Source organism: Xanthomonas vesicatoria ATCC 35937 (genome assembly GCF_001908725.1).
Lineage (GTDB): Bacteria > Pseudomonadota > Gammaproteobacteria > Xanthomonadales > Xanthomonadaceae > Xanthomonas > Xanthomonas vesicatoria.
This window is the reverse complement of record NZ_CP018725.1, coordinates 573,116-630,391: the sequence shown is the minus strand read 5'-3', so window position 1 is coordinate 630,391 and position 57,276 is coordinate 573,116. Positions and strand designations below refer to the sequence as shown.

The 57,276-nt window shown below is 64.4% G+C and carries 51 protein-coding genes and 1 tRNA gene (2 of these 52 only partly in view); 26 read left to right on the top strand and 26 right to left on the bottom strand.

What is annotated here, in order from left to right; all coding sequences use genetic code 11:
• Positions 1 to 1,734 carry the 3' portion of a CocE/NonD family hydrolase gene (locus BJD12_RS02760; RefSeq protein ID WP_005996847.1) on the top strand. It extends 180 nt beyond the left edge of the window, so the window shows 1,734 of its 1,914 coding nt (coding positions 181-1,914); the start codon falls outside the window, past its left edge; it ends in the stop codon at positions 1,732 to 1,734.
• On the opposite strand, the gene BJD12_RS02755 is transcribed toward BJD12_RS02760, so the two are convergent.
• The 5 genes from BJD12_RS02755 to BJD12_RS02735 form a co-directional block, all read right to left on the bottom strand.
• Positions 1,715 to 2,941, bottom strand: coding sequence for a CynX/NimT family MFS transporter (locus BJD12_RS02755; RefSeq protein WP_039420306.1), 1,227 nt, complete (start codon positions 2,939 to 2,941; stop codon positions 1,715 to 1,717). The genes BJD12_RS02760 and BJD12_RS02755 overlap by 20 nt on opposite strands.
• Positions 2,942 to 3,064: 123 nt before the next feature.
• Positions 3,065 to 3,141, bottom strand: a tRNA-Pro gene (locus tag BJD12_RS02750).
• A 54-nt stretch (positions 3,142 to 3,195) separates the two neighbouring features.
• Entirely contained in the window at positions 3,196 to 3,312 is a 117-nt protein-coding gene (gene cydX, locus BJD12_RS02745) for a cytochrome bd-I oxidase subunit CydX (protein WP_005996851.1), read from the bottom strand.
• Between the two features lie 82 nt (positions 3,313 to 3,394).
• Entirely contained in the window at positions 3,395 to 4,546 is a 1,152-nt protein-coding gene (gene cydB / locus BJD12_RS02740; RefSeq protein ID WP_005996853.1) for a cytochrome d ubiquinol oxidase subunit II, read from the bottom strand.
• Positions 4,547 to 4,562: 16 nt separating this feature from the next.
• The gene (locus tag BJD12_RS02735; protein WP_005996854.1) at positions 4,563 to 6,170 is read right to left on the bottom strand and encodes a cytochrome ubiquinol oxidase subunit I; all 1,608 of its coding nucleotides are present in this window, start codon (positions 6,168 to 6,170) and stop codon (positions 4,563 to 4,565) included.
• Positions 6,171 to 6,344: 174 nt separating this feature from the next.
• On the opposite strand from BJD12_RS02735, the gene cydD reads away from it, so the two are divergent.
• Positions 6,345 to 8,060, top strand: coding sequence for a thiol reductant ABC exporter subunit CydD (cydD, locus tag BJD12_RS02730; RefSeq protein ID WP_228862249.1), 1,716 nt, complete (start codon positions 6,345 to 6,347; stop codon positions 8,058 to 8,060).
• Positions 8,057 to 9,733 (top strand): thiol reductant ABC exporter subunit CydC, encoded by a 1,677-nt coding sequence (gene cydC / locus BJD12_RS02725; protein ID WP_005996856.1) that lies wholly within the window; start codon positions 8,057 to 8,059, stop codon positions 9,731 to 9,733. The genes cydD and cydC overlap by 4 nt, the downstream gene beginning before the upstream one ends.
• Before the next feature lie 64 nt (positions 9,734 to 9,797).
• Here the strand turns inward: cydC and BJD12_RS02720 are convergent, their stop codons facing one another.
• The 11 genes from BJD12_RS02720 to ccmA form a co-directional block, all read right to left on the bottom strand.
• Complete coding sequence (locus tag BJD12_RS02720; protein ID WP_229003519.1) at positions 9,798 to 10,136, bottom strand: DUF1294 domain-containing protein; 339 nt, start codon at positions 10,134 to 10,136, stop codon at positions 9,798 to 9,800.
• A gap of 32 nt (positions 10,137 to 10,168) precedes the next feature.
• Complete coding sequence (gene metX / locus BJD12_RS02715; RefSeq protein ID WP_042828596.1) at positions 10,169 to 11,356, bottom strand: homoserine O-acetyltransferase MetX; 1,188 nt, start codon at positions 11,354 to 11,356, stop codon at positions 10,169 to 10,171.
• Positions 11,357 to 12,392: 1,036 nt separating this feature from the next.
• Positions 12,393 to 13,406 (bottom strand): tetratricopeptide repeat protein, encoded by a 1,014-nt coding sequence (locus BJD12_RS02690; protein ID WP_005992238.1) that lies wholly within the window; start codon positions 13,404 to 13,406, stop codon positions 12,393 to 12,395.
• Positions 13,406 to 13,840, bottom strand: a complete 435-nt coding sequence (locus BJD12_RS02685; protein ID WP_005992240.1) for a cytochrome c-type biogenesis protein — start codon at positions 13,838 to 13,840, stop codon at positions 13,406 to 13,408. Before BJD12_RS02685 ends, BJD12_RS02690 begins: the two co-directional genes overlap by 1 nt.
• The gene (locus tag BJD12_RS02680) at positions 13,837 to 14,439 is read right to left on the bottom strand and encodes a DsbE family thiol:disulfide interchange protein (protein ID WP_042827978.1); all 603 of its coding nucleotides are present in this window, start codon (positions 14,437 to 14,439) and stop codon (positions 13,837 to 13,839) included. Before BJD12_RS02680 ends, BJD12_RS02685 begins: the two co-directional genes overlap by 4 nt.
• Complete coding sequence (locus BJD12_RS02675; protein ID WP_005992243.1) at positions 14,432 to 16,369, bottom strand: heme lyase CcmF/NrfE family subunit; 1,938 nt, start codon at positions 16,367 to 16,369, stop codon at positions 14,432 to 14,434. The genes BJD12_RS02680 and BJD12_RS02675 overlap by 8 nt, the downstream gene beginning before the upstream one ends.
• Positions 16,370 to 16,687: 318 nt before the next feature.
• Entirely contained in the window at positions 16,688 to 17,146 is a 459-nt protein-coding gene (gene ccmE, locus BJD12_RS02670; RefSeq protein ID WP_005992245.1) for a cytochrome c maturation protein CcmE, read from the bottom strand.
• Positions 17,143 to 17,313: a heme exporter protein CcmD gene (locus tag BJD12_RS02665; RefSeq protein ID WP_005992247.1), complete on the bottom strand. Its 171-nt coding sequence runs from the start codon at positions 17,311 to 17,313 to the stop codon at positions 17,143 to 17,145. The genes ccmE and BJD12_RS02665 overlap by 4 nt, the downstream gene beginning before the upstream one ends.
• Positions 17,310 to 18,059 carry a heme ABC transporter permease CcmC gene (gene ccmC / locus BJD12_RS02660; RefSeq protein ID WP_005992250.1) on the bottom strand — a complete coding sequence of 250 codons (750 nt, stop codon included), beginning with the start codon at positions 18,057 to 18,059 and terminating at the stop codon, positions 17,310 to 17,312. The genes BJD12_RS02665 and ccmC overlap by 4 nt, the downstream gene beginning before the upstream one ends.
• Before the next feature lie 112 nt (positions 18,060 to 18,171).
• Positions 18,172 to 18,867: a heme exporter protein CcmB gene (ccmB, locus tag BJD12_RS02655; protein ID WP_005992252.1), complete on the bottom strand. Its 696-nt coding sequence runs from the start codon at positions 18,865 to 18,867 to the stop codon at positions 18,172 to 18,174.
• The gene (gene ccmA, locus BJD12_RS02650) at positions 18,864 to 19,508 is read right to left on the bottom strand and encodes a heme ABC exporter ATP-binding protein CcmA (RefSeq protein ID WP_005992254.1); all 645 of its coding nucleotides are present in this window, start codon (positions 19,506 to 19,508) and stop codon (positions 18,864 to 18,866) included. Before ccmA ends, ccmB begins: the two co-directional genes overlap by 4 nt.
• 245 nt (positions 19,509 to 19,753) lie before the next feature.
• Here ccmA and BJD12_RS02645 point away from each other — a divergent pair, with 245 nt between their 5' ends.
• From BJD12_RS02645 to BJD12_RS02635, 3 genes are all read left to right on the top strand, one after another.
• The gene (locus BJD12_RS02645) at positions 19,754 to 20,902 is read left to right on the top strand and encodes a pyridoxal phosphate-dependent aminotransferase (RefSeq protein ID WP_005992256.1); all 1,149 of its coding nucleotides are present in this window, start codon (positions 19,754 to 19,756) and stop codon (positions 20,900 to 20,902) included.
• Positions 20,903 to 20,964: 62 nt separating this feature from the next.
• Complete coding sequence (locus tag BJD12_RS02640) at positions 20,965 to 21,273, top strand: hypothetical protein (protein WP_005992257.1); 309 nt, start codon at positions 20,965 to 20,967, stop codon at positions 21,271 to 21,273.
• Complete coding sequence (locus BJD12_RS02635) at positions 21,270 to 22,085, top strand: amidohydrolase (protein WP_042827979.1); 816 nt, start codon at positions 21,270 to 21,272, stop codon at positions 22,083 to 22,085. The genes BJD12_RS02640 and BJD12_RS02635 overlap by 4 nt, the downstream gene beginning before the upstream one ends.
• Before the next feature lie 96 nt (positions 22,086 to 22,181).
• On the opposite strand, the gene BJD12_RS02630 is transcribed toward BJD12_RS02635, so the two are convergent.
• Positions 22,182 to 22,952, bottom strand: a complete 771-nt coding sequence (locus BJD12_RS02630; RefSeq protein WP_005992259.1) for a glutaminyl-peptide cyclotransferase — start codon at positions 22,950 to 22,952, stop codon at positions 22,182 to 22,184.
• Positions 22,953 to 23,114: 162 nt separating this feature from the next.
• Between BJD12_RS02630 and BJD12_RS02625 the strand changes: the two genes are divergently transcribed.
• Positions 23,115 to 23,552, top strand: coding sequence for a hypothetical protein (locus BJD12_RS02625; protein WP_005992260.1), 438 nt, complete (start codon positions 23,115 to 23,117; stop codon positions 23,550 to 23,552).
• Between the two features lie 331 nt (positions 23,553 to 23,883).
• Here the strand turns inward: BJD12_RS02625 and BJD12_RS02620 are convergent, their stop codons facing one another.
• From BJD12_RS02620 to BJD12_RS02610, 3 genes are read right to left on the bottom strand one after another with little or no spacing between them, the layout of a single operon-like run.
• Positions 23,884 to 25,521, bottom strand: coding sequence for a pseudouridine synthase (locus BJD12_RS02620; protein ID WP_005992261.1), 1,638 nt, complete (start codon positions 25,519 to 25,521; stop codon positions 23,884 to 23,886).
• Entirely contained in the window at positions 25,514 to 26,719 is a 1,206-nt protein-coding gene (gene scpB, locus BJD12_RS02615) for an SMC-Scp complex subunit ScpB (protein ID WP_005992262.1), read from the bottom strand. Before scpB ends, BJD12_RS02620 begins: the two co-directional genes overlap by 8 nt.
• A gap of 13 nt (positions 26,720 to 26,732) precedes the next feature.
• Entirely contained in the window at positions 26,733 to 27,638 is a 906-nt protein-coding gene (locus tag BJD12_RS02610; RefSeq protein ID WP_039420277.1) for a segregation and condensation protein A, read from the bottom strand.
• Between the two features lie 366 nt (positions 27,639 to 28,004).
• Here BJD12_RS02610 and BJD12_RS02605 point away from each other — a divergent pair, with 366 nt between their 5' ends.
• The 10 genes from BJD12_RS02605 (at position 28,005) to BJD12_RS02560 (ending at position 42,069) form a co-directional block, all read left to right on the top strand.
• Positions 28,005 to 28,304 carry a YciI family protein gene (locus BJD12_RS02605; RefSeq protein WP_005992264.1) on the top strand — a complete coding sequence of 100 codons (300 nt, stop codon included), beginning with the start codon at positions 28,005 to 28,007 and terminating at the stop codon, positions 28,302 to 28,304.
• The gene (locus tag BJD12_RS02600) at positions 28,301 to 28,570 is read left to right on the top strand and encodes a BolA family protein (protein ID WP_005992265.1); all 270 of its coding nucleotides are present in this window, start codon (positions 28,301 to 28,303) and stop codon (positions 28,568 to 28,570) included. Before BJD12_RS02605 ends, BJD12_RS02600 begins: the two co-directional genes overlap by 4 nt.
• Positions 28,571 to 29,016: 446 nt before the next feature.
• The gene (locus BJD12_RS02595) at positions 29,017 to 30,039 is read left to right on the top strand and encodes a LacI family DNA-binding transcriptional regulator (protein WP_005992266.1); all 1,023 of its coding nucleotides are present in this window, start codon (positions 29,017 to 29,019) and stop codon (positions 30,037 to 30,039) included.
• A 103-nt stretch (positions 30,040 to 30,142) separates the two neighbouring features.
• Positions 30,143 to 33,121, top strand: a complete 2,979-nt coding sequence (locus BJD12_RS02590; protein ID WP_005992267.1) for a TonB-dependent receptor — start codon at positions 30,143 to 30,145, stop codon at positions 33,119 to 33,121.
• A 102-nt stretch (positions 33,122 to 33,223) separates the two neighbouring features.
• Positions 33,224 to 34,861: a glucoamylase family protein gene (locus tag BJD12_RS02585; protein WP_039420272.1), complete on the top strand. Its 1,638-nt coding sequence runs from the start codon at positions 33,224 to 33,226 to the stop codon at positions 34,859 to 34,861.
• Between the two features lie 3 nt (positions 34,862 to 34,864).
• The gene (locus BJD12_RS02580; RefSeq protein WP_039420270.1) at positions 34,865 to 36,217 is read left to right on the top strand and encodes a sugar ABC transporter substrate-binding protein; all 1,353 of its coding nucleotides are present in this window, start codon (positions 34,865 to 34,867) and stop codon (positions 36,215 to 36,217) included.
• Positions 36,214 to 37,098 carry a carbohydrate ABC transporter permease gene (locus BJD12_RS02575; RefSeq protein ID WP_074052444.1) on the top strand — a complete coding sequence of 295 codons (885 nt, stop codon included), beginning with the start codon at positions 36,214 to 36,216 and terminating at the stop codon, positions 37,096 to 37,098. Before BJD12_RS02580 ends, BJD12_RS02575 begins: the two co-directional genes overlap by 4 nt.
• Positions 37,095 to 37,931, top strand: a complete 837-nt coding sequence (locus BJD12_RS02570) for a carbohydrate ABC transporter permease (RefSeq protein ID WP_005992271.1) — start codon at positions 37,095 to 37,097, stop codon at positions 37,929 to 37,931. The genes BJD12_RS02575 and BJD12_RS02570 overlap by 4 nt, the downstream gene beginning before the upstream one ends.
• Positions 37,932 to 37,957: 26 nt before the next feature.
• Complete coding sequence (locus BJD12_RS02565) at positions 37,958 to 41,095, top strand: discoidin domain-containing protein (protein ID WP_005992272.1); 3,138 nt, start codon at positions 37,958 to 37,960, stop codon at positions 41,093 to 41,095.
• Between the two features lie 5 nt (positions 41,096 to 41,100).
• Positions 41,101 to 42,069: an endonuclease/exonuclease/phosphatase family protein gene (locus tag BJD12_RS02560; protein ID WP_058563980.1), complete on the top strand. Its 969-nt coding sequence runs from the start codon at positions 41,101 to 41,103 to the stop codon at positions 42,067 to 42,069.
• A gap of 112 nt (positions 42,070 to 42,181) precedes the next feature.
• On the opposite strand, the gene BJD12_RS02555 is transcribed toward BJD12_RS02560, so the two are convergent.
• From BJD12_RS02555 to ykgO, 6 genes are all read right to left on the bottom strand, one after another.
• A complete protein-coding gene (locus BJD12_RS02555) occupies positions 42,182 to 43,402 on the bottom strand; it encodes a TraB/GumN family protein (RefSeq protein ID WP_172797185.1) in 1,221 nt (406 codons plus the stop codon).
• A gap of 4 nt (positions 43,403 to 43,406) precedes the next feature.
• On the bottom strand, positions 43,407 to 43,934 hold the full coding sequence (locus tag BJD12_RS02550; protein ID WP_005992277.1) for a GNAT family N-acetyltransferase: 528 nt from the start codon (positions 43,932 to 43,934) through the stop codon (positions 43,407 to 43,409).
• Between the two features lie 3 nt (positions 43,935 to 43,937).
• Positions 43,938 to 44,822 (bottom strand): carbon-nitrogen hydrolase, encoded by an 885-nt coding sequence (locus tag BJD12_RS02545; RefSeq protein ID WP_005992279.1) that lies wholly within the window; start codon positions 44,820 to 44,822, stop codon positions 43,938 to 43,940.
• A gap of 114 nt (positions 44,823 to 44,936) precedes the next feature.
• Complete coding sequence (locus BJD12_RS02540; RefSeq protein WP_005992281.1) at positions 44,937 to 45,974, bottom strand: agmatine deiminase family protein; 1,038 nt, start codon at positions 45,972 to 45,974, stop codon at positions 44,937 to 44,939.
• A gap of 226 nt (positions 45,975 to 46,200) precedes the next feature.
• Positions 46,201 to 46,542, bottom strand: coding sequence for a hypothetical protein (locus BJD12_RS02535; protein WP_005992283.1), 342 nt, complete (start codon positions 46,540 to 46,542; stop codon positions 46,201 to 46,203).
• Positions 46,543 to 46,753: 211 nt separating this feature from the next.
• Positions 46,754 to 46,879, bottom strand: a complete 126-nt coding sequence (gene ykgO, locus BJD12_RS02530; RefSeq protein WP_005913193.1) for a type B 50S ribosomal protein L36 — start codon at positions 46,877 to 46,879, stop codon at positions 46,754 to 46,756.
• 172 nt (positions 46,880 to 47,051) lie between these two features.
• On the opposite strand from ykgO, the gene cmk reads away from it, so the two are divergent.
• The 9 genes from cmk to BJD12_RS02485 all read left to right on the top strand — a co-directional run.
• Positions 47,052 to 47,735, top strand: coding sequence for a (d)CMP kinase (gene cmk / locus BJD12_RS02525; RefSeq protein WP_005992285.1), 684 nt, complete (start codon positions 47,052 to 47,054; stop codon positions 47,733 to 47,735).
• Between the two features lie 182 nt (positions 47,736 to 47,917).
• Positions 47,918 to 49,606, top strand: coding sequence for a 30S ribosomal protein S1 (gene rpsA, locus BJD12_RS02520; RefSeq protein ID WP_005992287.1), 1,689 nt, complete (start codon positions 47,918 to 47,920; stop codon positions 49,604 to 49,606).
• A gap of 88 nt (positions 49,607 to 49,694) precedes the next feature.
• Positions 49,695 to 50,006, top strand: coding sequence for an integration host factor subunit beta (locus BJD12_RS02515; protein ID WP_005992288.1), 312 nt, complete (start codon positions 49,695 to 49,697; stop codon positions 50,004 to 50,006).
• A gap of 67 nt (positions 50,007 to 50,073) precedes the next feature.
• Positions 50,074 to 50,379: a lipopolysaccharide assembly protein LapA domain-containing protein gene (locus tag BJD12_RS02510; protein ID WP_005992290.1), complete on the top strand. Its 306-nt coding sequence runs from the start codon at positions 50,074 to 50,076 to the stop codon at positions 50,377 to 50,379.
• 6 nt (positions 50,380 to 50,385) lie between these two features.
• On the top strand, positions 50,386 to 51,564 hold the full coding sequence (gene lapB / locus BJD12_RS02505; RefSeq protein WP_005992293.1) for a lipopolysaccharide assembly protein LapB: 1,179 nt from the start codon (positions 50,386 to 50,388) through the stop codon (positions 51,562 to 51,564).
• A 266-nt stretch (positions 51,565 to 51,830) separates the two neighbouring features.
• The gene (locus tag BJD12_RS02500; RefSeq protein WP_005992294.1) at positions 51,831 to 52,805 is read left to right on the top strand and encodes an MraY family glycosyltransferase; all 975 of its coding nucleotides are present in this window, start codon (positions 51,831 to 51,833) and stop codon (positions 52,803 to 52,805) included.
• A gap of 13 nt (positions 52,806 to 52,818) precedes the next feature.
• Positions 52,819 to 54,726: a polysaccharide biosynthesis protein gene (locus BJD12_RS02495; RefSeq protein ID WP_005992296.1), complete on the top strand. Its 1,908-nt coding sequence runs from the start codon at positions 52,819 to 52,821 to the stop codon at positions 54,724 to 54,726.
• A complete protein-coding gene (gene galU / locus BJD12_RS02490; RefSeq protein ID WP_005992297.1) occupies positions 54,726 to 55,619 on the top strand; it encodes a UTP--glucose-1-phosphate uridylyltransferase GalU in 894 nt (297 codons plus the stop codon). The genes BJD12_RS02495 and galU overlap by 1 nt, the downstream gene beginning before the upstream one ends.
• Before the next feature lie 163 nt (positions 55,620 to 55,782).
• Positions 55,783 to 57,276: the 5' portion of a monovalent cation:proton antiporter-2 (CPA2) family protein gene (locus tag BJD12_RS02485; RefSeq protein WP_005992299.1), read on the top strand. The gene runs 363 nt beyond the window's last position; 1,494 of the gene's 1,857 nt are visible here — the first part of the coding sequence; its start codon is at positions 55,783 to 55,785; its stop codon lies off the right edge, out of view.

The window sequence follows — 57,276 nt, the reverse complement described above, 5'->3', positions numbered from 1 at the left end:
CATACCGTGATCGTGCTGCCCAAGGGCGCACGCCATGCACCGATGGTGCTGACGCGCACGCCCTACGACGCCAGTGGCCGTAGCGAGCGCCTGGCCTCGCCGCATATGAAGGATCTGCTGCCGCCCGGCGACGACGTCTTCGTCGAAGGCGGCTACATCCGCGTGTTCCAGGACGTGCGCGGCAAGTATGGCTCCGAGGGCGACTACGTGATGACCCGCCCGCTGCGTGGCGCGCTCAATCCCAGCGAGGTGGACCACGCCACCGATGCGTGGGACACCATCGACTGGCTGGTCAAGAACGTTGCCGAATCCAACGGCAAGGTCGGCATGATCGGCTCGTCCTACGAAGGGTTTACCGTGGTCATGGCGCTGACCAACCCGCATCCGGCGTTGAAGGTGGCTGCGCCGGAAAGCCCGATGATCGATGGCTGGATGGGCGACGACTGGTTCAATCACGGCGCCTTCCGCCAGGTCAACTTCGACTACTTCACCGGCCAGCTCAGCAAGCGCGGCAAGGGGGCCGGCATTCCGCGCCAGGGGCAGGACGACTACAGCAATTTCCTGCAGGCCGGGTCGGCCGGGGATTTCGCCAAGGCCGCCGGGGTGGAGCAACTCCCGTGGTGGCACAAGCTCACCGAACACGCGGCATACGATACGTTCTGGCAGGAGCAGGCGCTGGACAAGGTGATGGCGCGCACGCCGCTCAAGGTGCCCACGATGTGGCTGCAGGGCCTGTGGGACCAGGAAGACATGTGGGGCGCGATCCACAGCTACACGGCGATGGAGCCGCGCGACACGCGCAATACGCTCAACTATCTGGTGATGGGGCCGTGGCGGCACAGCCAGGTGAACTACGACGGCAGCTCATTGGGCGCATTGAATTTCGATGGCGACACCGCGCGTCAGTTTCGCCGTGATGTCTTGCGCCCGTTCTTCGACCAATACCTGGTCGATGGCGCGCCAAAGGCGAGCACGCCGCCGGTCTTCATCTATGACACCGGCGAGAACCGCTGGGATCGCCTGCAGTCCTGGCCGCGCAGTTGCGACAAGGGCTGTGCGTCGGCGAGCAAACCGCTGTATCTGCAGGCCGGCGGCAAGCTGTCCTTCGACAAGCCCGCTGCCGGGCAGGGCGCGTTTGAAGAATACGTGTCCGATCCCGCCAAGCCGGTGCCGTTCGCGCCGCGCCCGGTGGATTTTGGCGACCGCAGCATGTGGACCACCTGGCTGGTGCACGATCAGCGCTTTGTGGACGGCCGCCCGGATGTGCTGACCTTCGTCACCGAGCCGCTGACCGAGCCGTTGCAGATCGCCGGTGCGCCCGATGTGCATCTGCAGGCCTCGACCAGCGGCAGCGACAGCGACTGGGTAGTCAAGCTGATCGATGTGTACCCGGATGAGATGGCGTCCAGCCCCAAGATGGGCGGCTATGAACTGCCGGTGTCGCTGGCGATCTTCCGCGGGCGGTATCGCGAGAGTTTCAGCGCGCCCAAGCCGCTGGCGGCCAATCAACCGCTGGCGTTCGAGTTCGGCCTGCCCACCGCCAATCACACCTTCCAGAAAGGGCACCGGGTGATGGTGCAGGTGCAATCCAGCCTGTTCCCGCTGTACGACCGCAACCCGCAGACCTACGTGCCGAATATCTTTTTCGCCAAGCCGGGCGATTATCAAAAAGCTACCCAGCGGGTATACGTGACCCCGGAGCAGCCCAGCTACATCAGTCTGCCGGTGCGTTGACCGCCCGGGCGCCGCGTGTCGGCGGCGCCCACAGGTCTTCCAGCAGCTGCGGGCGGCAGACCACCCAAGCGGCGGCCAGCTGCACCACGATGCAGATCACCAGAAACACGAACGGCGAGGTCCAGCCGCCGCTGTGTGCATGCAGCCAGCCGAACAGGAACGGCCCCAGGCAGCTCACCGCATAGCCCACGCCTTGCGAGAAACCGGAGAGCGCAGCGGAGCCTGCGGCGGTGCGGCTGCGTTGGTTGACCAGCACCAGCGCCAGCGGGAAGGTGCTGGGGCCCAGGCCGAGCAAGGTCACCCACAGGATCGGCGCCGCCAGCGGTGCCCACCAGAGCCCGGCGAATGCGATCAGATGGCAGGCCGCGCACAGCAGCACGATCGGGTACGGGTTGCGCATGCGCACTGCCAAGGCCGGCATGGTCAACGCGCCGACCATGCCCAGCGCGGCGAACAACGCGACCATGGTGCCGCCGAACGCCGGCGAGGCACCGGCCTCGCGCAGCAGCGTGGGCAGCCAGGTGAACATCGAATAGGTGATCAGCGAGGTCATGCCGAAGGTCACCGCCATGCTCCAGCCAAGCGCAGTGCGCGCGACCCGTCCTTCGGCTTCGGAGGTTGGCGTGACCGGCGCCGGGCCGGTTGCGCGCAGACGGCCCTGGCTGCTCTGCACCAGCGCCCAAGCCACCAGGGCCAACAGCGCCGGCAGCACCCACACCACCATCGAGCTGCGCCAACCCAGCGCATCGGCTACCGGCACCGCCATCAATGCCGGCAGAAGGGTTCCGACCTGCAGCACGGTGATGTACAGGGTGCTGACGCGGCCCACGCAGTCGCCGAAATAGCGTTTCACCAACGGCGGCAACACCACATTGCCCATGCCCATGCCGGCCAATGCCACCAGTGAGCCGGCCAGCAGCCCGCCAGTGCCTGGCAGCAGCGGGCGCAACACCAGCCCGAGCGTGGCCAGCGCCATCGACACCAGTGCGGTACGCAGTAGGCCAAAGCGACGCAACACCGCGGGCGTTGCAACCCCGGTCAACGCAAATGCGGCGGTGGGCAACATGCCGAGCGCACCCATGGTGGGCGCGCCGAAGCCGTACTCGTGGGCGATGCGTTCCAGCAGCGGGGTCAGCGAGGTCACCGCGGTGCGCAGGTTGAACGCGGACAACAAAATGGCGGCCAGCACCAAGCCACGCCCACGCAATTGGGCGGACGAGGACGAGGCGACAGTGACAACAGACATGACAGACCATCCGCACCGTGCACATCCGTGCGACGGCGCCTGAAAACACAAAACCGGCACGAGGCCGGTTTTGTGTTTTGAAACTGGTCGGGGAGACAGGATTCGAACCTGCGACCTCTACGTCCCGAACGTAGCGCTCTACCAGACTGAGCTACACCCCGAAGGAGCCGCGTATGTTACATAGGGAATGAGGAATCGGCAAGCATCTACCGCAATTATTTTTCCTGCGGCTGATGCGCGCGCTCGGGCTCGCGCGCTTCGAACCACATGCCGTTGAGCACCGCGGCCAATGCCGCCAGACCGGTGCCGAGAATCCAGGCGAAGTACCACATCGTTGTGCTCCTGAAAAACGTTGATAGAGGCGGGGCCGAGCGCCGCTGCGACGCCGTGCTGGCGTCGCAGTAACCGCGTCAGCTAGTACGCATTGGGGTTGGACGACAGTTCGCCGGCAGTGACTTTGCCCTTGAGCACGCGGTACACCCACGCCGTGTAGGCCAGGATGATTGGCATGAACACGGTGGTGGCCAGCAGCATGATCCACAGCGTCAGGCGGCTGCTCGAGGCATCCCATAGCGTCAGACTGGCGCTTGGTGCGGTGGAAGACGGCAGCAGGAATGGGAACAATGCAAACCCAACTGTAAAAATGATGCCGATGATGGCGCTGCCCGAAGCGATGAACGCCAGGCCGCCGCGTCGCGTACGCAACAGCACTGCGCTCATCGCAAGCCCGAGCAGGCCTACCAAAGGCGCCATCAAGGTGGCCGGCATGCTGCTGTAATTGTGCAGCCAGCCACCGGCCGCCGTCAGTGCAGCGGTCTTGGCCAAGGGATTGGTCTGCGCATCGGTCGCCAGCACCGATGTCACCGCATAGCCGGGCAGGCCAAGTGCGACCCAGGCACCGGCCGCGGCAAACAACGCCACCGCGCCCATCGCGGCGATGCTACCGACACGCGCAGCGCGCTCGGCCACCGGGCCATCGGTCTTGAGTACCAGCATTGCCGCACCGTGGGCGAGCAGCATCGCCACGCTGAGCAGACCGGCGAGTAAAGCGAACGGCGTCAGCAGCCCGAATAGATTGCCGGCGTAGAACGTGCGCATGCTGTCGTCGAAATGGAACGGCACACCCAGCAAGACGTTGCCAACCGCCACGCCCATGATCAAGGCCGGAATGAAACCGCCGACAAACAATGCCCAGTCCCAGCTGTTGCGCCAGCGTTGGCCCACCAGTTTGCCGCGGAACTTGAAGCCGACCGGCCGCAGGATCAGTGCAAACAGGATCACGAACATCGCCAGATAGAATCCGGAAAAACTCACCGCATACAGCGGCGGGAACGCGGCGAAGATCGCGCCGCCGCCCAGGATCAGCCACACCTGGTTGCCTTCCCAGACCGGGCCGACGGTGTTGATCACCAGGCGGCGTTCGGCATCGTTTTTGGCAACGAAGGGCAGCAGCGCACCCACACCCAGATCGAAGCCACCCATCACTGCGTAGCCGGACAGCAGCACGCCGAGCAGCAGCCACCAGATCACGCGCAAGGTTGTGTAATCGAGCAGTATGAAATCCATGACGGTCTCTCCAGGGTTAGGGTGCGCTGCCGGCCACGGCGCCCGAGCTCAAAGGTGCACGAGCTTGCGGCACTGAGGGCGAGGCGCTGGGGTGGGTTGGCGGGAACAGCACGTCCGGGCCCTTGCGGATGGTCTTGAGCGACAACTTGATCGCAATCACCAGCAGCGTGGTGTACAGCGCGGTAAAGCCCACCAGCGTCATCACGATCTCGTACAGATCCAGGCCCGATGCGGCATAGAACGTTGGCAGCACGCCTTCCACCGCCCATGGCTGGCGACCGTATTCGGCCACGAACCAACCGCATTCGATCGCGATCCATGGCAGCGGCAGCGTCCACAACGCCAGGGTCAGGAACCAGCGTTTTTCCTGGAAGTTGTGCTTGCAGGCAAACCAGAACGCGATGGCGAAGAAGGCGATGAGATACACACCGATCGCCGCCATGATGCGGAAGGTCCAGAACAGCGGGAGCACGCGTGGCACGGTGTCCATCGCCGCCTGTGCGATCTGCTCGGGGGTGGCGTTGCCGATATCGTCGCGATAACGCTTGAGCAGCAGACCGTGGCCAAGGTCCTGCCAATGCGCATCGAAGACCTTGCGCGCTTCGGCATCGTTTTTGTTGGCGCGGATACGTTGCAGCGCGCCGTAGGCGATCTGCCCGCCGCGGATGCGATGCTCGGCGCGGCCCACCAATTCCAGAATGCCGGGAATCGGCTCATCCAATGAGCGGGTGGCAATCAGGCCCATCAGATACGGGATATTGATGGCATAGTCGTTGCGATGGGTTTGCTGATTGGGAATGCCGAAGGCGGTGAAATCGGCCGGTGCGGCTTCGGTCTCCCACATCGCTTCGATCGCGGCCAGCTTCATTTTCTGGTGCTCACTGGCGGCGTAACCGCTCTCGTCGCCGAGTACTACCACCGACAGCGACGACAGCAGGCCGAAAGCCGCAGCGACCGCAAACGAGCGGCGTGCCATCTCCAGGTGCTTGCCGCGCAGTAGGTAAAACGCGCTGATCGACATCACGAACACCGCGCCGAGCACGTAGCCGGCACTGACGGTGTGCACGAACTTGGCCTGCGCCACCGGGTTGAACAGCACCGCCATGAAATCCACCACTTCCATACGCATGGTGTCCGGGTTGAACACTGCGCCGGTGGGGTTCTGCATCCAGCCGTTGGCGATCAGGATCCACAACGCGGAGAAGTTGCTGCCCAATGCCACCAGCCAGGTGGTGATCAGGTGCTGCACCTTGCTCAGGCGATTCCAGCCCAGGAAAAACAGGCCCAGGAAGGTGGCTTCGAGAAAGAACGCCATCAGCCCTTCGATCGCCAGCGGCGCGCCGAAGATGTCGCCCACGTAATGGCTGTAGTACGACCAGTTCATGCCGAACTCGAACTCCATCACGATGCCGGTGCCGACACCCATGGCGAAGTTGATGCCGAACAACACGCCCCAGAACATGGTCATGCGCCGCCAGATCGGCTTGCCGGTCATGACGTAGACGCTTTCCATGATGCCGAGCAGGAACGACAGGCCCATGGTGAGCGGCGGGAAGATGAAGTGGTACATCGCGGTGACTGCAAACTGCAGCCGCGACAGTTCGACAACTGTCGAGTCGATCATGGCGGGATGGCCTGGTTGAGTATCGGTGAGGAACGTGGCGGATCATCTGCCGCTGCCGCGCCGCGCGCGTTGATCCAAATCAATGCGGCCCCGGTCGGGTGCGGCACACTGTCCATCCCGCAGCGGACAGTGGCGCCTTACAATCTCCCCGATGCACCGCCTGAAGAGAGCCATGTGAGCCAGCCCAGCGTGCAAGCCAGCGAAACGCCTGCCCAACGTCGTCAACGCGGCCAGTGGCTGGATGCGCTTGCCGCACCCGCTGCACGGGCCCGGCGGCTGTCCGGTGTGGCGATGGCGTTGTCTGGCGCGATGTTGCTCGTGCAATCGGCCGCCATTGCCTGGCTGGTGCAGGCGGTGCTGGTGCAGCACATGGCGCTGGCGCAGCTGCGCGATGTGGGGGTTGGACTGCTGCTCGCATTACTGGGGCGCGCCGTGCTCACCGCATGGGCGCAAGCGTTGACGGGCGAGGTGGCCGATGTGGCCAAGCGTGAACTGCGCGCACGTATCGCACACCGGCTTGTGCAGCATGGGCCGCTGTGGTTGCGCCGGCAACGCAGCGGCGAACTGGGCGAGTTGAGCCTGGCGCATACCGATGCGCTGGAAGGCTACTTCGTCGGCTATCAGCTGGCACGCACCGAGCTGATGCTGGTGCCGCCGGCGATCCTGATCGCGGTGTTTTCGGTCGATTGGGTAGTGGGCCTGGTGCTGTTGCTGACCGCACCGCTGATTCCGTTCTTCATGATGCTGGTGGGGTGGGGCGCAGAAGCTGCAGGGCGCGAGCAACTCGGCGAGCTGGCGCGGATGGGCGGGCACTTCGCCGATCGTCTGAAGGGGCTGGGCTTGCTGCGCGTGTATGGCCGCGGCCAGGCCGAATTAAGCGGCATTGCCGCAGCGGCCGAGGGCGTGCGCGAGCGCTCGCTAAAAGTTCTGCGCATCGCGTTCCTGTCTTCCACGGTGCTGGAATTCTTCGCCTCGGTGAGCGTGGCGATCGTGGCCCTGTACTTCGGCCTGAGCTATCTGGGCATGCTCAACCTGCACGGGCTGCCGTCGCTGGGCGCGGGCATGTTCTGCCTGCTGTTGGCGCCGGAATTCTTTGCGCCGTTGCGGCGCCTTGCAACGCACTACCACGACCGTGCCAATGCGCTGGCAGCCGTGAGCGAAGCCGAGCGGTTGCTGGAGGGTTTTGCCAACGAAGCCGATGCCAGTACCCCGGTTGCAGCGCCTGCACGCGCCTTGGAACCTGCACAGGCGCACGCGCCATTGCTGCAGGCGCGCGGCCTGGGGCTGCGTCCAGTTGGCGCGCCGCATACGGTGATCACGCAGTTTTCGTTGGATTTGCAGCCCGGGCAGCGCGTTGCGGTGATCGGTGCCAGCGGGAGCGGCAAGAGCACCTTGCTGGAAGGGCTGGCTGGCTGGCTGCCACCGGAAGCGGGCAGTGTAGCGCTGCGCCCGGGGACGCGTGTGGGCTATGCCACGCAGCGGCCCTACCTGTTTCACGGAAGCATTGCCGACAATCTGCGGGTGGCCGATCCGCAGGCCAGCAGCGCACGCCTCCACGCAGTGGCCGACGCCGCGCAGGTGCTGCGCTTTGCCGCGCAGTTGCCGGCCGGCCTGGACACGCGGATCGGCGAGCGCGGCTTTGGCCTGTCCGGTGGCGAAGCGCGGCGTGTGGCATTGGCGCGGCTGCTGCTGCGCGAGCCGGATCTGCTGCTGCTGGACGAACCCACCGCGTTTCTCGACCCGGACACCGAAGCCGAACTGCTGCGAACGCTGGGGATCTTCGCACGCGGTCGTGCGGTGGTACTGGCGACCCACAGCCCCGCAGTGATGCGCTGGGCCGATACGGTCATCGATCTGCATGGCGCCACCGTGATGGCGGGCGCGCCATGAGCGAGACTCGTCAAGATCGTCTGAGCGAGGTGTTTCGCCGGCATGCCTGGCGCCTGTTGCTGTCTGCGCTGTTGGTGCTGGTCACCATGCTGGCCGGGGTCGGCCTGTTGAGCCTGTCCGGCAGTTTTCTTACGGCGGCGGCATTGGCTGGCGTTGCCGGCATGGGCGCCGGCTTCAATTTCTTCTCGCCTTCGGCCGGCATCCGCGCATTGACCTTTGCGCGGATCGTGTCGCGCTATGGCGAAAAATTGATCGGCCACGATGCCACCTTGCGCATCGCCCGCGATTTGCGGGTGTGGTTCTTCCGGCGTGCGCTACCGCTTGCGCCGGGCCGGTTGTCGGCAACACGCACCGGCGATCTGCTGGCGCGCCTGATGTCCGACATCGGCGAAGTCGATGGCCTGAGCGTGCGCGCGCTTGCGCCGCTGACCGCGCTGCTCGGCATCTGGTTGGCCGGCGCGATTGCCGCTGCAGCGATCTATCCGCCTGCGGCCCTGTTGTTGCTGGTGCTGGGCGTGTTGATTGGCGGACTGGTGCCCTGGCAGGTCGCACGTGGTGGCGCGCAGCGCGAGCAGCTGCGTGCGCAGCAACGCACGGCGTTGCGCACGCAGGCGTTCGAAGGTCTGGAAGGTGCGGCCGACCTGGCTGCGGTCGATGCGCAAGGCACCTGGCTGCACCGGCTCGATGCCGCTGCGACGGACGTGGTGCACGGGGATCGCCTGCAGCGTCGTCGACTGATCGCCGGCAACCTGGTGCACGCGGTGTGCGGTGCCTTCGGTCTGGCCGGCATGCTGTGGCTCGCACTGCGCGCCGCCGAGCGTGCGCTGATTTCAGCGGAGATGGCTGCAGGCTTGGTGTTTCTGACCATGGCGCTGCTGGAGGTGTGGGCCGGTGCCGGACTGGCGTTGCAGGCGTTGCAGAGCGCGCGCGTCGCGGCCCGGCGCTTGCAGGCTATCGTCGATCAAGCCCCGTCGGCCAGCGACCCAGTGCGTGCGATCGACCTGCCACACATGGGCACACTGCACCTGCAGCAGGTGTCGTTTACGTGGCCCGGTGGGGTGCGGCCGGTGCTGCACGCGCTCGATCTTACGCTAGCGCCTGGCGAACGCATCGCCATCAGCGGCGATAGCGGCAGCGGCAAGAGCACGTTGTCGGCCTTGCTGCTGCGGCTCTGGGATCCGCAGGCCGGGCAGGTGAGTTACGCCGGCATCGATCTGCGTCACTGCGCCCAGGCACAATGGCATCGACGCATCGCCTGGCTGCCGCAGAACGCGCCGGTGTTTGCCGGTAGCGTGCGCGAGAACCTGGCCATCGGCGATGCCGATGCCGACGATGCCGCCATGTGGCAGGCATTGGAGCAGGTGCGCCTGCACGACTGGGCCAGCGCGCAACACGGTCTGGACACCTGGGTGGGCGAAAACGGCGCCACGCTTTCCGCAGGCCAGGCGCGCCGCCTTGCCCTCGCGCGTGCGCTGTTGCGCGATGCTCCTATGCTGCTGCTCGACGAACCCACCGACGGCCTGGACGTGGATACCGCACACGCCTTGCTGCTCGATCTGTCCGCCGCACTCGGCCAGCGCAGCCTGGTGATGATCACCCACGACAGCGTGCCTGCCGGCGTAGTGCAGCGGCGCTACCGGATGCGTGCCGGCGTGCTGGAGCCGCTGCCGTGAGACCTGCCTGGATCAGCGAGGGGTGTCGTGGCGGCCCGTGTGACATGCGTTTGTAGGGCCCCCATTACATCGAGCGATACACCGCCCATGCAAGCACCGCGCTGTTCGCGATCGACGTGGCCCAGAACGCCACCTGGAAGGAGGTCTTGCTGTATTTGTGCCGGAACAGCGATTGCGCCAACAGCGCGCCCGGCCAGCCACCGAGCAGTGCCATGCCGTGCAAGGTGGCCTCCGGCGTGCGCCGCTGGCCACGTGTTGCCGCGCTCTTGTCGCGCCGGTAAGCGATTAGCGCCACACTGCTGGCAACCGCGTACCAGAGTGCCACCGAGACCGGCAGCAGGCCTGCTGCAACAATGCTGGCCATGCTCACCGCAAACAGTGCGGCCAGTGTCTTGCGCGGCACTCGGCTGCGCGCGCCTGGTCTAACTCTGGAAATCAGCAGGCGTCCAGAAAGTTGCGCACCGCCGGTCCAAAGCGCGCGAAGTCCACCAGAAACGCATCGTGGCCCTGCGGCGAATCCAGGCCGATAAAGCGCGCATCCGCACCGCCTGCACGTAGGCCTTCGGCAATCTGTTCCTGCTGCTGCACCGGGAACAGGATGTCGGTGTTGGCGCCGATCGCCAGCGCACGTTCGATGCGGATGTTGGCCAGGCCGGCCAGCACCTCAGCCTCGGTGGAGACGTCTGCAGCCGGCGTGCTGTCGACCTGGGTGCCGGCGGCATGCGCGGCAGCGATCGAAGACGTCTCCACATAATCGGCCAGATCGAACCAATCCATCGACCGGCTCAGATACAGATAGCAGTTGGGATCGAAGAAGCGCACGAAGCGACGCGCATGGCCTTCGAGATAGCTTTCCACCTGGAATTCCAGGCCGAACGGATCGTCGGCCGCCTGTTCGGAATCCAGTCGCACCCGACCGAAGCGGCCGTCCCATTCCAGCGCCGAGCGGTAGGTGATCACCCCGAGCTTGCGCGCCATGCGCATGCCCGATTCCGGGTAGTGCGCGTCGTCGTAGTGGCCGCCGTTCCAGTGCGGATCCAGGCGGATGGCTTCGCGCTGCAGCGAGCGGATCGCGATCGAAAACGGCAGCGCCTGCGCACTTCCGGAGATGTTGATGTGGCTGCGCGCAATACCAGGATGCCGCAGCAACAGTGCCAGCGCGGTCATGCCTCCCATCGAGTTGCCGATCAGGCAGGCGAGCTGGCCGATGCCCAGCGCACGCACCACATCGGCTGCCGCGTCGGCGACATCTTCGATCGACAGATCCGGAAAGGTCAGGCGATACAGCTGCCCGGTTGCCGGGTCGATGGATGCAGGCCCGGTGGAGCCCTTGCAGCTGCCCAGCGAATTGAGGCACACCACGAACCAGCGCGCGGTATCGATCGGCTTGCCTGGCCCCAGCATCGCGTCCCACCAGCCCGGCTCGGGATTGGCCTGATTTGCGGCCGCATGCGCGTTGGGCGACAAGCCGGTGACGATCAGCACCGCGTTGCTGCGATCGGCAGCCAGCGTTCCCCAGGTTTCGTAAGCCACACGGGCCTGATGCAGCTCACCACCGCGCTTCATCGGAAACGGCGAAGGCAGGGAATGGAACAGCGTGCCAGGAGGGATGAATTCAGTCATGTCGCAATTCTATCTGCCATGGCATGCGCCGGTGCAGGACTGGAATCGGGAATCGGGAATGGGTTCGAGCCCTGGCGCGATGTGATGTCACTCTTCAGAGCGCTGGGTCTGCGGCTTGGCTGCAGGGTCCTTGCCCGCCCACCCTCGCGGGACACGCTGCAAGTACGTCCCTGTAAGCTCTTACGCGGCATCCATGCCGCGTAAGGTCCCGCGACGGTGAGCGGGCAAGGACCAGCCGAGTTGGTCGGTGCGCGAGGTTTCAGCACAGCAGCCAGCAGCCAGCAAACTGCGAGACGCGGTGGTTTCTTTCTTCAACAAAACCACCAGCAAACGGTCTGGGGCGGTGTCCTTACCGCTTGCGGGACCGTGTGGCGGCATGGATGCCGCCACCGAGCCTCCATGGACGGATTCACGGCGTGTCCCGCGAGCGGTGAGGGCACCGCGCACTCGAGGCTTCGCGTTTGCTGCAGGGCCCTTGCCCGCCCACCATCCCGGGACACGCTGCAAGTACGTCCCTGTAAGCTCTTACGCGGCATCCATGCCGCGTAAGGTCCCGCGACGGTGGGCGCGCAAGGACCAGTCGAGTTGGTCGGTGCGCGAGGTTTCAGCACAGCAACCAGCAGCCAGCAAATTGCGAGACGCGGTGGTTTCGTTCTTCGACAAAACCACCAGCAAACGGTCTGGCGCGGTGTCCCACCGCTTGCGGGACCGTGTGGCGGCATGGATGCCGCCACCGAGCCTCCAGGGACGGATTCACGGCGTGTCCCGCGAGCGGTGAGGGCACCGCGCCCTCGAGGCTTCGCGTTTGCTGCAGGGGCCCTTGCCCGCCCACCATCCCGGGACACGCTGCAAGTACGTCCCTGCAAGCTCTTACGCGGCATCCATGCCGCGTAAGGTCCCGCGACGGTGAGCGGGCAAGGACCAGTCGAGTTGATCGGTGCCCAGGGTTTCGGCACAGCAACCAGCAACCACGACCTCACGGCGCGGTGGTTTCGTTCTTCGGCAAACACAGGCGTGCAACGAAGGTAGCGAGCAATCAGCGGCCGATGACCAATTCCACTGGCACGCCTGCCGACACTTCAACCGTTACCGGCACGCTCTCGACATCGTCCGCCTGGCGCATCGCATTGCCGCTGCGCGACAGCCGTGCCAGCACCTGCACGGTGTCCAGCAATGAAAGCGCACGCGTCGGCATCGGGCTGTCGCCATCGTCCAGGGTGATGTTCAGCGGCAACTCGCGCAGCGCATGTTTTTCCACCGCGACCGGCATCGGCGTGTCGGCGGCGCGTGCGATCACAAATACGCTGGTATCGCCTGATAACCCGGCGCGCTTGGCGAATTCGGTATCCAGCGTCACATGCACCTGGATGCGTTTGCCGCTGACTGCGTCGGTGGCGGTTGCAGCCGGTGCCTGGATCGGCGCCAGCTTGGCTTCCTGTCGCGCAGCATTGATCTGTTCGAGCAGGCCGGGCCGGGTGGGAGCATCGACCACGCCCAGCAGCGGTTCCCAGGTTTCGCTGGCCTTGGCCGGTTGACCTGCCTGACGCTGCACCACGCCGAGAAACCAGCGGGCCCGTTGATGGTCCGGTTGCACCGCCAGCGCGTGTTCGAGCAGGCGCATGGCCTGCGGGTCCGGGCGGCCGCTGTCGTCGGCGAGCATGCGCGACTGCGCGGCCGCCACCAGTACGTCCGGCTCGTCCGGGCGCAGTGCCACCGCGCGCGCGAAAGCATTGCTGGCCTCGGCGAATTTCTGCTGGCTGGACAACGAGCGCCCCAGCAATACCCAGCCTTCGGCCTGATCGGGATTCCGCGCCAGGGCGCTGCGCAGCTGCACGATGGCCTCGTCCAGGGTGCGCGGCGTGGCCGGGTGGTCGGCCGCCTGTTCGATCGCCGACGGCGTGCCGACCAGCCAGTACAACGCCGCGCTTGCGGCCAGCAACAGCAGCGCAACACTGGCCGCCAAGCCGCGCGTCTGGCGCCACAGCGGGCGCAGCGCCACGGCGAAGGCGAGCAGCGCGACAACCGTCACCGCAAGGACGAAGCCGACCATCACCACTCCTGCTCATCAGCGGGCACGGCGGGCGCCGCCGCGCTGCGTCGACGTACCACAACCATCACCGCCACGCCGCCCAACAGCAATACCAGCAACGGGCCGAACCACAGCAGCCAGGTGCGCGATTCCACCTGCGGGCGATACAGCACGAACTCGCCATAGCGGGCAACCAAGAACTGCCGGATCTGCGCATCGCTGCGGCCTTGGTGCATCAAGGCCAAGACCTCGCGGCGTAGGTCCTGCGCAATCTGCGCATTGGAATCGGCCAGCGATTGGTTCTGACACTGCACGCAGCGCAGCTCGGCGGTCAGCGCATGAAAGCGCACTTCTTCGGCCGCCGAGCGGTATTGCAGCGGCGATGGGTCCCCTATCGGCTGGGCCAGGGCCAGCCAGGGCAGCAACAGCAGCGTGAGCAGCCAGGCGCGCATCATTGCTTGGCGTGCAGGTCCGGTGCGGCGGTGGGCGAGCGCTCGATCTTGCTGAGCATCGGAATCAGCTGGGTGTCGATGATCGATTGGGTGAGCATGCCGCTGTATTTCCAGCGCACCACGCCGCGCCCGTCGACCAGAAAGGTTTCCGGTGCGGCAGCGATGCCGAAGTCGATGGCGGTGCGCCCGTCCTTGTCTGCCACCACCAGCAGATAGGGGTTGCCCAACTGCTCGAGCCAGCGCAGGGCATCGGCGCGTTCGTCCTTCCAGTTGTAGCCGATCACGCGCACGCGCTTGGTCAGCGCAAAGCGGCTCAGTATCGGGTGCTCTTCGCGGCAGGCCGGGCACCAGCTGCCCCACACATTGATGATGTACGGCGCGCCGCGCAGCTCGCGGGCATGCACCACGATGCTGGGGTCGTGCAGCAGCGGCAGCGCGAACTCCGGTGCCGGTTTGCCGATCAGCGCAGAGGGCAGGGCATCGCGATCTTCGTGGCCGGAGCGCACCACCGCGTAGACCAGCAGCGCTGCAAGTGCGAGCAGCAGCACGATGGCACCCACGAGGACGGCAGTGGGCAGGCGGGGCGAACGTGACTCAACCATCTTGGATCTCCGGAGAACGACGAAAACGCCGGTCGGCCGCCGTGACCAGGCCACCGAGCGCCATCAGCAGCGCCCCCAGCCAGATCCAGCGGACGAACGGTTTGAGGTGGACGCGCACCGCCCAGGCCTGATTGCCCAGCGGTTCGCCGAGCGCGACATACAAGTCGCCGAACGGGCCGGGGCGGATCGCCGCCTCGGTCAAGGTCTGTCCGCCGCTGGCATAGCGGCGTTTTTCTGCATGCAGCAGGCCCACCGGCGCGTCGTCCTTGAATACCTGCAGGTTGGCGCGGTCGGAGACGTAATTGGGCCCGCGCAATTCTTCCACGGTGTCGAAGTGCAGCGCGTAGCGACCGATCTGCACCTGCTGGCCCGGCGCCAACGCGACTTCGCGTTGCAGGCTCAGCGACTCTACCAACAAGGCGCCGGCCAGAAACACCGCAACGCCCAGGTGCGCCAGCACCATGCCCAGCATTTCGGCGGTGAATTTGCGTCCCTTGGCCGCGCGGCGGGTCCACAGGAAACGCGCCGTACCAAGCATCACCCACGCCGCACCGGCCACGCCGAAGGCGGCTTTCAGCTGGCCCTGCGGCGCCATGAACCAGGCCAGCACGCCTGTAGCAAGCGCCAGGCCTGCCCATGGCGCCAGCAGCGCCAGCGGCCGCGAGGTCTGTTCGCGCTGCCAGCGGGTGAGCGGGCCGAACGGCAGCAGCGCCACCAGCGGCGCCATCAACACCACGAACAAGGTGCCGAAGTAGGGCGGGCCGACCGACAGCTTGCCCAGGCCCAGCGCATCGGCCAGCAACGGATACAGCGTGCCCAGCAGCACCATTGCGCAGGCGCAGGTGAGCAGCAGGTTGTTCAACAGCAGCAAGGTTTCGCGCGAGCTGCCGGCGAAGGCGCGGCGCGGGTCGTTGCCGGCGGACATGCCCGGCGCGCGGAGGGCGTACAGCAACAACGCGCCGCCGACCACCGCCAGCAGGAACACCAGGATGAACAGCCCACGCGCAGGGTCGGCGGCAAACGAATGCACGCTGGTCAGCACGCCCGAGCGCACCAGAAAGGTCCCCAGCAGCGACAACGCGAATGCGGCAATGGCCAGCAGCAAGGTCCAGCTGGCAAAGCTGCCGCGTTTTTCGGTGACCGCTTGCGAATGCAGCAACGCGGTGCCGACCAGCCACGGCATGAAACTGGCGTTTTCCACCGGGTCCCAGAACCACCAGCCGCCCCAGCCCAGTTCGTAATACGCCCACCAGCTGCCCAGCGCGATCCCCACGGTGAGCATCGACCACGCCACATTCGTCCACGGCCGCGTCCAGCGCAGCCAGCGCGCATCCATGCGGCCTTCCAGCAACGCAGCGATGGCGAAGGCGAAGGGCACCGCAAAGCCGACGTAGCCGCAATACAGCATCGGCGGATGGATGATCAGCCCCGGGTCTTGCAGCAGCGGGTTGAGGTCGGCGCCTTCCAGCGGCACCGGCAGCAGCCGCGCGAACGGATTGGAGGTGAACAACAAGAACGCCAGGAAGCCGATGCTGATGAGCGCCATCACTCCCAATACGCGTGCGATGACTTGCGCCGGCAACTGGCGCGACCACAGGGCCACCGCACCGGTCCACAGCGCCAGCACCAGCGTCCACAGCAGCAGCGATCCTTCGTGTGCGCCCCAGACCGCCGAATAGCGGTAGATCACCGGCAACAGGCTGTTGGAATTTTCGGCGACATAGCGCACCGAAAAATCCTGCACCAAGAACGCATGCGTCAGCAGGGCGAAGGCCGACGCGATCAGGCCCAACTGCACCAACGCTGCCGGACGCGCCACCGCCATCCAGCTGCTGCGACCGCGCTGTGCGCCAGCCAGCGGCAATGCCGCCTGCACCAACGCGACCAGCAAGGCCAGAACCAGCAGAAAGGTACCGAGCTCAGGAAGCATGGGGAACTCGGGATCGAGAGCGGAGAATCGCAGCGCGTCGTCGTCTGGAACCAATCAAGAACCGGGGCAGGCCGGACACAGCGGCATGACCGGAACTCATACTTCCTGTCGCGGTGCAACGGCCATTATTGGAGCCCGCCGGTCCTGTCGTCGTGTCAGGTTTCTTGGTCTTCGCTCCCGCGCCGCAGCGTGCTGTCGCACGCAACTGGACCGAGCGGGACCGGCAAGCCAGCAACGCAGCACGACCCGCGCCGATGTTACCGCTCTCGATTGCCTGCGCCTGCCGGTGATCCGCTCCGCCACCACGGCTTCCGCCCGTCACTGCATCACCTTGCCCGGGGCCACCTGATGCTTGCGATGCGCGCTGCCCATCTTGTCGGCCACTTCCTTCGGCATGTAGGTCTCATCGTGCTTGGCCAGCACGTCTTCGGCCACGAACACGCCTTGCTGCATGCGACCGGTGGCGACCACGGCCTGACCTTCGCGGAACAGATCCGGCAGGATGCGGTCATAGCGCACCGGCAATTGCGCATCGCCGTCGGTGACGCGGAACTGCGCTTCCAGCGAACCGGAGGCGCGTTTGAACGAGCCTTTTTCGACCATGCCGCCAAGCCGGAACCGGGCATGGTCGCCGGCATCGCCGCGCAGCACTTCCGACGGCGTGTAGAGGTAGGCCACGTTGCGCTGCAGGGCCATCGCCACCAGCGTGGTCGCCAGCCCGGCGGCCAGCACCAGTGCCAGCACCAGCCACAGCCGGCGGCGACGTTGCGGGTTCATCGGGTCAGCTCCGCATCGCTGGGCACGCTGCGCTTGCGCTCGCGCAGGCGGCGCGCTTGCGCGGTCTTCAAGGCGCGACGCACCTGCCAGCGGCCGGCAATCAGGTCCCACAGCAGCACCAGCACAAACACCGCGTAGGCGGCGATCACGTAAGGCAGATAGCTCATGCGGTGCCCTCCGCATCGCGCACGATCCATGCCTTGCCGGCTTCGCGGCGCAGGTTATCGGCACGCGCGCGGGTGAGCAGCGACCCGGCGAACCAGAACTTGGTGCCGATCACCATCAACCACAGCGGCAGCAGCATGCTGGCATCGATGGTGGATGGGCCAAGCAGCCGAATGCTCTGGCCCTGATGCAGCGAGTTCCACCACACCACCGAGTAGCGAATCACCGGCAGCAGCGCCACGCCCACGATCGCCAGCAACGCCGCCGCACGTGCGGCCTGGCGACGGTCGTCGATGGCGTGATAGAGGCCGATCACGCCCAGATACAGGAACAGCAGAATCAGCTCGGTGGTCAGTCGCGGGTCCCAGTCCCACCAGGCGCCCCACATTGGCTTGCCCCAGATGCTGCCGGTGAGCAGCGTGATCACGGTGAATGCCGCGCCGATCGGCGCGCAGGCCATCGCCAGGATCTCGCACACCTTGATGCGCCAGATCAGCGCGATCGCCGCATATACCGCCATCAACCCGAAGACGAACAAACTCATCCACGCGCTCGGCACATGGATGTAGAGAATGCGGAAGCTGTCGCCCTGCTGGTAATCGGCCGGCACCGCAAACAGCGCCTGCCAGATGCCGGCACCCAGCAGCAAAACGGCCAGCGCATAGCACCACGGCGCCCAGCGCGCGGTAAATCGGTCGAAGATCGGAGGTGAAGCGACTTGATGGAACCAGCGGACGACGACGTTCATGCGATGGCGATGGCTCTTGGCATGGCGATGGCTTTTTGCATGGAGACAGCTCTCGGTACGACACCGCCGCACGACCTACGGTGTCCCATCAATGGCGCATCTGCAACATCGATCAGCTGAGCGAAATCCGGATCGCCGCCGCTGCCGCCAACGGTGCCAGCACAATGCCGATCACCAATCCGGCGCCCAACAACAACAACGCACCCACCGCATCCTGTCCTTGCCCGCTGGCCGCCACGCTGCCGGCGCCGAACACCAGCACCGGCACGTACAGCGGCAACGCCAGCAACGCCACGAGAATACCAGAGCGTTTCATCGTCACCGTCAGTGCTGCAACCACGGCGCCGAGCAGACTCAATAACGGGGTGCCGAGCGCCAACGATGCCAGCAGCACCGGCAATTGGTCATGCGGCAGGTGCAGCAATTCGCCCAGCAACGGGGTTACTGCGATCAGCGGCAAGGCGCTGGTTGCCCAATGCAGCAGCACGCGCACGGTGATCAGCCACGCCAGCGGCACCGGTGCCAACAGCCATTGCTCCATCGAGCCGTCTTCCACATCGCTGCGGAACAGCGCGTCCAGCGACAGCAGGCCGGCCAGCAATACCGATAGCCACAGCACCGCCGGCGCTGCCTGCGCCAGCAGGTCCGGGCGGCCGCCCAGGCCCAGCGCAAACAGCACCACGATCAGCAGTGCGAACAGTGCCGGCTGCAGCGCGTCGCTACGACGGCGCCATAGCAATTGCAGATCGCGACGCAGCAGCGCGCGCGCGGCCTGCAGCAACGACGGTTGTGGCGAAGGGGTGCTCATGCTGCGGCCTCCAGGGTGAGCATGCGGGTGCGCACCGGCGGCGCCGCGTAGGCGCCGTGGGTGGTGACCAGTGCCGCGCCGCCGCCGCGCAGATGTGCGGAAATCATCCGGTTGACCAGGGTGATGCCGTCCAGATCCAGGTTGGCGTAGGGCTCGTCCAGCAGCCATAACGGCGCAGGCGACAACCACAACCGCGCCAATGCCAGCCGCTTGCGTTGGCCCGCAGAGAGTTGCCGCACCAGCGCATCCTCGTAACCGGCCAGGCCCACGATGGCCAGTGCGCTGCCCGGCATCTGCTTGGCACGCCGGCCATGCAGGCCACATAGAAAGTGCAGGTTCTCCAGCGTACTGAGGTCGGCCTTCAGGCCGGGCAGGTGGCCCAGGTAGGCCATGAAGCGGCTGCGGTCGCCGCGCCGGGCGGTCTTGCCGTCGATCTGGATCTCGCCGCGCTCCACATGCAGCAGGCCGGCCAGCACCCGCAGCAAGGTGGTCTTGCCGGCGCCGTTGTCCCCCTGCACCAGCAGGGCCTCGCCGGCATCGACATGGAAATCCAGCGGGCCGAAGACCGGCTCTTCATTGCGGCTGAAGGCCAGCGCGCGCGCCGCCAGCAGCGGGGGCGCAGTGTGCAGCGGTTCGATCATCGGCGCAGCGGGCTCCCGTCGCAGGACGGCATGGGGTGGGCGAGCGGGGGTCGGGCCATTGCCAATAGGCAACCGGCGCGACACGCTGTGAAGCAGGGCGCGCATTGTAACGACGATGGCCGCTGCCGGGGGCGCATGCGCGCGGCGCGATGTGTCCGGGAACGCTGTTTTGCATCGCGCCCGGCGCACCGGTCGGGCCGCTTTGCGTACACTCGCGGTCCCCGATTGCTGACCGGACTGGCGCGATGCCCCTCACGACCAAGCTGCCCAAGGTGGGCACCACCATCTTCACCGTCATGTCGCAGCTGGCAGCCGAGCACGGCGCGGTCAACCTGGGCCAGGGCTTCCCCGATTTCTCTGTGCCGCAGCGCCTGGTCGATGAACTGGAGGCGGCCATGCGTGCCGGCCACAATCAGTACCCGCCGATGACCGGCGTGGCCGCGCTGCGTCAGGCCATCGCGGGCAAGGCGCAGCGTTGCTACGCCGCGCAGGTCGATGCCGACACCGAAATCACCGTCACCAGCGGCGCCACCGAGGCCATCTTCAACGCCATCCACGCGGTGGTGCGCGCGGGCGAAGAGGTGATCGTGCTGGACCCGGCTTACGACTGTTACGAGCCGGCGATCGATCTGGCCGGCGCGCGCGCGGTGCACGTGGCGCTGCATCCGCAGACCTTTGCGGTCGACTGGCAGGCCCTGCGCGCGGCGATCACGCCGAAGACGCGCCTGCTGATGATCAACTCGCCGCATAACCCGTCCGGCGCGATGCTCTCGGCCGATGACATGCAGGCGCTGACCGAGCTGTTGCGTGGCACCGACATCTTTTTGCTGTCCGACGAGGTCTACGAGCACATCGTGTTCGACGGCCGCCGCCACGAATCGGTGCTGCGCTGGCCGGAACTGCGCGCGCGCGCGTTTGTGATTTCGAGCTTTGGCAAGACCTACCACTGCACCGGCTGGAAGATCGGCTATGCCATCGCACCGCCGGCGCTCACCGCCGAATTCCGCAAGGTACACCAGTACAACACTTTCACCAGCTTCGGCCCGGCCCAGCACGCCTTCGCCGCGATGATTCGCGACGAGCCCGAACACGACGAGCAGCTTGGCGCGTTCTATCAAGCCAAGCGCGACCGCTTCCGCGAACAGCTGCTGACCACTCGCCTGAAGCCGCTACCGGTGCCGGGGGGCTATTTCCAGCTGGTGGATTACTCGGCGATCAGCGACCTGCCCGACACAGAATTCGTGAAGTGGCTGACGATCGAGAAGGGCGTGGCCGCGATCCCGCTATCGCCATTCTACGAACATGCGCCGTCTGGTCAGCGCCTGGCACGACTGTGCTTCGCCAAGAACGATGCAACGTTGGATGCGGCGATCACACGATTGCAACAGCTCTAGGGCGATCGGACCGGCAGTGAGGGACAGCAAGTCGTAGCCATCGCGAGTGAAGGAAGACGGTAATGTCGATTACGGAAATCTATTTCGGCATTACCTTCGGCTTGGCTTTTGTCTGCGGCGTTGTCGACAGCGCACTTTTTTATTGCCATGTCATGACTGGACTGGTCGACCGGGGGCAGCGCGTGGGTATGGATTTCAGCGTGGTGCCGTTCCGAAGAGATCGCTACGTGGCACGCTATCTGTCCTTGCTCACTTCAGAGGAACGGCGTACCACTGCCAATCGCTTGGTTCGCCACTTGCCCTGGGTGACACCCACACTGGGTTTGTTGTGCCTGGTCGGCACGCTTTGCATCGGAGCACGTTGGAGATGACGCACGTAACGCAAGATTTGAGGGTTTCGCTGATCCAAGGCGACACCCGCTGGCATGATCCGGCCGGCAATCGCGAGTATTACGGTACGCTGCTGGAGCGGCTGGCCGGGCAGACCGATCTGGTGATCCTGCCGGAGACCTTCACCAGCGGGTTCTCCAACGAGGCCATCGACAAGACCGAAGGCATGGACGGGCCGACCGTGGACTGGGTGTGCGCGCAGGCCGCGCGGCTGGGGGCGGCGGTGACCGGTAGCGTGCAATTGCGCACCGAGCACGGCGTGTTCAATCGTCTGTTGTGGGCCACACCGGACGGGGCGTTGCAGTATTACGACAAGCGCCATCTGTTCCGCTTCGGCAACGAGCATCTGCGCTACGCCGCCGGTCGCGAACGCCTCTGCGTGGAATGGAAGGGCTGGCGGATCAATCCGCAGGTCTGCTACGACCTGAGGTTTCCGGTGTTCTGCCGCAACCGCTTCGATGTCGAGCGGCCGGGTCAGCTGGATTTCGATCTGCAGTTGTTCGTCGCCAACTGGCCGTCCGCACGTGCGTACGCATGGAAGACGCTTTTGTGTGCCCGCGCGATAGAAAACCTATGCTTCGTGGCCGCGGTCAACCGTATCGGCATCGACGGCAACCAACTGCACTACGCCGGAGACAGCGCGGTGATCGATTTTCTTGGCCAACCGCAAGTGGAAATCCGCGAACGCGAGCAGGTGGTCACGACCACCATCAGCGCCGCGGCATTGGCCGAGCACCGTGCCCGTTTCCCCGCAATGCTGGATGCCGATGTCTTTGAAATCAGGGAGTCGTGATTCGAGATTTGGGATTCGCAGGAGCGGGCGGGCATCTGAGCGGTAGTGGCCCGCGCCTGCGTCAAATCCCAGTCCCGGATCACGAATCCCGGCCGGTTACTCGTCCAACTTGATCTCATAGATCTTCGGCCAACGCTTGCCGGTGACGAATATACGGTCCTGTTTGGCATCGTAGGCGATGCCGTTGAGGACATCGTTGGTGGGGTCGGTCAGCGTGTCGGCATCGGGAACCAGCGCCTTCAAATCGATCCAGCCGATCACCTTGCCGCTGGCCGGATCGATCCGCGCGATGCGGGTGGTGAGCCAGACATTGGCCCACAGTTCGCCCTTGACCCATTCCAGCTCGTTGAGATTGTCCAACGGCTTGCCGCGTGCGGTGACCTGGATGGTGCCGGTCTGCTGCAGCGTTTGCGGGTCCAGCCGGCGGACGCGGGCGGTGCCATCGCTCATGTACAGATTGCGCGCATCGCTGGTCAACGCCCAGCCTTCGCCGGCGTACGCGAAGTGCGAACGCGGTGTCAGCGTAGCGAGGTCGTAGACGAAGCCCTGCTGGTTGCGCCAGGTCAACTGGATCAGCCGATCGCCCCAGGCCACGATGCCTTCGCCATAGTAGGGCGCAGGCGTATCGGCCTGCTGCAGCACGCGGCCGGTTTCCAGCTCGACCTTGCGCACGCTGGAGTTACCCAGCTGGCCGGTGCTTTCGTACAGGTATCCGTCGAGATAGAACAGGCCCTCGGTAAAGGCGGCGGTGTCGTGCGGATAACTGTTGACGACGGTATAGCCCCGGGTCGGAATCGCCTCGCCGCAATGCGCGAGCGACGGCAGCAACAGGGCGGCGAACAGCAGGCTGTGGGCGATGCGTGACATGTACGGATGATCCCACGCCGGGGCTGTTTGTGCAGCGCGCTGCCATGGGCGCGCCCAGCTAATCCTTCGCTGAACGCGCGTTGGAGAGCTGCAATCACCTTGTCGCGGCTGCTACATCGGCGCTGCTAGTCTCGCGCCACGTCTACCACCGGCAACGCACACATGATCAAGTCACTGTCTCTTTTTGCCCTGCTTGGCGCGGCAGCGCTGGCTCCGCAGGCGCAGGCCGCCGGCAATATCGATTGCCAGTTGAAGTTCAACCTTTCCGGCTGGTCGGTGTTCTACAAGACCGCCAGCGGCACCGGCACCATTACCTGCGATAACGGTGCGGTCATTCCGGTCAAGATTTCCAGCAAGGGCGGCGGCCTGACCGTGGGCAAGTCCAAGATCACCGGTGGCCGCGGTTCGTTCTCCGGCGCCTACAGTCTGAATGACCTGTTCGGTACCTACGCCGCTGCCGAAGCGCATGCCGGCGTGGTCAAGTCCAGTACCGCACAAGTGGTCACCAAGGGTGATATCTCATTGGCCCTGGCGGGGACGGGCGAGGGTATCGATCTGGGCGTCAACGTCGGTAACTTTGTGATCGAGCGCCGTAAGTAAGCAACCGGGAGAGTGCTGCGCTCGTTGTCAGGTGGGTGCAGCAACTGCGCAGGGCCGGCGTTGACTTGGGATTCGTCCTGCCATCGTGGCCGTTCAACCGTTGCCCGATGTGCTGTCGACCAGGTCACGCAGTCGCGTAGCAATTGCTGGTGCGTCGTGCCTAGCTCCTGATGGCCTGGATCCATTGCGCCTTGGAAGTTTGATCGCCGCTGGGTAGCGCGAGTTCGTCGCTTCCACTGCAGCCGCAATCGAGTGCGATGTTCGGCGTGATCTGTTGTACAAACAAAAACGGCCCCTTGCAGGGCCGTTTTTCTATTGCGCTTGCCGCATCTTAGCGACCGCGATTACCGCCGCCGGGCGGGCGACGATTGCCGCCGCCCGGTGGGCGTCCACCCGGGCCACCGGCACCACGCGGTGCACCGCCCGGACCACCGGGACCGCGATTGCCGCCCGGCCCACGGTTGCCGCCGGGGCCGCCTGCGCGTGCGCCAGTCGGGCGACCTGTCGGACGTGCTGCACCATACGGACTGAAACCCGGATTGGCGTGATCGGATGGAAAGCTCGGTGCATTGCCCGGATGCCCGTACGGGTGCTTGCGCTGCCCCTGGCCCTGCGACTGGCCCTGTCCACCACCGGCACCGCCACGCCCTGGACCACCTGCACCGGGACGTGCATTGCCTGGGCCGCCAGCGCCTGGGCGTGCACCACCCGGACCCTTCTTGGCGTAAGGACGCGCCTGGCCGGTGCCGGGACCGCTGGGGCCGGCGTTGCGGTGACCGCTCGGGCCGGTGCTCACGCCATCGGGCACATACCAGCTACGGAACGCGGCCGGGTTACCGTCCGGCAACGAACGATCGCCCTTGGCCGGGCCACGCTGCTTGAACGGGCGCTGCTGCGATTGCTTGGCAGCAGCTTCGCCGCTGACCGTCAGGCCACCCTTGAAACCGCCGGGCTTGCCGCGACCGCCGCGGCCGCGATCTTCACGCAGATTGTCGAAGCGACGCAGCTCGCGGCCTTCATCGGCGCCGGAGGTCTGGCCGTTGACGTAGGCATTGCTGCGGCCATCGCGCGAAACGTGCACGGTGGATTTGGCGGCGCGGCGCTGGCCGATCACCGGCTGCAAGGTCAATGCAGACGGCGCGCCTTCTTCCAGCTTGAGTTCGGCGCGCAGAGCGTCGACCTTGTCCTGCGCCACTTCGATCGACTGCCCACGCAGCAGTTCGCGCGGCAGCGAGATCTTGCCGTAGCGGCTGCGCTTGAGGCGACTGACCTGGCAGCCCTGCGATTCCCACAAGCGGCGCACTTCGCGGTTGCGGCCTTCCTTGACCACCACACGGAACCAGTCGTGCGAATCGGTGCCGCCGATGCGTTCGATCTCGTCGAACTTGGCGCCACCGTCTTCCAGCAGCACGCCGCGCGACAGCCGCTCGATGATCGCGTCGGAGACCTTTTCCTCGCCTTCCGGGGCGCGCACGCGCACCACGTACTCGCGCTCGACCTCATAGGAGGGGTGCATCATCGCGTTGGCCAGCTCACCGTCGGTGGTCAGCAGCAGCAGGCCGGTGGTGTTGATGTCCAGCCGGCCGATCGCGATCCAGCGCGAGCCCTTCAATGCCGGCAGCGACTCGAACACGGTCGGGCGGCCTTCGGGATCTTCGCGCGTGGTCACTTCGCCTTCGGGCTTGTTGTAGATCAGCACACGCGAAGGTTCGGTCAGCGCGCTGGCCACGAAGCTGCGGCCGTCCAGCTCGATCTTGTCGCCGCTACGCACCGACATGCCGGTCTGCGCGACGGCGCCATTGACCTTGATCAGGCCATCGGCAATACGCTGTTCGAGCGCGCGGCGCGAACCCAGGCCGGCTTGGGCCAGCACCTTGTGCAGGCGCTCTTCCAGCTTGGGCGCTTCGGGCGCGCTGTCGCGCTTGAGGGAAAGCTTGTTCAACGACAGCTTGCGGGGAGTGTCACTCATGTGTCTGGCTCCGGCCGACGCGTTGCGGGTCGGCCTCTGGGTCGGAATCGGCTTCGTCAACAGCCACGGTCGTCGTCGCGACGGCGTTGTCTTCGTCTTCGTTCACTGCATCCGCGCGCGTGCCCGGCGCGGTGTCGGGGTCGCCCTCGCGGGCGCTGTCTGGGTCTTGCGTTTGGTGCGTGTGCTGCGCCGAGGAAACCTCGGAGTGCCGCGGTGTGTCGTCGCTCGGCGTGTCGGCGGTGTCGTCTGCCATGCCAGCGTGGGGTGTTGCCGTATCGGCGTCGGTGTCGGCATCGTCGATTGATGCGTGGTCGTCGTCGTTGCTGTCGATGCCAACATCGCCACCGCTATCGGTGTCGGAGGCGATGTCTTGATCTGCTGCGTTCGCACGCTGCGCATCCGCTGCAACGTCTGCATCGTCCTGGCTGTCGTCTGGCGCATCAGTGCTTCCGTCAGCGCCGGCGTCCGCAGTTGCGGCGCGCGCAGCGTCAGGCGTGGCAGTCGTCTCCGATCCATCGGCATCGGCGGCGACACCGGCAGCGGTGCTGCCGTCAGCTGCATCGGACGCGTCCGCACCGTCCTGGCCTTGTGCCGTATCCATCGCCGCCGATGCCGGCACTGCGCCATCCAGCTGACCATCGCGGTCCAGCGGCAGCTGCGGTTCCAGCTCGGCAATGTCCTTCAACTCAGACAATGGCGGCAGCTCGTCCAATCGCTTGAGCCCGAAATAATCCAGAAAGCCCTTGGTGGTGCCGAACAGGGCCGGCTTGCCGGGCACGTCGCGGTGACCCACCACGCGGATCCATTCGCGTTCTTCCAGGGCCTGGATGATGTTGCTGCTGACCGCCACGCCGCGCACCTGTTCGATCTCGCCGCGGGTGATCGGCTGGCGGTAGGCGATCAGCGCGAGGGTCTCCAGCGTGGCGCGGGTGTACTTGGTGCGACGCTCGGTCCATAGCCGGGCAACCCAGCCATGCACATCGGCCTTGACCTGGAAGCGGAAGCCGGAGGCCACCTCGACCAGCTCCACGCCGCGCTCGGCGCAGCCTTCGCGCAACAGTTCCAGCGCGCGCTCGACGCTGCCGGGCGGGGCCGGCTCTTCTTCCGGAAACAGCCCCTGCAGCTGCGCTAGCGTCAGCGGCTGGCTGCTGGCCAGCAGGGCGGCTTCGATGATGCGGGTGATCAGCGCTTGATCCATTCGGTGATCGGCTTCAGATAGGTTCGTTGGCAGCATCGCTGTCATCGAATTCGCTGGAGAATTGCAGCGGCGCATTGGTGTTGCCCAACGCCAGCGACTTCACGTAGATCGGCGCCAGCGGCGCTTCCTGCACGATGTCCAGCAACTGCTCCTTGGCCAATTCGAGCAGCGCCAAAAAGGTGACCAGCACGCCGAGCTTGCCTTCTTCGGCCGTGAACAGCGATTCGAAGCGGTAGAACTTTCCGTCGTCCAGGCGGCTCAGCACATCGCCCATGCGCTGGCGCACACTCAACGCCTCGCGCTTGATCGCATGACCGGTGAACAGCTCAGCGCGCTTGAGCACGTCGTACAGCGCCATCAGCATTTCTTTCAATTCCACCGGCGGCGGCAGCTTGACCGCTGCGCGCTCGGGCAGATGCGCCTGCACCGGAGCGCTGTCGCGGCCCATGCGGGGCAGTGTGTCCAAGTCTTCGGCGGCCTGCTTGAAACGCTCGTATTCCTGCAAGCGGCGCACCAGCTCTGCGCGCGGGTCTTCTTCTTCGCCTTCCTGACTGGGTGGCCGCGGCAACAGCATGCGCGATTTGATCTCGGCCAGAATCGCAGCCATCACCAGATATTCGGCTGCCAGTTCGAAGCGCAGCTCCTGCATCACATTGATGTAGTCCACGTACTGCCGGGTGATCTCGGCGACGGGGATATCCAGGATGTCCAGGTTCTGACGGCGGATCAGGTACAGCAATAAGTCCAGCGGGCCTTCGAACGCATCCAGAATCACTTCCAGCGCATCCGGCGGGATATACAGATCCTGCGGGATCTGCAGCACTGGTTGCCCATGCACCACCGCCAGCGGCATTTCCTGCTGCTGTGGGTGAGCGCTTGCGGCTGGCGGAGTCGCGACGTGCGCGAGTTCGGAATTCATCAGGTCGACATCGGGTCTTACGGTCGCCGGCCACGGTCTGAGCCGCGCCTGCAGGGCTTTGCCTTGAGTTATTGCGATCAATGTCGTGCCTGCTTCGGCACGATCCCACAAATCCACAAACGCCGGTCCGCGTACCATCGGGCGCCGCGTGGCAGGCGGCGACGGAACAGCGAGGAGGTCGTCTACGCGAGCCGGCGGTGGGCAGCGAATCGGTCGTCGAGTGAGGTGTGATGCCTGGGCCGACGGGCCGCTGCGTCCGGTTGCGTGTGCAGTGGCGCCAAGGGTAATGCGTGCGCGGGGGCGGTGTCCAGCGCCGACGCGGCTAGAATCCCTGCGTTGATCTTCAAGTCCTGAGTGAGGTGGCATGTGTGGTACGTAATCGAAGGGTATGACGGGGCCGATGCACTGGACGCGCGGCAGCAGGCGCGACCGGCACATCTGGCACGCCTGCAGGCGCTGGCTGCGGCTGGGCGGTTGCTGGTGGCAGGCCCGTGCCCGGCTATCGACGCCGAGGATCCGGGTCCGGCCGGTTTCAGCGGAAGCGTGGTGATTGCCGAGTTCGACGCACTGGAAGAGGCACGTGCCTGGGCCGATGCCGATCCCTATGTGGCCGCTGGCGTCTACGTGCGCACCGACGTCCGGCCGTTCCGCCGGGTGCTGCCATGAGCCGGGTCGAGCGGATTCGCGACGCGCTGCAATCGGCGTTGGCGCCTACTGAGCTGGACGTGGTGGACGACAGTCACCGGCATGCCGGCCACGCCGGTGCCCGTGATGGCCGCGGCCATTTCAATGTGCGCGTGGTCAGCGCCGTCTTCGCCGGCAAGCCGCCGCTAGCGCGCCACCGGGCGGTCTATGCCGCGGTTGGGGAGATGATGCAGACCGACATCCATGCCTTGTCGATCGAGGCAATCGCACCGGGCGAGGCGGGGTAGACCGAAGCCCGGACGACCGAGCCGCGGTTGCAGGAGCGCATTCGGGGGCGACGGGCAGTGCCGTCAACCCCCGTCGCACCGAGAACGCTGCAGCCGCTCTGGCGTTGCTCGGTCCCAGAAAGTCAGTCTCTGATATCGGCGAAGACCATCACATACGTTTTAACGTCGCGATCCGAGCGGCGCCACGTGCCTGTAGACCGGGAGTCGCGTTTCCACTGGTCAACGCACCAGTCGACGTGGCCCCGGCCGTGACCGGCGTTCCGCTTCATTTGTGGCGCGCGGGCGCCATTTGTTGCGACGCAGCACGTTCATTCACGTATTCATCACCTGCAGATGCTTGATCTGTAAGCGTTTTCACAGGCGTGAAGATGGGGGTTTACGCCCGCTTATGAAAACGCTTACAGTCCGCGCCAGTTTTGCGAAGTGGGTCGCGGAGGGCGACACGAATGGCCAAGGGTGCGGTCACCATCAAAGATGTGGCGCGGGAGGCACAGGTCTCTGTGGCCACCGTGTCGCGTGCGCTCAACGGACATGACAACGTCGCCGGGCCAGTGCGCCAGCAGGTCATGGACGTGGCCGAGCGGCTGCGATACAGCCCGCATGCGGCTGCCCGCAGCCTGAGCAGCCGGCGTTCCCAGACCCTGGGTGTGGTGCTGCCGGACCTGTATGGCGAGTTCTTTTCCGAATTGATCCGCGGCATCGACGGTGCCGCGCGTGCCGCCGGTCAGCACCTGCTGGTGTCCAGTTATCACGGCGACCCGGAGGCGCAGGGTAGGGCGCTGCGGTCCATGCGCGGGCGCGTAGACGGCTTGCTGGTGCTCTCTCCCTACGCCGAGCAGCCGGGATTTCTTACCGACAATCTGCCGCAGTCGCTGCCGACGGTGCTGATCAATGCGCATCTGCCCGGCGCCGGTTATCCAGTGCTGAGCATCGATGACCATGCCGGTGCCATGGCCATGACCGAGCACCTGTTGCGTGCCGGCCACCGGCGCATCGCTTTTATCGGAGGGCCGGCGCTCAATTTCGATGCGCGCGAACGCCTGCGCGGTTTCCGCGACGCGATTGCCGGTTTCGGCGACCAGGCGCAGGGGATCGAATACGCCGGCGACTTCGACGAAGCCTCCGGTCACCGTGCCGGACTGGCAATGCTGGCCGCCGGGACCTTGCCCGATGCGGTATTTGCCGCCAACGACATGACCGCGCTCGGCTGCCTGTACGCATTTGCGCAGGCCGAGGTGTCGGTGCCTGGCAATGTGGCATTGGCCGGGTTCGACGACATCCCGCTGGCACGCTTCGTCCATCCGGCGCTGACCACCATGCGGGTCAGCATCGCGCGCCTGGGCGAGCAGGCGATGTCCCGATTGATGCGGCTGGTGGAACTGCCCGGCCATGACGACGGTATCCGCCAATTGCTCACGCCCGAGCTGGTGATACGTGCTTCCTGCGGTGCCGGCGAGCCCGGCCCCTGACTTTCGCGGACGTTCTGTCCGCTCCCGCTGCTCCCCCGCAGCGGTCGTTCCTGCTAGTTCGCAATGCCACAACAACAATCTGTACCGATCCCTGGAGGGACCAATGCGCCACCACCACCCCCATTCCGCCCGTCCGGCGCGCAAGCTCCTCAGCTGCGCCCTGGCCAGCTGCCTGCTGCTAGGCGCCGCACCTGCATTTGCGCAGAGCACTGCCGCAACCATCCGCGGCCAGGTTAGCGTCGACTCGGCGCCCGCGGCGCAGGCCCAGGTGACTGCGACCAATCTCGCGACCGGCCTGACCCGCACCGTGCAAGTCAACAACGGCAGTTACTCGGTCGGCGGCCTGCCGCCGGGTTCGTACCGCATCGACGTCACCGCCAACGGCGAGACCAGCTCGCAGAACGTCACCGTGCAGGTCGGCCAGACCGCGACCCTGAACCTGGGCGTCGGCGGCGAGCCGGCCACGACCGAAGGTGGTAACGCCACCACGCTGGACGCCGTGCAGGTCAAGGCGCCGCCGGTGCTGGTGGAGACGCGCACCTCCGAGAACGCCACGTACATTTCCAATGTGCAGATCCAGAACCTGCCGCGTGCCACGCGCAACTTCCTGGAGCTGGCCGACACCGTGCCGAACGTGCAGTTCACCCGCGACGCCAACGGCACCACCAAGGTGCGCTCGGGCGCGACCTCGGCCGAAGGCACCAACGTCTATATCGATGGCGTGAGCCAGAAGAACTACGTGCTGACCGGCGGCGTCGCTGGCCAGGATTCCAGCCGTGGCAATCCGTTCCCGCAGTCGGCGATCGGCGAATACAAGGTCATCACCTCCAACTACAAGGCCGAGTTCGACCAGGTCAGCGGCGCGGCCATCGTGGCTTCGTCCAAGTCCGGCACCAACGATTTCCACGGCAGCTTCTTCTGGGATACCAGCAATGATGGCTGGCGCGAAGAAAGCCCGCTGGAGAAGAAGGCCGGCGTGCGCGATGACTTCGAGGAAACCCAGTACGGCGCCACCTTCAGCGGCCCGATCCTCAAGGACAAGGCGCACTTCTTCATCGCCTATGAAGCCAAGGAATACACCACCCCCAACGTGGTGATCCCCGGCTCGATCTATTCCGACCGCGTGGACCAGTTGCCGGCACAGCTGCAGCCGCTGGTGGCCACCTACAGCACCCCGTTCAAGGAAGACCTGTACTTCGGCAAGATCGACTGGACCATCGGCGACAACAACCTGTTCGAACTGACCGGCAAGTACCGCAAGGAAGACGAGCTCAACGACGTCGGCCAGACCTCGACCTATGAGCACGGCAGCGTCAACGGCCAGGAAGAAAAGCGCGCCAACCTGCGCTGGCAGTACAGCGGTGCCAACTTCCTCAACGAAGCCAACCTGAGCTACGAGAGTGCGTTCTGGAACCAGGCGCCGCTCAACAACGGCAGCGGATACGTGCTGAGCTACACGCCGGTGCGCGGTAACGAGACCGACGTGCTGGCCGCCGGTGCCGGCAGCAGCTTCCAGCGCAAGGGCCAGAAAGGCTGGACGTTCCAGGACGATCTGACCTTGAACAGCCTGGAATGGCACGGCGCGCACACCGTCAAGATGGGCGTGAAGTTCAAGAGCATCGATCTGGACTCGACCCAGTTCAACCCGGCCAATCCGCAGTACTACTACAACATCCTTACCGATGTCGAAACGCCGTACCGCGTGCGCTTTGGCGCGCCATTGACCGAAGGTGGCGGCTCGGTGGTATCCAAGAACAAGCAGTACGGTATCTATCTGCAGGACGACTGGGAGGTCAACGAGCACTGGACCCTCAACCTGGGCGTGCGCTATGACTACGAAGAAACCCCGGCATTCCTGGACTTCGTCACGCCGTCCGATGTGGCCGGTGCGTTGCAGAACTGGCCCAACCTGCAAAACGCCAACTACAACATCAACAACTTCATCAGCACCGGCAACAACCGCAAGGCGTTCAAGAATGCCTGGCAGCCGCGCCTGGGTGCCTCGTACGACCTGTTCGGCGACCAGGCCCACGTGATCTACGGTGGCGCCGGCCGTGCCTACGACCGCAACATCTTCGATTACCTGGCCCTGGAGCAGCTCAACAACTCCTTCAAGTCCTATAGCTACTACTTCACCAGCGCCAACAACCCGGCCTGCCTGGGCGACCCGTGCACGGCATGGAATCCGTCCTTCGCCAGCCAGGAAGGGCTCGATGCGCTGGCGGCGACCAGCGCCGGCGGCGGCGGGCGTGAAATCTATCTGATCGACAACAACATCAAGACCCCGTACTCCGATCAATTCAGCATCGGCATGCGCAACATGGTGCCGCTGTGGGGCCAGGACTGGTTCACCGACGTGACCCTGAGCCGCATCGAGAGCCATGACGGCTTTGCGTTCGTGCGCGGCAACCGCCTGCCGAACGGCGCGTTCTTCCAGCCCGGCACCACCTCGGGCGTACCCACCGACGGACCGGACGGCTATAGCGCCATCGTGCTCGGCACCAATGGGGTGGAGACCCGCAACAACCAACTCGCGTTGCAGGTCGAAAAGCCCTTCGATGAAGAATCCGGTTGGGGCCTGACGGTGGCCTACACCTATTCCGATGCCAAGGAAAACCGCCAGTTCGGCGAGCATTACGCATTGGATCGCGAGCGCATCGAAGATTACGGCTGGCGCGAGGCCGGCGGCATCCCGAAGAACCGCCTGGTGGTCACCGGCATCTACGAGCTGCCCTACGAGGTCAAGCTGTCCGGCAAGTTGTCGCTGGCAAGCCAGACCGCGCGCTATGGTCAAAATTGCCTTGCCGGCAACGACCAGTGCGACATCATCCAGTTCAAGCCGGATGGCACGTTGGGCTACAAGGAGTTCAGCATTGCCGCCAACAAAGAATGGGATACCGGTGCAGGTGTCAAATTCAATGTGCGTGCGGATATCCTCAACGTGTTCAATTGGGTGAACTACGCCAACTTTAACGGCGATACCGGGACACTAGACGACTTGAACACGGCTTACGGCACACCGACCGGTGTGCTGGCGTCGCCGATGCGTACCTTCCGTCTGGCCTTTGGCCTGAACTGGTGAGGTACTCGACCGCCCTGGCATGACGTCAGGGCGGTCGAACTCGGCGCTTGGATAGGGTAGGTTGGCGTGCGAGATGTAATCGATTACACAAGTGGGGGGCGGATGAACAGGGGCAACACGTCGGGTTGGTTGACGATTCCACTCTTGCTGGGCGCGCTGGTGCTGGCGTCCTGCAAACAGGCCGAGGAACCCAAGGTGGCCGAAAAGAAGGCACCGGTGAAGGTAATCCTGATCGAGGCGCAGTTGCCGCCCAAGCCGGTCAAGCCGCCGCTCCCGCCGCTGTTTTCGGACATCGAACGCCGCACCTTCCAGTTCTTCTGGGACACTACCAACGAGCTCAATGGATTGGCTCCGGACCGGTTTCCGTCGCGTCCGTTCGCCAGCATCGCCTCGGTCGGGTTTGCGCTGACTGCGTATCCGATCGGCATCGAAAACGGCTGGGTCAGCCGCAATCAGGCAATCGACCGCACCTTGACCACACTGAAATTCTTCCGCGATGCGCCGATGGGGCCGCAGCGGACCGGTAGGGCTGGCTACAAGGGCTTCTACTATCACTTTCTGGATATGCAGCAGGGAAACCGTTACGACAGCTGGGTTGAGCTGTCGAGCGTGGACACCGCGCTGCTGATGATGGGCGTGTTGTTCACCCAGTCGTATTACGACGGCGACGACCCGCGCGAAAAGGAAATCCGCCAGATCGCCGACACGCTGTACAAGCGCGTGGACTGGCGCTGGCTGCAACAGCGTGCGCCACTGATCTCGATGGGCTGGTTCCCGGAGAGTGGCTTCATCGACCATGACTGGATGGGCTACAACGAGGCGATGATGCTGTACATCCTCGCGCTGGGCTCGCCCACCCACGGAGTCGACCCGGAAGCGTGGACCAGCTGGACCCGCACCTACAACAACGACTGGGGCGTCTACCAGGGCCAGGAATACCTGTCCTTCGGGCCACTGTTCGGCCACCAATACAGCCATGTCTGGATCGACTTCCGCGATATCCAGGACCAGTACATGCGCGAGCGCGGTATCGACTATTTCCTCAACAGCCGTCGCGCCACCCTGGCGCAGCGCGACTACGCCATCGACAACCCGATGAAGTGGAAGGACTACGGCGAGAACGTCTGGGGCCTGACCGCCGGCGACGGCCCGCAGAACACCAGCCAGGAATACCGCGGCGAGCAGCGCCAATTCCGGCACTACTCCTCGCGCGGCGCGGGCCTGCGCGAGAACTTCGACGACGGCACCATCGCCCCGACCGCAGCAATCTCCTCGATCGTGTTCGCCCCGGAAGTGGTGATCCCGGCCACCGAGGAAATGCACAAGCGCTATGGCGACTTCCTGTATTCCAGCTATGGCTTTCTGGATTCATTCAACCCCAGCTTCAACTACGACATCCCGCTCAAGACCGGGCGCATGGTGCCGGACCGTGGCTGGGTGGCCAGCGATTACATCGCCATCGATCAGGGCCCGATCCTCGCAATGATCGCCAACTACCAGAACGAATTCGTCTGGACGGTGATGAAGAAGAATCCCTACATCCGCGCCGGTCTGGAACGCGCCGGCTTCACCGGAGGCTGGCTCACGCCCGAAGGTGAGCCGCAGCCGTTGCCGCAAAAGGATGAGCAAAAAGCCGCTGCACGCTCGCTGGGCATGGCCGAGTCGCGTGCCGCCGCTGCCCAGGCCCAGCAAGACCCGTCGCAACGCCAAAACTCCACGCAACGCCCCAAACCCGAGTAATCCGTGCGCCTTTTGAAACTGTTGATGTTGGCCGCCGCCCTGTGTGCAGGCGCGGCGGGATGTGACCGCTCCGACCCCGCCAAGACCACCGTGCGCTTCTGGGCCATGGGCAAGGAGGCCGAAGTGGTGGCCGAGCTCGTGGCCGATTTCGAGAAGCAGAACCCGGACATCCGGGTCGATGTGCAGAACATCCCGATGACCGCGGCACACGAAAAACTGCTGACCGCGTTCGCCGCCGATGGCTTGCCGGACGTGTGCCAGCTCGGCAATACCTGGCTGCCGGAATTCGCCTTGCTGGACACGCTGGAGCCGATGCAGCCGTACGTGGCGCGCTCGACCATCGTCGACCCGGCCGATTATTTCCCCGGCGTCTGGGATACCAACATGGTCGATGGCACCCTGTACGGGGTGCCGTGGTATGTGGACACCCGGCTGCTGTTCTACCGCAAGGATCTATTGCGCGAGGCCGGCTATAGCGAAATGCCCAAGACCTGGGCCGAGATGGAGCAGGTGATGGCCGCGATCAAGCGCAAGGTCGGCCCCGACCGTTACGCCATCTTGATGCCGCTCAACGAGTTCGAGCAGCAGCTGTCCTTCGCGCTGCAGCAGGACGACCGCTTGCTGCGCGACCACGATAATTACGGCAACTTCCGCGGTGAAGGCTTCCGCAAGGCGCTGGCGTTCTACGACGGCATGTACCAGAAGGGCTGGGCGCCGAAGGTGTCCGAAACCCAGGTGTCCAACGTCTGGTACGAATTCTTCAACGGCTATTACGCCTTCTACCTGTCCGGGCCCTGGAACGTGCGCGAGTTCAAGCTGCGCCAGCCACCGGGCATGGAAGGCAAGTGGGGCACTGCGGCGTTACCCGGCCCCAATGGCTTAGGCGCCGGCATCGCCGGTGGCTCCAGCCTGGTGATCTTCAAGTCCTCGCAACACAAGGAGGCCAGCTGGAAGTTGATCGAATACCTGTCCCAGCCCACGGTGCAGGCGCGCTTCCACGCCATCATCGGCGACCTTCCGCCGCGACGTAGTACCTGGAAGCTGCCGTCGTTGGCCAACGACGAACTGGCGCATGCCTTCGGCGACCAGCTGGAGCGGGTCAAGGCCACGCCCAAGGTGTTGGAGTGGGAGCGCATCGTGCAGGAAATGCGCCTGGTGACCGAGCGCGTGGTGCGTGGCGGTCAATCGCACGAGGCTGCGGTGCAGGAACTGGATAAACGCGTGGACGAGATTCTTGCCAAACGGCGCTGGATCTTTGCGCAGGAAGGCGGGCATGTGGGCCCGGCTGGTGAGTCGGGTGCGCCGCTCGATGCGCCTGCACCCGCCACGGTGAGCGGCAAGGGAGCGGCACAATGATGAAACGCAATTCCGTCGCTGGCTGGGTGTTCGCCGCGCCGTCGATCATGGTGCTTGGCATGTTTTTCGGCGTGCCCGTGTTCGCTGCGCTGGTGCTCAGTGTCACCGACTTCGACCTGTATGCGCTGGCCGATAGCAGCCACTTGCGCTTCGTCGGCCTGGGCAATTACATCGAGCTGCTGCAAACGCCGCTGTTCTGGAAGTCGTTGTGGAATACCACCTACTTCGTGTTGCTGGGCGTGCCGATGTCGATCGGTGTGTCGCTCGGTGCGGCCTTGCTGCTCAATGCGAAAGCCTCGCGGTTCAAGGCATTGTTCCGCACGGCACTGTTCGCACCGGTGGTGACCACGCTGGTGGCGGTGGCGGTGATCTGGCGCTACCTGTTCCATATCAAATATGGCCTGGTCAACTTCGGGCTGAGCCATCTCGGCATCGCCCCGATCGACTGGCTGGGTGACCCGCGCTGGGCGATGCCCACCATCATGCTGTTCGCGGTGTGGAAGAACTTCGGCTACAACATGGTGATCTTCCTGGCAGGCCTGCAGGCGATTCCGCAAGACCTCTACGAAGCTGCACGCATCGATGGCGCCTCACGCTGGAAGCAGTTCCTGCACATCACCCTGCCGATGCTCGGCCCGGTGCTGATGGTGGTCGGGGTGATCACCATCTCCGGCTACTTCCAGCTGTTCGCCGAACCGTACGTGATGACCCGCGGCGACCCACTGCAGAGCACTGTCAGCGTGCTGTATTTCATGTTCGAAGAAGGCTTCAAATGGTGGAACCTCGGCCGCGCGTCGGCGGTGGCGTTCCTGTTGTTCCTGATCATCCTGGCAGTGACCACCGTCATGCTGCGCTTTGGCCGCAAGAAGGACCTGATATGAGTCGTGATGTCGGCGAATCGCGGTGGAATGCCGTGCTGATCAACGGCGGTTTGCTGGTGCTGGCCTTGATCAGCCTGGCGCCGTTGCTGTGGATGCTGTCGGTGTCGTTCATGCCCACCGGCGAGGCCAGCCGCTTCCCGCCGCCGATGCTGCCGTCGGCGTTCACCCTGGCCAACTATCACGAGCTGTTCGCGCGCACCGGCATGGCGCGCAACTTCGCCAACAGCCTGCTGGTGTCCGGGCTGATCACGCTCGGTTCGTTGCTGATCAACACGATGGCCGGCTATGCCTTCGCCAAGCTGCAGTTCGTCGGCCGCGAGCGCATCTTCAAGATCCTGATGGCGGCGTTGGTGATCCCGGCGCAGGTCGCGATGCTGCCGCTATTCCTGTTGATGAAGCAGTTGCATCTGGTCAACAACATCGGCGGGGTGGTGGTGCCGGCGCTGGCCACGGTGTTTGGCATCTTCCTGGTCCGTCAGTACGCGCGCAGCATTCCCGATGAGTTGATCGAAGCCGCACGCATCGATGGCGCCAGCGAGATGCGGATCTTCTTCCAGATCGTGTTGCCGATGCTCAAGCCGGTGCTGGTCACCCTGACCATCTTCACCTTCATGGGCTCGTGGAACGACTTCATGTGGCCGCTGATCGTGCTGACCGACCAGGAGCAATACACCTTGCCGGTGGCGCTGGCGGCGCTGTCGCGCGAGCACATCATGGACGTGGAACTGATGATGGCCGGTGCGGTGGTGACAGTGATTCCGGTGCTGCTATTGTTCCTGGCGCTGCAGCGTTACTACATCCAAGGTCTTCTGCTGGGGAGTGTGAAGGGGTGAAACCGGTGTTCCTGCGACTGTGTGCCATGGCCGCTTTCGTCACGTCTGCGGGCGCGGCGCAGGCGCAGGAGCGCGTGCTCGACGGCTTCAACGATATCGGCGCCTGGCGCCTGGTGGTGTCCAACCAGGTCAGCGGCTCGCTGCGGCCGGTGGCAACGTCCTCCGGTGGACACGCGCTGTGCCTGGATTACAACTTCAATGGCGTCTCCGGTTACGTCGGCATCCGCCGTGCGCTGCCGCTTGAGTATCCCGAGAACTACCGCATCGGGTTTTCGCTGCGTGGCGAATCGCCGTCCAACGATCTGCAGCTCAAGCTGATCGATGCCAGCGGCGACAACGTATGGTGGGTCAACCGGCCGGGTTTCAATGTCCCGAAGAACTGGACCACCTTCAACTACCGCAAGCGCAACATCGAAAAGGCCTGGGGCCCCGGTGCGGACAAGCAACTGCGCAGCAGCGCGGATGTCGAGTTCACCATCTACAACAAGGTCGGCGGCAAGGGCACAGTGTGCTTCGACCGCCTGACGCTCACGCCGCTGCCGCCGGAGGACACCTCGCCGTTGAAGGCCGAGGCGATCACCGATACCGCGCCTGCACTGGAACAACGCCTGGCCGACGGCAAGCCGGAGACCTTCTGGCTCAGTGGCGCGGTCAAGCAACAGACCGTCACGCTGGATCTGGGCAAGGTGCGCGAATTTGGCGGCGCGGTGGTGCAGTGGGTGCCCGGCCTGCAGGCATCGCACTACGCGGTGCGTGCATCGGCCGATGGCCGCAGTTGGCGGGATCTGCGCACCGTCACTGCCGGTGCGGGCGGCACTGACTGGCTGGCGTTGCCCGATACCGAAGCCCGCTATTTGCGTTTCGACCTGAAAGATGGCCCGAACTGGCGCTACGGCATTAAAGAGGTACAGCTGCAAGCGCTGGCGTTTGCGGCAACGCCTAACGATTTCATCAAGTCGCTGGCCGGCCAGCTGCCGCGTGGCAGTTATCCACGGGGGTTTTCCGGCGAGCAGCCGTACTGGACCATCCTCGGCCTGGACGGCGGCACCGAGCAGGGCCTGATCGGCGAAGACGGTGCAGTGGAGGTGGGCAAGGGCGGTTTCAGCATCGAGCCGTTCGTGGTCACCGGCGGCAAGGTGCTGCACTGGTCCGATGTCAGCAGCGAGCAGAGCCTGCAGGACGATTACCTGCCCATCCCCAGCGTCGACTGGCATCACGACCTGATGAATCTGCGCGTCACCGCGTTCGTGCAGGGCACACCCGATCAGGCGCAATTGGTCGCGCGCTATCAGCTGCACAACACCGGCAAGGAGACGCGCGATTTCACCCTGGCCCTGGCGGTGCGCCCGTTCCAGGTCAACCCGCCGGCGCAGTTTCTCAATACCTTGGGCGGCGTCAGCCGTATCGAACAACTGGCGGTGGACGGCAGCCAGGTCAGCGTCAACGGCAAGCCGCGCGTGTTTGCCGCCCAGCGGCCCGACGCGGGCTTCGCCAGCGCCTTCGACAGTGGCATGGATGTCAGCCATCTCACTGCTGCCACGCCGCCCACCGTCACTCAGGTCAAGGACGAAACCGGCCTGGCTTCGGGCGTGCTGTTGTATCGCTGGAAGCTGGAGCCCGGCCAGAAACGCGAGGTGGCATTGGTGATCCCCCAGACCGGCGCGGCGCAACTGCCCGCCGGCTTCGATGCCGACAAAGCCCAGCAGCAGGTGGCCCAGCAATGGCGCGGCAAGCTCGATCGCGTGCGCATCAACGTGCCGGCCGAAGGCAAGCCGGTGGTCGATACGCTGCGCACCGCGTTGGCGCACATGCTGATCTCGCGCATCGGCCCGCGCCTGCAGCCGGGCACGCGCTCGTATTCGCGTAGCTGGATCCGCGACGGCGCGATGATTTCCGAAGGCCTGCTGCGGCTCGGCCGCGAAGACGTGGTGCGCGACTACGTGGATTGGTTCGCGCCTTATCAATTTGCCGACGGCATGGTGCCGTGCTGCGTGGATGACCGCGGCAGCGACCCGGTGCCGGAAAACGACAGCCATGGCGAGCTGATCTACAACATCGCGGAGTACTACCGCTATACCGGCGACAGGCCTTTCCTGGAAAAGATGTGGCCGCATGTCGCCGGCGCGTTCGATTACATGGAAAAGCTGCGCGCCAGCGAGCGCACCGAAGACAACTTCATGCGCAGCCCGGCCTTCTACGGAATGATGCCGGTATCGATCAGCCACGAAGGCTATTCGGCCAAGCCGGTGCATTCGTACTGGGATAACTTCTGGGCGCTGCGCGGTTACAAGGATGCCACCCTGCTGGCCGGTGCGCTCGACAAGCCGGAGGATGTCGCCCGTTTCAGCGCTGCACGCGACGAATTCAGTGGCGATCTGATCGCCTCGCTGGGTGCGGCAGTGCGCGAGCACAAGATCGATTTCCTGCCCGGCTCGGCCGAGCTCGGCGATTTCGATGCGACCTCGACCACCATCGCGCTGACGCCGGGCGGCGAGCAGCAGCGCCTGCCGCAGGACCTGCTGACCAACACCTTCGAGCGCTATTGGAAAGAGTTCTCCGACCGCCGCGACGGCAAACGCGAGTGGAAGGACTACACTCCATACGAATGGCGCAATGTCGCCGCGTTCGTGCGGTTGGGCTGGCGCGAGCGCGCCTGGGATGCGACGGCATTCTTCTTCAAGGATCGCGCACCGCAGCCCTGGAATCAGTGGGCCGAAGTGGTTTCGCGTACGCCGCGTACTCCTTTCTTCGTCGGCGACCTGCCGCATGCCTGGGTGGCGTCGGATTTCGTCCGCTCGGTGCTCGACATGTTTGCCTACACCCGTGAATTCGACCAAAGCATCGTGATCGCCGCCGGCACGCCGACACGCTGGTTCGAAGGTAAAGGCATCGGCATCGCCGAGTTGCGCACCCCGTACGGCCGCCTTAACTACACCTTGCAGCGCACCGAAAAACAGCTGTCGCTGCAGCTGCAGCCCGGCCTGCTGATGCCGCCTGGTGGTGTGGTGTTCGTCTGGCCGTATCAGGGCGAACCTGGCAAAGCCAGCGTCAACGGTGAAACCGTGGACTGGCAGAACGGTGAACTGCGGATCCAGCAGATGCCGGCCACCGTGCAGATCGATGTTCCCAGTGCAGTGCGGCGGGCCGAGCGCGCCACGCAATGATGGTGATGCCTTGGCTGGTACGGGCAGGGCAACAATGGCGGCGCGCTGGCCTGTGTGCGGCCGTTGTCGTACTGGTTCTATGCTGCGCGCAAGCGCAGGCAGGACGGCTGCGTCAGACAGAGCCAGCCGCCGCCGTGCAGTCCAAGCAAGGCGACTTCACGGCCGTCAGTGATCCAGCAGGGAAGGCAGCGCCGGCTCCGTCTGCACGCGAGCTGACGTTGGTCACGCTCAACCTGCATCATGACCGCGAAGACTGGCCGTCCCGCCGCACCTATATCGCCAAGGAGCTCAAGCAACTGGCGCCAGATGTGATTGCCCTGCAAGAGGTCATCGAACGGCGGGGCAGCGTGGAAAACCAAGCCACTTGGTTGGCGCGCAAACTGGGATACGAGGTGATCTTTGCCTCGGCAGATCCTGTCGGTGCTCCCAAGCGCTACGGCAATGCGTTACTGAGCCGGGGCAAGGTGCTGGCGCGCCATGCGCGCCTGCTGCAACCGCTGGACGACTACCGCGTTGCCGCGCACCTGCAGGTGGATGTGGACGGCCAGCCGGTCAATGTCTACGTCACCCACCTCAACGAACGCGCCGATGCGCGTGGCACTGCAACGCGCACGCGCCAGATCGGCGACCTGCTGGACTTCATCGCCTCCACCAGCGTGCAGGCGCCGGTAGTGATCGCCGGCGATTTCAATACCGCTGCCGATGCGCTGGATCTGGAGGCGCTACGCAGGGGCTATGGCGACAGCTATGGCAGCGTGCACCGCAACAGCGATGCCACCGTCAGCACCTTGAATCTGCATGTCTTCGACAAGCCGGCACGGATCGACCACGTGTTCTTCCAGCAAAACCGCCTGCTCGCCCGCGAAGCCCGCATCCTGTTCGATACGCCTTACGCCGAAGGCCGTTGGGCATCGGATCACTACGGTGTGTGGGTACGCTTGCAACTCGCGCCGGATCAGCCAGCCGCTCCGTAACACCAACCGCATAGAAACGCACCCGGGCGCGACTGGCATGACCGGTAACGCCCATCGCCCAAGGTGCACTCCTACAAGGCGTAGAGACACCGCCTTTCGTTGACGGGCTCAATCAACCATGCAGGCGATTGAAGATCTGCACGCCGGCCAGCCACACCCCGGCCATGCTGCCGAAGTTGGTCAGCAAGAACGTCAGCACCACCCGCGACACACGATTGCGGTACCAGCCGCGCAGGGTCTGCGCATCGTCGCGCAGCGACAGGAAATCTCCATAAGCCGGCTTGCGCATGTGCACCTCGACCAGCGCCGCGAAGGCGCCGGTCGGCACGCTCAGGCGGAACGGCTTGAACGGGGCCACCACCGCCGCGGTCAGAATGCTCAACGGGTGGCTGCCGGCCAGCAGACAGCCCAGTGCGGCCAGCCCGCCGGTGTACATCGCCCACTGCAGCAACAGGTCGGCGCCCATGCTCAGACCCCCGCGCCAGAAGCCGATGCCGATGCCGGTAATGATCACCGCCAGAATGCCCAACGTGATCCAGGGCACGCGCTTGCGCTGATGCACGTATTCCAGCGACTCGCGCAGCGGGCCGGGAGCCTCGGTGTCCTGTTCCAAGTGTCGCGCCAGCCCGGCCAGATGGCCGGCGCCCACAACCGCCAACACCTCGCGCTGGCCGCCGTTGGCTTCCTCGCGTAGGCGCGTGGCCATGTAGCGATCGCGCTCGGCAATCACCGTCTCGTAAAGCTCCGGGCTCTCGCTGGCAAAATCGCCGAAGCTCGCTTCCAGCATGTCGCCTTGTTTGAGCTTTTCGATCTCCTCTTCGCCCACTTCGTCGGCGGCGAACAGGCCACCCAGTAGACCACCAGCCAGTTTCATCTTGCCGAAGAATCCCAGCCGCCCGGATGCACGCTTGAAGGTCAGCCCGACCTCGCGATCGATCAGGTGCACCGGTAGACCCTGCGCCCGCGCAAGATTCACCGCTTCCTTCAACTCGGCGCCGGGCTCGATGCCGAGCTGCTTGGCCAGCCGGCGCTGATAGGCAGCCAACGCCAGATTGGCGGCAAACAGCGCCACGCGCCCCTTGCGGATCACCTGCACCAGATCCAGGCGGGCGAGGGCATCGGGGTCGCTCAGCGCCTGCAGGCGTTGCGTATCCAGCTCCACCGCCACCGCGTCGTAGCGGCCGCTGCCAATCGCTCGCTGCACAGCGGCAACGCTTGCCAGCGAGACGTGCGCGGTGCCGAGCAGGGTGTAGCGCACGCCATCGCGTTCGACGATGCGGTGCGGCTGGCCGGACAGCGCATCGTCCAGAACGTTGGGGGTCTGCTCAGTCATGAGGTCATTCATCAGAAGGAGGGGCGGTGTTACCGGAGCCGAGTTGGCGTTGCATCTGCACGCCGTCCAACCAGCGACCCTGTTTGCGGCCGATACCGGTGAACACTCCGACCGTGCGAAATCCAAAACGTTCATGCAGCCGCAGCGATGCCTGATTGCTGGCATCGCCGATCACCGCAATCATCTGCCGATCACCGCGCTGCTCGCAGCGTGCGATCAGCTCGCCCAACAGCGCCTTGCCAATCCCACGGCCCTGCATGTCGGCGGCAAGATAGATCGAATTTTCCACTGTCCAGCGGTAGCCTGCACGCGCGCGATAGGCGCTTGCATAGGCGTAGCCGACAACCGCGCCGGCATGTTCTGCCACTAGATACGGATAGCCGGCATCCACGATCGCGCGCATGCGCGCATACATTTCCGCGCTCGATGGCGCGGTGTATTCGTAAGTGTTGAACCCGGCAATCTGCTCCGCATAAATCGCGGTGATTGCCGGGATGTCCGCCTCGCGGACTGCACGCAGCTCGACAGGCATGCGTCAGTCGATGTAACGCTTGAGCAAGTCGCCATACGCATCGATGCGACGGTCGCGCAGGAACGGCCAGATGCGGCGCACGTGCTCGCTGCGCTGCAGATCGACATCGCAGATCAGCACGGTCGGGTCCTGGCCGGCTTCGGCGATGAACTCGCCCTGCGGTCCCAACACATGGCTGTTGCCCCAGAACTGGATGCCGGATGCGCCCAGCGGCGAAGGTTCATGGCCGACGCGGTTGCACGACAGCACCGGCACGCCATTGGCGACCGCATGCCCGCGATGGCTGAGAATCCACGCATCGCGCTGACGTTCCTGTTCGGGTTGCTGATCGTCCGGGTCCCAGCCGATTGCGGTGGGGTAGAGCAGCAGCTCCGCACCGGCCAGCGCCATCAACCGCGCCGCTTCCGGATACCACTGGTCCCAGCACACCAGCACGCCGAGGCGGCCAACCGAAGTATCGATCGGCGTAAAACCCAGATCGCCGGGCGTGAAATAGAACTTTTCGTAGAAGCCCGGGTCGTCGGGGATGTGCATCTTGCGGTACTTGCCGAGCAGGCGGCCGTCGGTTTCGAACACGACCGCGGTGTTGTGATACAGGCCGGCGGCGCGACGCTCGAACAACGAAGCGACCAGCACCACGCCGTGCTGCCTGGCGAGCGCACTCAGGCGTTCGGTGCTCGGGCCGGGAATCGGCTCGGCCAGATTGAATTCGTCCACCGACTCGTGCTGACAAAAATACGCGCCGTTATGCAGCTCCTGCAGCAGGACCAGCTTGGCGCCCTGTGCGGCGGCTTCGGCCACGCGCGATTCGATGATGGCCAGGTTGGCCTCGGCGTCGCCGTGGTTGCGCTCTTGAATCAGCGCGACGGAAAGAACGTGACGGGACATGGCATCTCATCCTGCAAAGGTGCGCACTAAGGTAGCGCGCCATGGCATAACACCGGCCTGCCGGCCGGAACAAGAACCGACGCGCTGCGTGCGCAGCCGCGTCGAACGCAACGTTTAGGCGGCGAGCAGGCCGGCCGGCAACTGCATGGTCAGGCAATGCAGGCTGCCGTTCTGCCAGATCAGCGCACGGCACGGAACCGGCACGATTTCGTGCTGCGGAAACGCTTCGGCCAGTACTTCCTGCGCGGTCACATCGGCCGCATCGCCGTACGCCGGCATCAGTACTGCGCCATTGACGATCAGGAAGTTGGCATACGACGCCGCGAGGCGGCGGCCCTGATCCAGGATCGGCTCGGCCCACGGCAGCACGAACAGGCGGTACGGCCGCCCGTCGGCGGTGCGCAGCGCTGCCAGTTCGTTGCCCATTGCCTGCAACTCGGCGTAATGCGAATCGCCCTGCACATCGCAGCCCTGATAGACGATTGCATCCGGCCCGGCAAAACGGGCCAACGTATCGATGTGCGCGTCGGTGTCGTCGCCTTCGAGGTAGCCATGGTCCAGCCACAGCACCCGATCCTGCGACAGCCACGCAGCAAGATCGCTGCTCAAAGACTCGCGGGTGCGCTGCGGGTGACGTTCGTGCAGGCAGGTCCAGGTTGTCAGCAAGGTGCCGGCGCCATCGGTCTCGATCGCACCGCCTTCCAATGCGAAATCCACCGTCTGCACCGAGGCGGGCACGAACACCTGCGCCGCATCCAGCGAGCTCACCAATTGGTCGTCCAGGCTGGCCTCGAACTTGCCGCCCCAGCCGGTAAAGCGGAAATCCATCAAGCGGAATTCATCATCCTGCTGGCGCAGCGTGATCGGGCCGGAATCGCGCAGCCAGGTGTCGTTGTAGGCGGCGATGACAAAACGCACGCGCGTCATGTCCACCCGCGCCGAACGTAGTCGCGCCTCGGCATAGATCTGCAGATCGTCATCGGCCGCGCAGATGACCACTGGCTCGAAGCGGCAGATCGCCGTGACCAGCGCGATGTAGGTCTCCTCCACATCGGCCAGGCGCTCGGCCCAGTCGGTACCGGCATGCGGCCAGGCAAGCAACACGGCGGATTGGGGTTCCCATTCGGCGGGAAAGCGAAGACGGTCGGTCATGCGAAGCAATACTCACCTTGGTGTCCGGGCAGCGACCCGGACGTTCATCGATACCCCGCACGCGCGTGCAGGCTCTTGCGAGCCTGGCGCATGTTGCTGTGCCAGGCGTGGATGCAGATTCGCAGCAACGCATGTCCGTGCTGACGAACCCGCGAAAGTGATGCGAACGTTGGGCTGGACGTGCGGCGAGCGATGTCTGCCCGTTTGGCCGGGATAACGCAGCGGATTACCTGATCGGCGGCTTCGGCCCGATCTCGTTGGCGTCGGCCTGATTGGCCACCACGTCGATCACTTTGCTCTTTTCGAAGTACACCGTGAATGCCGGATACACCCAGCGATGGATCGTCGGCCACTGGCGTTTTTGGCCACCGCGGGGGTCAAGCTTTTCCTGCGGCGCACCGTAGCGGCTTTCGACCTGGCTCATGCTGTCGCCGCGCAACGGCAGGGCGGCGGCAGGCTTTTGCTGCACACGATCGACCAGCAGCGTTTCGGCCGATGCGACGGCACTGATCCCCATCAGCGCGATCGTCAGCATGATCGGCGGCATCACAAACAAACGGTTGCGCATGTCATCTACTCCCCAGTGGACAAGATTCGGATGGTGATTACAGCAAAAAACCAGGACAAACGCCGGTGCCATGCATATCAGTCGGGCGGCTGCGCCAATATGTGGCTGCAGACCGCTTCTCGGCGCGCCAAGGACGGCAGCGCATCAGGCGTCGGCCAAGAAAAAACCGCCCGGAGGCGGCTTTCTCGGGTCTTGCACGCGCAACAAATGCTTAGCGCTGACGCGCCTTGAAACGCGGGTTCGACTTGCAGATCACGAAGACCTTGCCGCGGCGGCGGACCACCTTGCAGTCGCGGTGACGGGTCTTCGCAGACTTCAGGGAGGACAGGACTTTCATGGCACACCTCGGCGTAAACGGTTGGATTCGATGGAAGAGTGCCCGCAATCGAGGCTGCACCCGGAATTAAGCCGGCAATTCTAACCGGCTTTTCGTCGTGCTTTCAAGTGGTTGCATCGGAATCGCTGCGAGCGGCGCTACACTACCGATTGATGACCCTCCGGAAACCTGAATGACCGACCTTTCACCCGTCCTCACCATCGATGGTCCCTCCGGCGCCGGCAAGGGTACCGTCAGTCGCATCGTGGCTGCCCGGCTGGGCTGGCACTACCTCGATTCGGGCGCGCTGTACCGCGCGGTGGGGGTTGCGGCGAGCTGGGCCGATCTGGATGTCTCCGATCCGGCCGCGTTGGTCCGCTGCACTTTCGATACCAAGGTCGAGTTCGACGACGCTGGCGAAGCCGGCCTGCGGGTGCTGGTCAATGGGGTGGACGCCACCGGTGAGTTGCGCCTGGAAACCACTGGCGCCCTGGCCTCGGCGATTGCTGCGATTCCCGAGGTGCGCAGCGCGCTCAAGGAGCGCCAACGCGCATTCAGGCGCGCCCCGGGCCTGGTCGCCGACGGGCGCGACATGGGGACCGTGATCTTCCCGGATGCCGCATTTAAGGTTTTCCTGACCGCCAGTGCCGAAGAACGTGCGGGCCGTCGCCATAAACAGTTGATGGAAAAGGGTGTTTCGGTTATCTTTGACGACCTGCTGCGCGAGATCATGGCCCGAGATGCCAGGGATGCCCAGCGGGTGGTGGCGCCATTGCGGCCGGCCGAAGACGCCGTGCTGATCGATACCAGCGGAATCGGGATCGAGGATGTCGTCCAGCGTGTGGTTGGGGTGTTGTCCGCCCGCACGTCGTCGTAAGCGTTCCGCAAGCGGGCAGGTCCCGCCGACCGTAAGGCGTTTCAAAGCTCCGTCGCGCATCCTGCGTGGCGGTTCTACTACTTCTAAACCGACTCGTTGTTGGGGTCGACCAACAGGCTGGGCGGTCCGTCTCTGTCGCAACCGACGACCGGCGCCCGTGTGTTCAACTGAGTAAAATTCAAATGACAGAATCTTTTGCTGAACTGTTCGAAGCCAGTCAAGCCAATCTGGCGAAGCTGAAGCCGGGCTCGATCGTCACCGGTACCGTCGTGGAAGTCCGCGGCGACGTGGTGGTGATCAATGCTGGCCTGAAGTCAGAAGGCATCGTGCCGATCGAGCAGTTCCGTAACGACGCTGGCGAGATCGATGTGGGTGTGGGCGACCAGGTCAAGGTTGCGCTGGACTCCATCGAAAACGGCTTCGGCGAGACCGTGTTGTCGCGCGAGAAAGCCAAGCGCGCGATGGTGTGGGACGAGCTGGAAGAAGCGTTGGAAAAGAACGAAACCATCACCGGCCGCATCAGCGGCAAGGTCAAGGGTGGTTTCACCGTGGACATCAAGGATGTTCGCGCGTTCCTGCCTGGTTCGCTGGTGGATGTGCGCCCGGTGCGCGACCCGGCCTACCTGGAAGGCAAGGAACTCGAGTTCAAGCTGATCAAGCTGGACCGCAAGCGCAACAACGTGGTGGTCTCGCGTCGTGCCGTGGTCGAGAGCGAGCATTCGGAAGAGCGCGAGCAGCTGATGGACAAGCTGCAGGAAGGCGCGATTCTGAAGGGTGTCGTCAAGAACCTGACCGATTACGGCGCGTTCGTGGACCTGGGCGGCATCGACGGCCTGCTGCACATCACCGACATGGCCTGGAAGCGCGTGCGCCATCCGTCCGAAGTCGTGAACGTCGGCGACGAGCTGGACGTGCGTGTGCTGAAGTTCGATCGCGAGCGTAACCGCGTCAGCCTCGGCCTGAAGCAGCTGGGCGAAGATCCGTGGGACAACATCGCGCGTCGTTACCCGGCCAACAGCCGCGTGTTCGGCAAGGTCTCCAACGTCACCGATTACGGCGCATTCGTCGAAATCGAGCCGGGCGTCGAAGGTCTGGTGCACGTCTCCGAGATGGATTGGACCAACAAGAACGTCAATCCGTCCAAGGTTGTGCAGGTTGGTGACGAAGTCGAAGTGATGGTGCTGGACGTGGACGAGGAGCGTCGCCGCATCTCGTTGGGCATGAAGCAGGTCGCCGCCAATCCGTGGGAAACCTTCGCTGCCACGCACAAGAAGAACGACAAGGTGTCCGGTCAGATCAAGTCGATCACCGACTTCGGCATCTTCATCGGTCTGGACGGCGGCATCGACGGTCTGGTGCACCTGTCCGACATCAGCTGGAACACCACCGGCGAAGATGTCGTGCGCAACTACAAGAAGGGCGACACGCTGGAAGCCGTCGTGCTGGCAGTGGACCCGGAACGCGAGCGCATTAGCCTGGGCGTCAAGCAGCTGGAGCAGGACCCGTTCGGTCAGTACATGGCGTCCAACCCGAAGGGTTCGAAGGTCGAAGGCGTTGTGCGTGAAGTGGATGCCAAGGGCGCCACGATCGACCTGGCCGATGGCATCGAAGGTTATGTGGCTGCACGCGACATCGCCAACGAGCGCGTCGACGATGCGACCCAGCACCTGAAGGTCGGCGACAAGATCGAAGCCAAGTTCGTGGGCATGGACCGTAAGGGCCGCACCCTGCAGCTGTCGATCAGGGCCAAGGACGATGCCGAAATGCGCGAAACGCTGGAGGATTACCAGTCTTCCTCCGCAGCGTCGGGCGGTATGACTCAGCTGGGTGCGCTGCTGCGTGCACAGTTGAACAACAACAAGTCCGAGTAAGCGCGTAGCGCTCGCAAGAGTGTGATGGATCGGCCCGGGCTTGCCCGGGCCGGTTCCGATGTGTCAGTCGAAAAAAGCAAGTCTTCCCATGACCAAGTCCGAATTGATTGAAATCCTGGCGCGACGCCAAGCGCATCTGAAGTCGGACGACGTGGATCTGGCGGTGAAGTCACTGCTGGAAATGATGGGGCAGGCGCTCTCCGATGGTGATCGGATCGAAATCCGCGGGTTCGGCAGTTTTTCGCTGCATTACCGTCCGCCACGCCTGGGCCGTAATCCCAAGACGGGCGAATCGGTGGCGTTGCCGGGCAAGCATGTGCCGCATTTCAAGCCAGGCAAGGAATTGCGTGAGCGTGTCAGCTCCGTGGTCCCGGTCGATATGGCCGATACCGCAGACTGATCACGGCTCTACCGCTGCGTTTATGTCGGCTCGGTTAAGCTAGGCGCCTTCCCGACGGAGTCGCGCGATGAAGGTGTTTCGCTTGCTGGTGATGTTGGCTTTCCTGTTGGTCGGCCTGATTATCGGTGCGGTCAATTCCCAGGACATCACTCTCGATTTCCTGTTTTCCAGTGTGCACACGAGTTCCGGGGTGGCGATCATCGTCGCGCTGCTGGTCGGTGTGTTGATCGGTGCCGGCATGGTGCTGGTCAGTGTGGTCATTCCCCTCTATTCCAAGCTGCGTCAGGCCAACAAGGCTGCTGCGGTCAGCCGCGCCGACGCCAGGCCCATCACGCCTGCCGCAGTCGAGCCGCGCCCTCTCGATGGACTCTAAGCACGTATGGACTTCCTGACCGAGTGGTTCTGGTTTTTCCTGTTTTTACCGCTGGCGGCACTCAGTGGATGGATCGTCGGCCGCCGTGGTGGTCAGCGCCATGGCGATACCCAGGTCAGCCGACTGTCCAGCACCTATTTCCGTGGTCTGAACTACCTGCTCAACGAGCAGCCGGACAAGGCGATCGAGCTGTTTCTGCATATTGCCGAGCTGGATAAGGAAACCTTCGAGACGCAGGTCGCGCTAGGCCATTTGTTCCGCCGCCGCGGCGAAGTCGATCGTGCCATCCGCCTGCATCAAGGCCTGGTGCAGCGCGCTGACCTGACCGACCAGCAGCGGGTCCAGGCCTTGCTGGCGCTGGGCGAGGACTATATGAAGTCCGGCCTGCTGGATCGCGCCGAAACGGTCTTTACCGAGCTTGCGCAACTGGATCAGCGTGCGCCGCAGGCGTTGCGTCATTTGATCGGCATTTACCAGGCAGAGCGCGACTGGGAAAAGGCGATCGACAATGCCACCTGTTACGAAGAAGTCACCGGCGAGCCGATGGGCAAGCTGATCTCGCAATTCGAATGCGAGCTGGCCGATCGATACCGCGGCCTGGGCAAGGCTGATGAAGCCTTGCAGGCGATCGCGCGGGCGTATCAGGCCGACGGTACGTCGGTGCGCGCCGGCATTCTGGAGGGGCGCATCGAAGCCGAGCGCGGCCACGACGAAGCCGCCGTGCGCGCCTTCGAGCGCGCCGCACGTCACGACCCGGAGTACCTGCCGGAAATCATTCCTGCCTTGATGGCCGCCTATCGGCGGGTTGGCGATATTGCTGGCGCTCGTAATTTCCTGTCGGAGATGACCGAGCACTATCGCGGTATCGCACCGGTGCTGGCGCTGACCCAGTTGATGGAAGCGCAGGACGGGGTGGCGCCCGCGTTGGCCTATCTCGGTCGTCAGCTCAAGGATCGGCCATCGGTGCGCGGCGAGTCGGCGCTCATCGACCTGACGCTTGCCGAAGGCAGCGACCCGGTCGGCACCTTGAACGATCTCAAGCACATCACCGACCAGCTGTTGGTGCGTAACCCCAGCTACCGTTGCACCCGATGCGGGTTCGGCGCAAAGACCCACCATTGGCAATGCCCGAGCTGCAAGGAGTGGGGCACCGTCAAGCCGCTGTTGAACTACGCGGTGGTCTAAGGCGTGTCTGTGTCTTCTCGGCAAGCTGTAGTGAGTCCAATCGACGCCAGCATGGCGCGTCCTGGCAGGGTGTATCGGCGTCGATCACACTGCGTCGTGGGTCACAGGCCCGCAGCTGAGCAGGCACAGTCGGGATCGGTAGGCCGTGATCTCCCCACGGAGTTCGTGCTCAGCCGGGCAGGCTTGCCGCCGTGTTTCTTTTCGTTACTTGCGTCGAGCATGCGTCAATCGTGCGGTCGGGGTTTCCAGAACGGTGATCCGTGTTGATGTCTCAGATCTGGCTCTGGTGCGCCTTGCATGTGTTCGTGGCGGCGCTTGGGACGTGGCTGCTGCGACGTTACGCCTTGCATCGTCGTCTGCTCGATCAACCCGGCGAGCGACGCAGCCATGTGGTCGCCACCCCGCGCGGTGGAGGCATGGCGATTGTTGCAGCGATCTTGCTGGGGTGCAGCGCCGCTAGCCTGCTTTGGCCCGAGGCGCGCGTGGTTGTCGGCTGGTTCGCAATCGGCTTGATTCTGGTGGCGGGTGTGGGTTGGTGGGACGACCATCGACCTTTATCGGCCAGACTACGGTTTGCGATTCATCTGGCTGCCTCGGCATCACTGGGATCGTTGGTCATCTATTGCACAGGCGACGTAACAGATGGCGTTCTCAGCGCGGTCGCGTCAGTGGTGTTGATCAACGTCTGGAATTTCATGGATGGCATCAACGGCCTGGCCGCGAGTCAAGCCGCGCTGGCCGCACTGGCATTCGCTGCGGTAGTTCCGGCGGGCTGGTCCTTGGCCGGTCTAGCGGTGGCGGCAGCATGTTTGGGGTTTCTTCCGTTCAATTTTCCGCGCGCGCGAATCTTCCTTGGCGATGGCGGCAGCGGTGCGCTGGGCTACGTGCTGGCTGCGTTGCTTGCATTGAGCGTGACGGGCGGGCAGCTAAGCTGGTGGATCGCCTGGATGCCGTTGACCGCATTCCTTGTGGACGCCGGCTTCACGCTCGTGTTTCGCATGTTTGCCGGACAGCGTTGGTGGGAACCTCACGCCCAGCATGTCTACCAGCGTCTGGCACGCCAACTTGAGACGCACGTTCCGGTAACTGCTGTTTATTTCGCTTTCAGCCTCACTGCAGTCTGCTTATACGTGTTAACTCGTCATGATGTGTTGGGTCAGCAAGTCTGGGCCGGAGTGGTTTGGGGCCTGGGCGCTAGTGCCAGCTGGTATTTTCTGCGCGATGGATTGCGCAATTCCTGAGTAATGGATTCCTATGATTTCCTGGCGTGACCGTTTGACCAAGGCGCTGCCGCAAGTGGCAGTCGTGGTGCACGACCTTCTGATGGTCTGGGTGTGCTGGCAGCTGCTGCATGCGGGCCGCTACTCGATGCTGCGCGATGCGCCGGATCTGCCATTGTGGGATTGGCGCACCGCCGTGGTTCTGGTGGCGCAGGGGCTGGTGTTCTGGAAGATGGGTCTGTACCGGGGGCTATGGCGCTTCGCGTCTGTGCCTGACCTCTGGAACATCTTTAAGTCGAGCTTCCTCGGCCTAGTGGCTATCGTGCTGGCGTTGTCTTACGACCGCCTCGACGGTGTGCCGCTATCGGTCCTGGTGGTCTATCCGTTCGCGCTGTCGGCGCTGCTCGGGACCCCGCGCCTGCTGTACCGCGCCTGGAAGGATTATCAGATTGCGCACTCCGGTGACGCGGCGCAGCGCGTGCTGATCCTGGGTGCCGGCCGCGCTGCTGAAGGTCTGGTGCGCGATCTGCGCCGCTCCGGCACGTTCGTGCCGGTCGGTTTTCTGGACGATGCCAACAACCTGCATGGTGCAAAGATCCAGGGCCTCAACGTGCTCGGCAATCTGGATCAGGCCGCATCGATTGCGAAGGAGACCGCCGCGAAGCTGCTGGTGATTGCGATTCCCTCGCTCGATGCATCCGGCATGCAGCGCGTGGTGGCGATCTGCGAGAGCACCGGTCTGCCGTTCCGGATGGTGCCCAAGCTGATCAATGTGCTGGAAGGGCGCTCGCTGCCTGGCGAATTGAAAGAGGTTGCCATCGAGGATCTGCTCAATCGCAAACCGGTGACGCCGGACTGGCGATTGATCCGCGATTGGCTGACGAACAAGACCGTGATGGTGACTGGTGCCGGCGGCTCGATCGGCTCGGAAGTCTGCCGTCAGTGCGCGCGCCATGGGGCGCGTCGCATCGTCCTGCTGGAAATAGACGAGCTGGCATTGCTGACCATCGACTCGGATCTGCGCCGGCTGTTCCCGGATATCGAAGTTGTGCGGGTGCTCGGCGATTGTGGCGACCCGGCGGTGGTGGCGCATGCATTGAATACCGCCGCCCCCGATGCCGTGTTCCATGCCGCCGCGTACAAGCAGGTGCCCCTGCTGGAAGAGCAGCTGCGCGAAGCCGTACGCAACAACGTGCTGGCGACCGAGAACGTGGCGCGCGCCTGTCAGCGTGCACGCATCGAGACCTTCGTGTTTATTTCCACCGACAAGGCGGTCGAGCCGGTCAATGTGCTGGGCGCCAGCAAGCGCTACGCGGAGATGATCTGCCAGAGTCTTGACGCACGCGATGCACCGACGCGCTTCATCACCGTGCGCTTCGGCAACGTGCTGGACTCGGCTGGCAGCGTGGTGCCATTGTTCCGCGAACAGATCCGCCAGGGTGGGCCGGTCACGGTGACGCATCCGGATGTGACCCGCTATTTCATGACCATCCCCGAGGCCTGCCAGTTGGTGATCCAGGCAGCTGCCTCGGCGTCGCATGGCGCGATCTATACGTTGGACATGGGCGAGCCGGTGCCGATCCGTCTGCTTGCCGAGCAGATGATTCGTCTTGCCGGCAAGCAGCCGGGCAAGGATGTGGCGATTCTCTACACCGGTCTGCGCCCAGGTGAGAAGCTGCACGAGACGCTGTTCTATTCCGACGAAGACTATCGTCCGACTGCGCATCCCAAGATTCTGGAGGCCGGTGTGCGCGAGTTCTCGCACGAGCAGGTGCTGCAGCTGGTGACGCGTCTGCGCGAGGCAGTTAACCGATATGACATCAAGGCCATGGAGACTGTCCTGGGCAGCCTGATGCCGGATTTTGCAGCTGCTCGACGGAAAGTCGACACGCGATCTGATACGGTCGTTCCATTCCCCGCACGTGAGGTCAGAAGACTGTAATGAGTCAGCGCATTCGCAAGGCCGTATTCCCCGTCGCAGGTCTTGGGACCCGCTTTCTTCCGGCCACCAAGACGGTGCCGAAGGAAATGCTGCCAATCATCGACAAACCATTGATCCAATACGCTGTCGACGAGGCCATCCAGGCTGGCTGCGATACGCTGATCTTCGTCACCAACCGCTACAAGCACTCCATTGCCGACTACTTCGACAAGGCCTACGAACTGGAGCAGAAGCTCGAACGCGCCGGCAAGCTGGAGCAGCTGGAATTGGTGCGCCATGCGTTGCCGGAAGGCGTTCGCGCCATTTTTGTGACGCAGGCCGAGGCGCTTGGTCTGGGCCATGCCGTGCTGTGTGCCAAGGCTGTGGTCGGTGACGAGCCGTTCGCTGTGCTGCTGGCCGACGATCTGATGTGGAACCGTGGCGACGCTGCGTTGACCCAGATGGCCGATGTGGCCGAAGCATCCGGCGGCAGCGTCATTGCCGTGGAAGACGTCCCGCACGACAAGACCGCAAGCTATGGCATCGTGTCTACCGACGCATTCGACGGCCGTAAGGGCCGTATCAATGCCATCGTCGAAAAGCCCAAGCCGGAAGTGGCGCCGAGCAACCTGGCCGTGGTCGGTCGCTATGTGCTCAGCCCGAAGATTTTCGAATTGTTGGAAGCGACAGGCGCGGGTGCCGGTGGCGAAATCCAGCTGACCGATGCGATTGCCGAGCTGCTGAAAAAAGAGCAGGTCGATGCATTCCGATTCGAGGGACGCCGTTTCGATTGCGGTGCTCACATCGGTTTGATCGAAGCGACTGTCCACTTTGCGCTCGAGCACGAGAAGCATGGTGGGCCGGCGAAAGAAATTCTGCGCAATGCATTGGCCCAGGCAGACGCGCGCGGCTGATCGCGTCACCGCTGTTTCATTACGAACGACGCCATTCGGCGTCGTTCGTCGTTTGGGCATTACTGACCGTGCCGTAGACGTCGGTGGCGAGGTGGGCCTTGACCCCGCGCAACAAGCAAGCAGATGCAAGGCACCGGCATGCATGCGCCGCTAGAATCCAGGCATGAGTCAATCTGCACATTCCAGTGAACTGATCAACGTCGTGGCGCTGCTGGGCGCTGCGGTGGTTGCGATCCCGTTGTTCCGCCGGTTAGGCCTGGGCTCGGTGCTCGGCTACCTGGCCGCGGGGCTGGCGATCGGGCCATTCGGATTAGGTCTGTTCAACGATCCGCAGGCAATCCTGCACGTCGCCGAACTGGGTGTGGTGATGTTTCTTTTTGTGATCGGCCTGGAGATGCGGCCGTCGCATCTGTGGAGCCTGCGCAAGGAAATCTTTGGCCTGGGCACCGTGCAGATCTGCGTGTGCGCACTGGTACTGACCGGTATCGGCAGGTTGCTGGGCTTTTCGCCGCCGGTGGCGTTCGTGGCCGCGTCCGGGTTCGTGCTGACTTCGACGGCAGTGGTGATGCAGTTGCTTGCCGAGCGCGGCGATGTGGCCTTGCCCTCGGGGCAGAAGATCGTGGCAATCCTGTTGTTTGAGGATCTGCTGATCGTCCCGTTGCTGGCGATCGTGGCCTGGATGGGTTCCAGTGGCGACCCGCAAGCCGCATCGCAGCGTTGGCATGACGTCGGTATCGGTCTGGCCTGCATCGTCGGCTTGTTGGTGGCCGGGCGCTGGCTGCTCAATCCGCTGTTCCGGATCCTGGCTGCGTCCAAGGCGCGCGAGGTGATGACGGCCGCGGCGCTGCTGGTGGTGTTAGGCGCAGCCCTGTTGATGCAGGTCGGTGGGCTGTCGATGGCGATGGGGGCATTCCTGGCCGGGGTGCTGCTATCGGAATCCACCTTTCGCCATCAGATCGAGGCGGATATCGAGCCGTTCCGCGGCATTTTGCTGGGCTTGTTCTTTCTCGGCGTGGGCATGAGCCTTGACCTGCGTGTGGTCGCGGCCGATTGGCAACTCATTCTCGTCGGCGTGTTGGCGCTGATGGTGGGTAAGGCGGTATGCATCTATGCGGTGGCGCGGGTGATGCGCAGCGATCATCGCCAGGCCCTGGACCGTGGGGTGTTGATGGCGCAGGGCGGTGAGTTCGCTTTTGTGTTGTTTGCCGCGGCCTCGGCATCGGGTGTGATCGATGCGCAGGTCAATGCCACCCTCACCGCCATCGTGGTGCTGTCGATGGCACTGACGCCTTTATTCGTGCTGGTACAGCGGCGCTTGACGCCTGCGGCGGCGGTGTCGCTGGAGGGAGTGGAAGCGGTCAACGGGCAGACCGGCAGCGTGCTGGTCATCGGCTTCGGGCGATTTGGCCAGGTGGCGAGCCAATCGCTGCTGGCGCGCGACGTGGACGTGACCATCATCGATAACGATATCGAGATGATCCAGAGCGCGGAAGAGTTCGGTTTCAAGATCTATTACGGCGACGGGACCCGGCTGGACGTGTTGCATGCCTCCGGTGCGCATACTGCGCAGGCGATCGCGGTGTGCATCGACAATCGCGAAGCGGCCAACCGCATCGTCGAGTTGGCCACGCGCGAGTTTCCGCACGCGCGCCTGTTG

Bases quoted from the DNA above. Each gene is read 5' to 3' on its own strand.
- cydX (WP_005996851.1), bottom strand. From the start codon at position 3,312: ATGTGGTACTTCGCCTGGATTCTCGGCACCGGTCTGGCGGCATTGGCC.
- cydB (WP_005996853.1), bottom strand. From the start codon at position 4,546: ATGGATTTCATACTGCTCGATTACACAACCTTGCGCGTGATCTGGTGG.
- BJD12_RS02735 (WP_005996854.1), bottom strand. From the start codon at position 6,170: ATGATCGACTCGACAGTTGTCGAACTGTCGCGGCTGCAGTTTGCAGTC.
- cydC (WP_005996856.1), top strand. From the start codon at position 8,057: ATGAGCGAGACTCGTCAAGATCGTCTGAGCGAGGTGTTTCGCCGGCAT.
- metX (WP_042828596.1), bottom strand. From the start codon at position 11,356: ATGACTGAATTCATCCCTCCTGGCACGCTGTTCCATTCCCTGCCTTCG.
- BJD12_RS02690 (WP_005992238.1), bottom strand. From the start codon at position 13,406: ATGGTCGGCTTCGTCCTTGCGGTGACGGTTGTCGCGCTGCTCGCCTTC.
- BJD12_RS02685 (WP_005992240.1), bottom strand. From the start codon at position 13,840: ATGATGCGCGCCTGGCTGCTCACGCTGCTGTTGCTGCCCTGGCTGGCC.
- BJD12_RS02680 (WP_042827978.1), bottom strand. From the start codon at position 14,439: ATGGTTGAGTCACGTTCGCCCCGCCTGCCCACTGCCGTCCTCGTGGGT.
- BJD12_RS02675 (WP_005992243.1), bottom strand. From the start codon at position 16,369: ATGCTTCCTGAGCTCGGTACCTTTCTGCTGGTTCTGGCCTTGCTGGTC.
- ccmE (WP_005992245.1), bottom strand. From the start codon at position 17,146: ATGAACCCGCAACGTCGCCGCCGGCTGTGGCTGGTGCTGGCACTGGTG.
- BJD12_RS02665 (WP_005992247.1), bottom strand. From the start codon at position 17,313: ATGAGCTATCTGCCTTACGTGATCGCCGCCTACGCGGTGTTTGTGCTG.
- ccmC (WP_005992250.1), bottom strand. From the start codon at position 18,059: ATGAACGTCGTCGTCCGCTGGTTCCATCAAGTCGCTTCACCTCCGATC.
- ccmB (WP_005992252.1), bottom strand. From the start codon at position 18,867: ATGAGCACCCCTTCGCCACAACCGTCGTTGCTGCAGGCCGCGCGCGCG.
- ccmA (WP_005992254.1), bottom strand. From the start codon at position 19,508: ATGATCGAACCGCTGCACACTGCGCCCCCGCTGCTGGCGGCGCGCGCG.
- BJD12_RS02645 (WP_005992256.1), top strand. From the start codon at position 19,754: ATGCCCCTCACGACCAAGCTGCCCAAGGTGGGCACCACCATCTTCACC.
- BJD12_RS02640 (WP_005992257.1), top strand. From the start codon at position 20,965: ATGTCGATTACGGAAATCTATTTCGGCATTACCTTCGGCTTGGCTTTT.
- BJD12_RS02635 (WP_042827979.1), top strand. From the start codon at position 21,270: ATGACGCACGTAACGCAAGATTTGAGGGTTTCGCTGATCCAAGGCGAC.
- BJD12_RS02630 (WP_005992259.1), bottom strand. From the start codon at position 22,952: ATGTCACGCATCGCCCACAGCCTGCTGTTCGCCGCCCTGTTGCTGCCG.
- BJD12_RS02625 (WP_005992260.1), top strand. From the start codon at position 23,115: ATGATCAAGTCACTGTCTCTTTTTGCCCTGCTTGGCGCGGCAGCGCTG.
- BJD12_RS02620 (WP_005992261.1), bottom strand. From the start codon at position 25,521: ATGAGTGACACTCCCCGCAAGCTGTCGTTGAACAAGCTTTCCCTCAAG.
- scpB (WP_005992262.1), bottom strand. From the start codon at position 26,719: ATGGATCAAGCGCTGATCACCCGCATCATCGAAGCCGCCCTGCTGGCC.
- BJD12_RS02610 (WP_039420277.1), bottom strand. From the start codon at position 27,638: ATGAATTCCGAACTCGCGCACGTCGCGACTCCGCCAGCCGCAAGCGCT.
- BJD12_RS02600 (WP_005992265.1), top strand. From the start codon at position 28,301: ATGAGCCGGGTCGAGCGGATTCGCGACGCGCTGCAATCGGCGTTGGCG.
- BJD12_RS02595 (WP_005992266.1), top strand. From the start codon at position 29,017: ATGGCCAAGGGTGCGGTCACCATCAAAGATGTGGCGCGGGAGGCACAG.
- BJD12_RS02590 (WP_005992267.1), top strand. From the start codon at position 30,143: ATGCGCCACCACCACCCCCATTCCGCCCGTCCGGCGCGCAAGCTCCTC.
- BJD12_RS02585 (WP_039420272.1), top strand. From the start codon at position 33,224: ATGAACAGGGGCAACACGTCGGGTTGGTTGACGATTCCACTCTTGCTG.
- BJD12_RS02575 (WP_074052444.1), top strand. From the start codon at position 36,214: ATGATGAAACGCAATTCCGTCGCTGGCTGGGTGTTCGCCGCGCCGTCG.
- BJD12_RS02570 (WP_005992271.1), top strand. From the start codon at position 37,095: ATGAGTCGTGATGTCGGCGAATCGCGGTGGAATGCCGTGCTGATCAAC.
- BJD12_RS02565 (WP_005992272.1), top strand. From the start codon at position 37,958: ATGGCCGCTTTCGTCACGTCTGCGGGCGCGGCGCAGGCGCAGGAGCGC.
- BJD12_RS02560 (WP_058563980.1), top strand. From the start codon at position 41,101: ATGCCTTGGCTGGTACGGGCAGGGCAACAATGGCGGCGCGCTGGCCTG.
- BJD12_RS02555 (WP_172797185.1), bottom strand. From the start codon at position 43,402: ATGACTGAGCAGACCCCCAACGTTCTGGACGATGCGCTGTCCGGCCAG.
- BJD12_RS02550 (WP_005992277.1), bottom strand. From the start codon at position 43,934: ATGCCTGTCGAGCTGCGTGCAGTCCGCGAGGCGGACATCCCGGCAATC.
- BJD12_RS02545 (WP_005992279.1), bottom strand. From the start codon at position 44,822: ATGTCCCGTCACGTTCTTTCCGTCGCGCTGATTCAAGAGCGCAACCAC.
- BJD12_RS02540 (WP_005992281.1), bottom strand. From the start codon at position 45,974: ATGACCGACCGTCTTCGCTTTCCCGCCGAATGGGAACCCCAATCCGCC.
- BJD12_RS02535 (WP_005992283.1), bottom strand. From the start codon at position 46,542: ATGCGCAACCGTTTGTTTGTGATGCCGCCGATCATGCTGACGATCGCG.
- ykgO (WP_005913193.1), bottom strand. From the start codon at position 46,879: ATGAAAGTCCTGTCCTCCCTGAAGTCTGCGAAGACCCGTCACCGCGAC.
- cmk (WP_005992285.1), top strand. From the start codon at position 47,052: ATGACCGACCTTTCACCCGTCCTCACCATCGATGGTCCCTCCGGCGCC.
- rpsA (WP_005992287.1), top strand. From the start codon at position 47,918: ATGACAGAATCTTTTGCTGAACTGTTCGAAGCCAGTCAAGCCAATCTG.
- BJD12_RS02515 (WP_005992288.1), top strand. From the start codon at position 49,695: ATGACCAAGTCCGAATTGATTGAAATCCTGGCGCGACGCCAAGCGCAT.
- BJD12_RS02510 (WP_005992290.1), top strand. From the start codon at position 50,074: ATGAAGGTGTTTCGCTTGCTGGTGATGTTGGCTTTCCTGTTGGTCGGC.
- lapB (WP_005992293.1), top strand. From the start codon at position 50,386: ATGGACTTCCTGACCGAGTGGTTCTGGTTTTTCCTGTTTTTACCGCTG.
- BJD12_RS02500 (WP_005992294.1), top strand. From the start codon at position 51,831: ATGTCTCAGATCTGGCTCTGGTGCGCCTTGCATGTGTTCGTGGCGGCG.
- BJD12_RS02495 (WP_005992296.1), top strand. From the start codon at position 52,819: ATGATTTCCTGGCGTGACCGTTTGACCAAGGCGCTGCCGCAAGTGGCA.
- galU (WP_005992297.1), top strand. From the start codon at position 54,726: ATGAGTCAGCGCATTCGCAAGGCCGTATTCCCCGTCGCAGGTCTTGGG.